Source organism: Peribacillus simplex (assembly GCF_001578185.1).
GTDB classification, from domain to species: Bacteria; Bacillota; Bacilli; order Bacillales; family DSM-1321; genus Peribacillus; species Peribacillus simplex_A.
In genome coordinates, this window is record NZ_CP011008.1 from 1,471,515 (window position 1) to 1,529,185 (window position 57,671).

Sequence of the window (57,671 nt, forward strand, 5' to 3'; positions counted from 1 at the left end):
TTCAGACCATTGAGTAGTTTTGCGATCCATCACTTTATTTAAATGCTTAGTGATCAAGGATTGAGCATCACTGATCAGGTCTCCCGATTCCCTCATATAAACAAATCCGCGTGAGATGATGTCAGGGCCGGACGCAATTTTGAATTCCTTCATATTTATGCTGACAACGACAACCACAAGACCTTCTTCGGAAAGAATCCGACGATCGCGTAAGACGATATTACCGATATCCCCGATGCCGCTTCCATCGATATAAACAGAGCCTGAAGGGATTTTACCAGCAATTTGTGCTGTGTTTTCACTTAAGGAAAGAACTTCACCATTATCCATGATAAAGCAATTTTCTTCCGGGACACCGCAATCGACTGCATGACGGGCATGAAGTTTTTGCATGCGATATTCACCATGGATTGGCATGAAGAATTTTGGCTTTATCAAACGAAGCATTAGTTTTTGTTCCTGCTGTCCGCCATGACCTGAAGTATGAATATCATTCAGTGGCCCTGAAATGACGTCTGCACCTGCACGATATAATTGATTAATCGTTCTGGAAACACTGATTGTATTACCAGGAATAGGTGAAGAAGAAAATACGACTGTATCACCAGGAATGATTTGAATTTGACGGTGAGTCCCATTTGCTATCCTTGACAGTGCTGCCATTGGTTCACCTTGGCTGCCTGTACAAAGGATGGTTACTTTGTTCGCAGGCATACGATTTAATTGCTGTACATCTATAAATGTATCTTTAGGCGCTACGATATAACCAAGGTCTTGGCCAATTGATATGGCGGAATCCATACTGCGGCCAAAAACAGCTATTTTACGGCCATTAGCCACGGCTGCTTCTACAACTTGCTGAAGGCGATGGATGTTCGATGCAAACGTTGCAAAAATGATCCGGCCGTCAACCTTACGGAAAATGTCTTGAATGGTATCGCCGACACGGCTTTCAGACATAGTGAAGTTCTGCACTTCACTATTTGTGCTGTCCGAGAGTAAGCACAATACGCCTTCTTTGCCAATTTCAGCCATCTTGGTTAAGTTTGCTGGCTCACCAACAGGTGTGAAGTCGAATTTAAAATCACCAGTATGGACAATTTGCCCAGGTGGCGTTTTTACAACGATTCCATAAGAATCAGGGATACTGTGAGTTGTGCGGAAGAATGAGACGGAAGTCTTCCGGAACTTGATCACTTCATCTTCACTGATTTCAATCATGGTTGTCTGACGTAAAAGGCCGTGTTCTTCCAATTTATTCCGAAGTAATCCAAGTGCAAGCTTCCCGCCGTACACAGGGACATTCACTTTTCTAAGTAAATAAGGAATCCCGCCAATATGGTCTTCATGGCCATGCGTGATGAAAACACCTTTAATTTTATCTACATTTTTCTCTAAATAGCTGTAATCCGGAATCACATAGTCAATACCGAGAAGTTCATCTTCAGGAAATTTAATTCCAGCATCAATGACGATGATCTCATCTTGAAACTGAACAGCATATGTGTTCTTACCGATTTCGCCTAAACCGCCCAGGGCGAATACAGCTGTTTGATCATTTTTTACAAATTTCATAAATTATAGCTCCAATACTTTGTAATCTTCATTTTGTTTTTCATATTCTAAATATGCTCCGGTTACCGGTAGTACAATTTCTACGTTATAAGGTTCTTTTTTTAATTTTAAACGGACGTCACGAACAGATTCACCTTCAACAAACACTGTTTTAGTATTCTCCCTGATGGGAACCTCTGCTATGGTTACTTGATAGTATACCTTAAAAACCATTTTAATCTCTCCTCACTTGTTTGCATTGCTTTTTTCATTATATATAAAAACAACAATTTTTTCATGTTTTTCAACATCATGTAAAAATAAACCCAGCTCCGCCATAAAAACGGAAGGGGTTTTGATGAATTAAATATACCAATGTCTAAAAAAGTATATAAAAAAATAGATGGCAGATATCGGGTATCAATCCAATTACAGCTTCCTCTATCATATATCCTATCCGTTTTTACTATGTGTAAAACTTAAATCGCTAAGAAAAGTTTCTGCAAGCTTCTTTTCATGTGAAAATAGTTTACTCACTTTATCTTATTTAAATGGGATCCTTTTTCGCAAACGATTTCTTTCTTAATTATATAGTACCATTGGGTACAGCGTTTCATGAAAAGACAACGGCTAATAATTTGATGAAATATGTAATCACCTTGCATATCAACGCCAAGATAGAAAGAATGCTTAACAAGAACTTTACAACAAGGAAGAAGCCCTCCGCAAGTTTTTGAAGGGCTGTCCGAAAAAAATTCGCATATGGATGACGGCCATGGCAGGATATGAATGGCAAATCATGCGATAGATTTTTTTCTTAAAAGATCATTCCACTGTTTAACAAGCTTTTTACGAAGCTTTTTTAACATGGCGATCACGCTCCCTTAGTTATTATTGTATAGGATTATTCAATAATGTAAATATGTCTTTACAAGTACTTGGCCCATTTTTGAAAAAAAAGGCACATTCATACCGACAACTGTGATTTCAGAGGCAAGAAGGAAGGGGGAAGTGTAAGATGGAAAACCTGAGTTTTAGTTCTATTAAGAATAGTATATGCTCATTCTTGAATACAAACCGTAACTTTGAGTGGAATTCGGTAGAGTTACTTGACTTATCTTGATGACAATTATTAAATGGGTACATATTAAAAAAGGAAAAATGAATGAATTGGAAGTGAATCGTTAGTGAAAATCGTATTTTTTGATATTGACGGAACATTGCTTGATCATGAAAAAAAGTTACCTGCTTCAACGAAAAAAGCCATTAAGCAATTACAGGATAGCGGGGTTTTCGTAGCGATTGCCACTGGAAGGGCACCATTTATGTTCGAGTCTTTAAGGGAAGAACTGGGCATCGATACATTCGTTAGTTTCAATGGACAATACGTTGTTTTTGAAGGGAAAGTCGTTTATAAAAACCCTTTGAGCATACCTGAGATAAAAAGGCTTCACGAACATGCTGAAAATAATAAAATACCAATCGTTTTCATGAATGAGGAGACAATGAAATCGAGTGTCCCACATCATAGCAGAATTGAAGAAGCATTAAGCACCTTGAAGTTCCCACACCCTGAACATGTGGCAGACTTTTATGAGGACCATGAAATATACCAGGCCTTATTATTCTGCTCGGAAGATGAAGAAGGGAATTTTGTTGGGAAATATAATGACTTTCACTTTATTAGATGGCATGAATACTCGACGGATGTACTTCCATTCGGGGGTTCAAAAGCTGAAGGTATTAAAATATTAATGGATAAAGTCGGGTTTGCTCTTGAAGATGTTTACGCCTTTGGAGATGGCTTAAATGATATAGAAATGTTAAAAGTAGCGGGATATGGCGTGGCAATGGGGAATGCCGGTCAACTTGTGAAGCAAGAGGCCGACTTTGTAACGAAGGATGTCGATGATGATGGCATACTTTTTGGTTTGAAGGAACTTGAACTGATTTAAATAAAAACTCCCGTCAACCAAAAGACGGGAGTTTTTGTCGCTTATACGTTACCTTTCCACCGCAATGGAATTTTCCGGAACCGCATAGGGTTCTTCCTGATTGATATGATCATAAAACATGATTCCATTAAGATGGTCGATTTCATGTTGAAAGCAAATGGCTGCGGTGCCTTTAAGGCGGAGCTGAACCGAATTTTCTTCCAGGTCCGTACCCACAACCGTTATTCGAGCATAACGTGGTACATAGCCAGAAACGGGTCGATTAACGGAAAGACAGCCTTCTCCGGATGTCAAGTATGCTTTCTCCACTGAATGACTAATGAGTTTTGGGTTGAAAAGTGCATAGCTATACAGTTGATCATCTTTTTCTTTCAAATGGACCGCAATCATCCTTTTTGAAACATTAACCTGTGGTGCAGCCAAGCCGATTCCTGCCCTTAACCCGTATAAAGCAGCAATATCGGGCTTTTGGCTGTTTTGGACGTATTCCATCAAGCTAGCTAAAAGTTGCTTATCTTCATCTGACGCCGGAAGTGGAACCTCCAGCGCGACTTTCCTTAATATCGGATCGTCTTCCTTAACAAAATCATCCATAGTAAGCATAATCTTTCACCCCATAGAAATTCTTATAATATGTATAGGTTATTTTAACAAAAAAAATGCTGAAAGTTAATGGGAGGGATGGAATCGGTCGACAAATTCCTATCCCAGCCATTATTTGTTGAGGTCTTTTTAAAAAAAATAGAAATTTTTTTGTGAATAGGGTAAATAGATAACATTTTCGGGTAAAGGTAAAAGTAATTATCTGTTTAGCAAAAGCAAGCGCCGACAATGATGAGCAGAATGAACAGGACGATGATTAGGGCGAAGCCGCTTCCAAAGCCGCAGCCTCCACCACATTGACCACCGTAACCAAAGCTGGGTTCAACGGAAACCGGATAACAACAATCCTGGTTGTAACCTCCATACATAATTTCATACCTCCGTTTTTGTATTATTAAAATGTTGACCACTCTGATTTGAAACGGTCCCTACAGCCTATGCAGTATGGTTTAAAGGGTGTAGGCTTACGCCCAGTAATGAAAAATTCATGTTCGGAATATGATTGGTACAAGTGTCTGTGCTTAAACAGAAATTTAGAGAAATATGAATCTACAAAGAACTATCAGAAGGAGCTGTCTATGTTGAAGCGTTTTGGTCCATATGTTATTTTACTTCTTTTTTTAGCGATCTTGACCGGTTGTTTTAATGGTTCACCGGAAGAAAGAATCCACAAGATCCTAGAGAAAACTGCAGAAAAGGAAAGTGATTTCACCGAGAATCAGGAGCCACTTAATGATTTGGAGAAAAAAGAAAAAGAACAGTATGAGAAAATCATTAAACTTGGCTTGGAAGAGTATGAACAAATCGTCGAGCTTTCAGATGAAGCAACTAAAAATATTGACCAAAGGGAGGAAATAATTGAAAAGGAACAAAGCAGCATGCAATCCTCGAAAGAACAATTTAATAAGATAGATGAACAAATCGGGAAAATAGAGGATGAAAAGGTAAAAAAAGAAGCGACTGAAATGAAAAAGGTCATGAGTGAACGTTATAGCACCTACGACAACTTATATGATGCCTATCAGCAAAGTCTGGCAAATGATCGTGAATTATATGAACTGTTTAAAAAAGAGGATTTGAAAATGGATGAATTACAAGGACAAATCGAGAAAATCAATACTTCCTATACAAAAGTTTTGAAAGCGAATGAGCAATTTAATGCATTAACGGTAAAGTCCAATCAAAAAAAAGAAAGTTTTTATGACAGTTCGGGCATAGAAATGGCTGACTCAACAAAATAATATAAGTAATGATGGGCTGTGATCCTCACTCACAGCCCATTTTTTGTGGATCCAGTTTTCTATAAACTGAAAAATTCTAGAATGATTTTTAAATGCAGATAGCCGAAGGTGAATTTCAGTACCTGTACTAAAAAAAAATGAAAATAGAAAATCTAACAGCAGACTGATATGAAAGCGTTTGAATATTTTTTTAGAATATTATCTTAAAGGCTCAAATGCCTTTAGTTAAAGCGGTTTTGGAATCGATTGGATAGGCTGAGGGATTGAAATATTATCTTTATTCATCCATAAATTGAAAAATGGTGGGGGATTAATAGTACAGCTGTAAAACGAAAACTGATACAGAGAAGAAGTGTGAGTATTGTAGATTCTCGTAAATCAAAAAAATAAGGAACTCCAAGTGATTGACTTGATGTTAATTCATCTTGTAAACTAAATCTGTAAAAGTTCTTGTATCATTTTCCTTGATTTTTTTTATGGTACAGAATAAGATTGAGACATATTAAGCATATCCACGTTTGAGGGATTGGTCTTAAGGGAAAAATAAAACAATGAATTGTTGAAGAAACTATAAAGCAAACTATCTTTGCTTTAGAGAATAATAATAGCAAACCTTTTTAATGAAAGGATGAGGTGCCAAATGGCTCAAAAAACTAAACAAGCTAAAATTAATGTTCAAGATCAGCTTAAGAAAGTGGAAGAACAATTTGAAACTTTCCAAATTTTAAATGAAGAGGGAGAAGTCGTTAACGAAGCGGCAATGCCTGATTTAAGTGATGAACAACTGCAGGAATTAATGCAACGTATGGTTTATACCCGCATTTTGGATCAACGTTCTATATCACTGAACCGCCAAGGCAGATTAGGGTTCTATGCACCGACTGCCGGTCAAGAAGCTTCTCAGATCGCTTCCCAGTATGCATTGGAAAAAGAGGATTTCATTCTTCCAGGTTACCGTGACGTGCCGCAAATCGTTTGGCATGGCCTGCCGCTTTGGCAAGCATTCTTATTCTCTCGGGGACATTTTAAAGGAAATCAAATTCCTGAAGATGTCAATGTGATTTCCCCTCAAATCATTATCGGTGCTCAATATATCCAAGCTGCCGGAGTGGCACTTGGTATGAAGAAACGCGGAAAAAAAGCTGTAGCAATCACTTATACCGGTGACGGTGGAACCTCACAAGGTGACTTCTATGAGGGAATTAACTTTGCAGGTGCATTTAAAGCGCCAGCTATCTTCATCGTGCAAAATAACCATTTCGCAATCTCAACTCCGGTTGATTTACAATCAGCATCGAAAACATTGGCCCAAAAGGGTGTGGCTGCAGGTATTCCTGGCATCCAAGTTGATGGTATGGATGCATTGGCTGTTTATACAGCAGTTAAAGAAGCGCGTGAACGTGCAATTAATGGTGAAGGCCCTACATTGATTGAAACATTAACTTACCGTTATGGACCACATACGATGGCTGGGGATGACCCGACACGTTACCGTACTTCAGATATGGATAATGAGTGGGAATTAAAAGATCCATTGGTTCGTTTCCGCAAGTTCTTGGAAAACAAAAAACTCTGGAATGAAGAATTAGAGAACGAAACAATAGAAAAAGCAAAAGACGATATTAAAGAAGCAATCAAAAAGGCTGATGCAGAACCTAAGCAAAAGGTTACAGACCTTATTGAAAACATGTATGAAGAAATGCCTTATAACTTAAAAGAACAATATGAAATTTATAAAGAGAAGGAGTCGAAGTAAGCCATGGCTCAATTGACGATGATTCAAGCAATTACAGAAGCATTACGTACAGAACTAAAAAATGACGAGAATGTACTCGTTTTTGGAGAAGATGTTGGTCTTAATGGAGGAGTTTTCCGTGCAACGGAAAATCTTCAAAAAGAATTCGGCGAAGATCGTGTATTTGATACACCTCTAGCTGAATCCGGAATCGGTGGATTAGCTGTCGGTCTTTCCTTGCAAGGTTTCCGTCCTGTTCCTGAAATACAATTCTTCGGTTTCATATATGAAGTAATGGACTCCGTAAGCGGTCAGCTTGCTCGTATGCGCTACCGTTCAGGCGGACGTTACAGTGCGCCGGTTACAATTCGCTCACCTTTTGGAGGCGGAGTGCATACTCCGGAAATGCACGCTGATAGCTTAGAAGGTTTAATGGCTCAGCAACCTGGGTTAAAGGTAGTTATCCCTTCCACTCCTTACGATGCTAAAGGCTTATTGATTTCGGCGATTCGTGATAATGACCCTGTCATTTTCCTTGAGCACATGAAATTGTACCGCTCTTTCCGTCAGGAAGTTCCTGAGGAAGAATATACAATTCCATTAGGAAAAGCGGATGTGAAAAGAGAAGGAACGGATTTATCCATTATTACGTATGGTGCGATGGTACAAGAATCAATCAAGGCAGCTGAAGAATTGGCTAAGGAAGGTCATTCCGTAGAAGTGGTCGACTTACGGACTGTATCTCCATTGGATATTGATACAATCATTGCTTCTGTAGAAAAAACAGGACGCGCAATCGTTGTTCAAGAAGCACAAAAGCAAGCTGGTATAGCAGCGAATGTTGTCGCGGAAATTAACGAACGTGCCATTTTGAGCTTGGATGCTCCAGTACTGCGTGTGGCGGCTGCTGATACGGTATTCGCGTTTTCACAAGCTGAAACAGTATGGCTCCCTAATTATAAAGACATTATTGAAACGGCGACTAAAGTCTTGAAGTTTTAACAATCTTAAGCAATGGAATGAATGTCCTGCTTGAGAAAGTAATTTCGCATTAACGGTAATGCAAGATAAAGGACTTTATTCAAAGCACTAAGTATGATTTAATATAGGAGGTTGAACTCAGTGGCATTCCAATTTAGACTCCCTGATATCGGAGAAGGTATACACGAAGGTGAAATAGTGAAATGGTTTGTAAAACCAGGAGATAAGATTCAAGAAGATGACGTGCTTTGCGAGGTTCAAAACGATAAGGCCGTTGTTGAAATCCCATCACCAGTGGAAGGTACCGTTGAAGAAATCCTTGTTCAAGAAGGAACGGTTGCCGTTGTAGGTGATGTACTTGTAACATTCGATGCTCCAGGATATGAAGATCTTCAGTTTAAAGGGGATCATGGAGAAGAAGCGAAGGCAGAAGGTGCTAAGAATACGGAGGCCCAGGTTCAAGCTACAGCTGAAGCTGGACAGGAAGTCAAGAAAGAGGCTGCTCCGGTTCAAGAAAATAGTGCAGAAACGGGCGCGGGATCACAACCACAAGTTGAGGCGGATCCTTCACGTCGTATTATCGCCATGCCTTCTGTTAGAAAATATGCACGCGAACAAGGGGTAAATATTCGTGAGATTTCTGGTTCTGGGGATAACGGCCGCATCATGAAAGATGACATCGATGCTTTCAAAAACGGCAAAACGGCTCCACAGCAACCAGCAGCTCAAAGTGAAGCTTCACAACAAACTGATACGGAAAAAACCGAAAAACAAAAAGTTTCAATTCCAGAAGGGCAATATCCTGAAACTCGCGAGAAAATGAGCGGTATGAGAAAAGCGATCGCCAAAGCAATGGTTAAATCCAAACAAACAGCTCCACATGTAACATTAATGGATGAAATCGATGTGACGCTATTGGTTGCTCACCGTAAAAAATTCAAGGGAATTGCTGCAGAAAAAGGAATCAAGCTTACTTTCCTACCTTATGTTGTTAAAGCGTTAACAAGTGCATTGCGTGAATTCCCTATGCTAAACACATCATTTGATGATGAGGCTAGTGAGATTATCCATAAACACTATTACAATATCGGAATTGCAGCAGACACAGACAAAGGACTGCTCGTTCCAGTTGTAAAAGATGCAGATCGTAAATCAACTTTTGCTATTTCACAAGAAATTAATGAATTAGCGACGAAAGCCCGTGACGGCAAATTGGCTCCTAACGAAATGAAAGGTGCTTCTTGCTCCATTACGAATATCGGTTCCGCAGGCGGTCAATGGTTCACACCTGTAATCAATCATCCAGAAGTTGCCATTCTAGGGATTGGACGCATTGCCGAAAAAGCAATTGTACGCGACGGGGAAATTATCGCCGCTCCAGTTCTGGCATTATCACTGAGCTTTGATCACCGCATGATTGATGGGGCTACTGCTCAGCATGCATTGAATCATATCAAAAAGTTATTGAACGACCCAGAATTATTGTTAATGGAGGCGTAAACAATGGTAGTAGGAGATTTTCCAATCGAAACAGATACTTTAGTGATCGGTTCAGGCCCAGGGGGATATGTTGCCGCAATTCGCGCAGCGCAGCTTGGACAGAAAGTAACGGTCGTTGAAAAAGGAACAATCGGCGGAGTTTGTTTGAATGTAGGCTGTATCCCATCGAAAGCTTTAATTTCGGCAGGACACCGCTTCCATGAAGCTCAGCATTCAGAAGACATGGGTATCTTTGCAGAAAAAGTTACTGTTGATTTTTCTAAAGTACAAGCTTGGAAAGGTACTGTTGTAAAAAAATTAACTGGCGGTGTAAGCAGCCTGTTAAAAGGTAATAATGTTGATGTTGTAACTGGCGAAGCTTACTTCGTTGATGAAAACAGCATCCGCGTTATGAATGAAGACTCAGCCCAAACATATACATTTAAAAACGCAATCATCGCAACTGGTTCATCGCCAATCGAGATTCCGTCATTTAAATATACGAAACGTGTACTTAATTCCACTGGTGCTCTTGCTCTGGAAGAAGTTCCAAGTTCGATCGTGGTAATCGGCGGAGGTTATATTGGTACTGAGCTTGGCGGAGCGTTCGCAAGTTTTGGCACTAAAGTGACCATCCTTGAAGGTACAGAAGAAATTCTTTCTGCAGGCTTTGAAAAACAAATGGCAGCACTTGTTAAACGTAACCTTAAAAACAAGGGCGCTGAAATTGTTACTAAAGCAAATGCTAAAGGCGTGGAAGAAACTGAAACAGGTGTAACCGTTACTTATGAAGTAAAAGGCGAAGAGAAAAAAGTTGAAGCCGATTACGTTTTAGTAACAGTGGGACGTCGTCCTAATACTGCAGAAATCGGTTTGGAACAAGTCGGAATCAAAATGACTGACCGCGGTTTGGTCGAAACGGATAAACAATGCCGTACAAGCGTGAAAAACATTTATGCAATCGGAGATATCGTTTCTGGACCTCAATTGGCTCATAAAGCTTCTTATGAAGGTAAAATTGCTGCTGAAGCCATTGCAGGACATTCATCTGAAATCGACTATCTTGCTATTCCGGCTGTTGTATTCTCTGAACCGGAACTTGCTTCTGTCGGTTATAATGAAAAAGAAGCGAAGGAAGCTGGAATCGAAGCTCTTGCTTCTAAATTCCCATTCGCTGCAAATGGACGTGCCCTTTCATTAAATAATACGGACGGATTTGTGAAGCTTATCACTCGCAAAGAAGACGGATTGGTTATAGGAGCACAAATTGCAGGACCAAACGCTTCTGATATGATTGCAGAACTTGGTTTAGCTATCGAAGCGGGAATGACTGCCGAAGATATCGCCATGACAATCCATGCACATCCAACATTAGGGGAAATCACAATGGAAGCTGCTGAAGTTGCCCTTGGAACTCCTATTCACATCATTAAGTAATTATTTTATAAAAGCGTACTGCAAATGCAGTACGCTTTTTCTTATTTGCCAGATAAAATGAAGGATTACCCCAATTCATAAATTTTTCTTTACACTAGTTAAATGAAAAGGACAAAAAGGGCATAAGCTATAAAAAGGACGTCTTACTTTTTTCCTTGAAAAGGTTTGAATAAGGTAAAAGAGGATAAAAAATAAGAAGAGCGATTTGCTGAACGAATATTTTTTCCAATAAAGTTTATTGCTGATATATTCATATTAAAATGGGGTGGATCACTTGAAAAATTATCTGGTAATCCTCTTTCAACTAATCGTTTGGAGTGGGTATACATTAGTTGAATGGCTTTCCGTTAATGATCGATTTGTTTTCAAAGTATTCATGTTTCTGGTCTTCTCTTATTTAGCCATTTACATTGGTAAAATGATTTTAAAATCCAATAAGCGCACCTTGCTTGTTACCGTGATAAGTTTATTATGTTACGGAATTTTGCAAATCCTATTGGAAACGCTTGTACCGGTTTATTGAAATTTTCGTAAGGTCAACAACGACACAAGAATCCACGGGGGAATTATGATTAACAAAGTATTAGTATTATTTACATTTGTATCATTTTTATTTATGGGCTGCAATGAAACCAATCTCGATCAAACTGAACATGAGAATCAAAAAAAGTGTTGAAACGGCAACTACCGTCCAAGATGAAAGCCGGCACGGGAAAGATCTGAAAGTAGAAACATCAAAAACAGATGGGGAAATGAATGTTAAGGCAGAATATCGGTTGGACAAAGATGATTGGTCATTTAAACCCATTGGGAATGCAAATCCGAAAGTTGTATTGTTAACCTTTGATGATGCACCTGATAAATATTCGCTAAAGATTGCCAAAACCCTTAAACGACACGAGGTACCTGCGATTTTTTTCGTGAATGGTCACTTTCTTGAAAATGATGAAAATAAAGTGATGCTAAAAGAAATTCATGAAATGGGTTTTCCTATCGGTAATCATACATATTCTCATGTGAATTTAAAAGAGTTGAGTGAAAAGGAACAAGAGAGGGAAATCGTAAAATTGAACAATTTGGTTGAGGGTATTATCGGGGAACGCCCTAAGTATTTCAGGGCGCCTTTTGGATCGAATACAGATCATTCAATAAAAGCCGCTGAGAAAGAAAAAATGTTGGTCATGAATTGGACATATGGATATGACTGGGAAAAAGGATATCAAGATAAAAAAGCTTTAACTGAAATCATGCGGAACAGCCCTTATTTAGGAAATGGCGCGAACTTACTGATGCATGACCGGAAATGGACGAGTGAAGCGATAGAGGATATCGTGAAAGGGTTACAAAAGAAAGGTTATAAGATCCTTGATCCAAAATTAATTGAAACGCCTGCATGAGCTGATTTTCGGCTTCAGCAGGTTTTTTATTTCCTTGGATAGTAATACATCACTCGATTATTGAAGAGATGGAGCTGCGCCCGTAATTTCTTTGCAAGGAACTTGCACAATTCATTTGCTTTTCCTTTATCACCGGAAGTTGCTGTTTCTGGGAGTGTGAATTGAATATAGGATTGAATCCGCTCTAATCCATCTTCATCCCTAACGACTTCTTGGTCAACGCCTATCAATATCATATGGTAACGATCCTCATTGGATTGAAGGTATATTGCCTTATCTTTCATTCTTTCAGGTTCTTTCATTTCATATGGAAATGCTTTCTTTTCATAGTCCCAATCCAGTTGCTTTCCGGTTTTCGCAGTGATCATTTGATAATAATTCAGCAATTCTTTAACGTCTTCGATGGTTACTGTCGCTTTCACGGACTCGGGAACAAGTTTGATATAGGCATTTTCAGTCATTTGGAACCCCCTTAGATCTATAGATGTAAGTATATTTTAACATTTTATGTTCGTATTATATACTAATCTATATGTATATTTATAGGTAAAATTCCATTTTCAATTTGCTTGGCTGGGATTGGAATGGTGTAATATGTAAAAAACAGCCCCGAGAACCCTGTGTTTTTTGAATTCAAATGTATTAAATGGGAAAACATATATATGTTATACTTTTTGGCTTGAAATAATAAATGTGTTATATTATAATTCATATGAAGCGGTTACATTACGTTAATAATGCATACAATATAGAGGAAGGGGTTGTAAAAATGGGAACTATCGTATGTCAAACTTGCAATAGCACGATTGAACATTTTGAAGATGAAAAAGTAAGTGTACTTTATACACACAATCACAACTGCCAATGCTGTGATACAGCTGCCTCTGAAAAATAAATGGAAAAAGGAACTTAAAGATAAATAGAATTTAAGGGTGTTTCAGGATTGCAACCTGGAGCACCCTTTTTATAGGAGTTAATAAGGGGGTTTTCGACAAGTGCACTTTGCTCAATTACAATTGAAACAATAGAATGGGCAAAAAAACCAGAGCAGGTATCTGCTCCGGTTTGATGAAATTCAATCAGTTTTTAATGATGCGTAAATATTTTATCTCTGGATCCTCTGGACCTTGAACTGGTAGACCTGCCTCGATGTTCTTCCGGATGTAATTGATATTATCTTCGGTTATCAGTTCTCCGGGTATAAAAATCGGGATTCCCGGCGGGTAAACCATGATGAATTCAGCGCTGATTTTGCCGACGGATTCCTTGATTGGAACCACTTCGGTTTCTGCATAAAAAGCTTCCCTGGGAGATAAAGCCAGTGGCGGTGTATCAGGAAGCAGTACTTCAATTTTTTCATGTTCAGCAGCCATTTCCTTAAACTCATTCGATAGGTCTCTAAGGGCAGCAATCAGCAGGTCCGCTTCTGTTTTTGAGTCCCCCGGTGTTATAAGGCAAAGGATATTGTACAAGTCAGAAAGCTCCACTTCGATATTATGCTTTTCACGAAGCCATTTCTCAACGTCGTACCCGGTAATATTCAATTCCTTAATGGAAATGATCAGTTTAGTCGGATCATAACTAAAGGCTGCCTTACTGCTTAGGATTTCGCTGCCGACACAGTATAGATAAGGAATCTCATTCACGGCCTCACGGATATATCCTGCAAGATTCATGGCTTCATCGATCATTTCCCTGCCTACCGTCGCAAGTTGTCTTCTAGCTGTATCCAGAGAAGCTAGAAGGATATAGGAGGTTGAGGTAGTAGTGAGCATGCTCAGTATTGATTGAACACGATTTGCAGAAACCAGTCCATTCTTAACATTTAATATGGAACTTCCCGTTAGTGAACCGCCCAGTTTATGAACACTCGTAGCAGCCATATCTGCTCCGGCTTGCATGGCTGACATCGGCAAGTCCTCATGGAAGTGAATATGGACACCGTGTGCTTCATCTACGAGTACTGGGATTTGGTAGGAATGAGCAACTTCCACTATTTTTTGCAAATCAGCCGAAATGCCGAAATAGGTGGGGTTGATTACAAGCAATCCTTTTGCATCACTATGTTCACTTAAAGTTTTTTCAACGGCATCGATGGTTATTCCGTGTGAAATGCCCAAGTCCTTATCTATTTCAGGATTGATGAAAACGGGAACCGCTCCGGAAAATACAATGGCAGACATTACGGATTTATGCACATTCCTCGGAACGATGATTTTGTCCCCAGGGCCGCAGACTGTCATGACCATCGTCATGATTGCTCCGCTTGTTCCTTGAACGGAAAAGAATGTGTGATCTGCACCAAAAGCTTCGGCGGCAAGATCCTGAGCTTGTTTAATGATGCCCTTTGGCTGATGGAGATCATCGAGAGGTGCTATATTGATTAAATCTATGGATAATGCATTTTCTCCAATAAAATCACGGAAATCAGCGTCCATTCCTTTTCCTTTTTTATGACCTGGAATATGAAATTGAACGGGATTTTTTTTTGCGTGCTGCAATAAGGCAGTGTATAAGGGTGTTTCATTCTGTGACAATTCTTTGTAGCCCCTTTTCAATATAATAGGTACGAAATATTGGGGAGATGTACTCCCAAATATTAACGATCGCATGTTTCTCCGATTCCATTCAAATGGTCTTTTGGATAGACATAAAACAAATGAATTATAGCACGTCTTATAATAAATGCCTAGCGTGACTTTAATGTACTGACATAAACAACTTCTGAATTTCTTTGATGTTATTGGGGCCCAATAAAAATAACAGCCGGTTATAATTATCTATATCCCTAGTATTAACTGGATTGACCCAAGAATTCTTCTTTTATAAATATTGAATGGGTATGAGTTTAAAAATTGAACGGGTAAATTATATTTGCCATAATAAAGCTGTGATATAGATTGCTTATAAATAAAACAAACCATTAAAAAGGGAGATGAGAGTTTGGAGTGGAATACGCGTGTGACCGATTTGTTAGGGATTCAATACCCAATCGTACAAGGGGGACTGGCTCATTTAGCATATGCAGACCTGGCTGCTTCAGTTTCGAATGCAGGGGGGCTAGGGCAGGTAACGGCCATGTCCTTGGACAACCCAGAGCAACTGGTAGATGAAATAAGAAAAACGAAATCAATGACGGATAAACCGTTTGGTGTGAACTTTGCAATCGGTCAGCATGGAAGGCCTTATGAACACATGCTTGAAGCAGCCTTGAAAGAGGATATCGCAGTTGTTTCCGTAACAGGCGGTAACCCTTCACCATTTCTTGATTACGTCAAAGGTACTCAGGTGAAAAAACTGGTGCTTGTTGCTGCAAGAAGACAGGCAGTTAAGGCTGAACAGCTTGGTGCAGATGCAGTGATGGTAGTTGGTCAGGAGGGCGGTGGACATTTAGGCCGTGATGATATTGGAACTTCCGTGTTAATTCCTCAAGTTGTGGATTCCGTTAAAATTCCAGTCATCGCCTCGGGTGGTTTTGGCGATGGGCGCGGTTTGATGTCAGCGTTGGCACTTGGTGCCGATGGAATCGAGATGGGAACACGATTCATAGCAGTCAAGGAGTGTGTTCACGCACATGAATTATATAAAAATGCCTTGGTTTCCGGCACAGAAAATGATACCGTTGTCATTAAGCGGTCCATTGGTGCCCCAGCCAGGGTAATTGCAAATAGCTGGACTGAAAAGATCCTTGAAATAGAAAAAGAAAATGGCGGATATGAGCAACTGAAGGATTACATAAGTGGAAAAGCGAACCAGCGTTATATCCATGATGGTGTTGAAGGTGAAGGGTATGCCTGGGCTGGACAAGTGATGGGGCTGATTCATGATGTACCATCGACTGCTGACCTAATCAGCCGGATTATCTACCAAGCGGAAGCAATTCGTTCAAAATGGGCAGACTGATGATGCATGGTCTGCCGGACAGCATGAAAAACTATCTAGAAGGAGCGTGTTTAGGGTATGGATTATCAATATCCAATGGATCTTGATTGGTCTACTGAAGAAATCGTAGATGTGATCAAATTCTTTGAAGCTGTAGAAAAGGCTTATGAAAATAAAATACAAAAGGAAGAATTTATGAAAGCCTACCGAAGGTTCAAGGAAATAGTCCCAGGTAAGGCGGATGAGAAAAAGTATACGGATGAGTTTGAGTCAGTCAGCAACTATTCATCATATCTTGTAATTAAGAAGGCAAAAGGAATAGAAGACGGAGAATGGATAAAAATGAAAAATTAAAAATATAATTTTTAGAGAACTCCATTGACTTACTGAAAAGATTGTTTTAACATAATAATCAAGAAAAAGATAAAGGCAGTGACGAAGAAGAGTACCTTAATGCTGTTCTGCAGAGAGCCAGTGGTTGCTGAAAACTGGTGAACGAATTTAAGCGAATGGACTTCCGAGCCCCAAACCGAAACGGATGGACGGAGTAGGCTTTGGCGATTATCTCATCGTTATTGGAGATAGGCATGTTAATGCCGTAAAGTGAGCTAATTTAGCTAATTAAGGTGGTACCACGGGTTCCTCGTCCTTTGGATGAGGGCCCTTTTTGCGTTTTTTATGAAAATGATAATTAAATCTATGAATAAGAGTAGTAATCTTTTTAGATGCGTTACAGAGAGCCGGAATAGGTGGAAACCGGTACGATATAAGAAGATGAATGGACTTATGAGTGGTTTCTTGAAATAAGTAGGGAAACTCGGCTGCCACCGTTAAAGGGTATTGCAAGAAATTTTGATTTCTTGCTTAAGAGGGAAAAATGATGAGTTTTTCCAACTTGAGGTGGCACCGCGGTATACCGTCCTCTGCAGACACATATTTGTGTTTGCAGGGGATTTTTTTATGGATTTTCAATATACATTGGAGAACAAAAGGGTTTTCATCGGCAGTTTACATGATCGTTTAAGATTCAGGAGGGAATTGGGATGAACAATTTGGATGAAAAAAAAATACTTCGCTTTAAAATGGAAACAATTGAAGGGGATATTCATACACCCATCGCAATATTTCAAAAATTAGATGATGAACAGAAATTTTTATTGGAAAGTTCGAATTCGCATCATGACAACGGCCGCTACTCTTATCTAGGCTCAAACCCATACCTGGAGGTGACTTCACTTGCTGATCAAGTAATTGTGAAAGACCCTGAAACAGGTGACGAATTCGTAAAGAGCATCAATATCATCGAGTTTCTAAAAAGTGAATTGTTAGTGGAGATAGGTGAGGCCCCCGTACATCTTCCTCCATTTAATGGAGGCGCGATCGGATATATGGGTTATGATATCATTCGCCTATATGAAAATATTGGCCCGGTGCCTCCTGATTCTCTGCAGATGCCTGATGCACATTTTCTTTTTTTTAAAGAGCTGTATATATTCGACCATGTCCTGCAGAAGATTCATCTGTTGACCGCGGAAGAAGATGGTGAAAAAAGTTTATTGGGGATGAAGGAAAAAATCAATCAGGCAAGCAAACCGTCAAAAGAAATATCGTCGGAATATTTGGAATTCAATTCGAATTTCAGTCAGGATGAATTCGAGAAAATGGTCCTTGAAATTAAAGCGGCGATTGTGGCTGGTGAGGTGTTCCAAGTTGTTTTATCACAACGATTTAAGGCGGACTTCGATGGGGAGCCTTTCGATGCCTACCGTCGTCTGCGATTAGCTAACCCATCTCCTTATATGTTTTATATTGAATTTGGTGAATATACCATTATCGGGTCGTCTCCAGAAAGTTTGATCAATGTTTCATCAGGAATGGTTCATGTTAATCCCATTGCCGGTACACGGCCGAGAGGGAAAACGGATGAAGAAGATAAAGGCTTCGAAAAAAGCCTGCTGATGGATGAAAAGGAACTTGCCGAGCATAAGATGCTTGTTGATTTGGGTAGGAATGATCTTGGCAGGGTTTGCGAAATCGGTTCAATCCACCTTACCGAGGAAATGGAAATTCAAAGATATCAGCATGTCATGCATATTGCTTCAAAGGTTAGCGGAAAGCTTAGGGAAGGGTTCACGAGTTTAGATGCGCTGACGGTCTGCCTCCCTGCTGGGACAGTTTCGGGTGCTCCTAAAATCAGGGCAATGGAGCTGATTAATGAACTGGAAAATTGTAAACGCGGGATGTATTCGGGATCGATAGGATTCATAGGTTTTGGAGGGGATCTTGATATGGCTTTAGCCATTCGGACGATGATCATAAAAGATGGCAAGGCATATGTACAGGCAGGAGCAGGTATTGTATATGATTCAGATCCAAAAACGGAATATGAAGAAACACAAAATAAAGCACGCGCTCTTATGGAGGTTCACACAAAATGATTTTATTAATTGATAACTATGACTCTTTTACTTACAACTTATACCAATATTTAGGAGAAGTAGAAAATGAAATCTTAGTAAAAAGGAATGACGAAATCACTCTTGCTGAAATTGAGGAATTGAATCCAATGGCAATCGTCATTTCTCCGGGACCTGGCCGGCCGGAAGATGCCGGTATCAGTATGGAGATCATCCGTAATTTTTATGAAAAGGTCCCGCTTTTAGGCATATGTTTGGGGCATCAAGCCATTGGTGCGGTTTTTGGTGCGAATGTGGTTGGGGCAAAACATATCATGCACGGGAAAACATCGGTTATCAAGCATGAGGGAACAGGGGTATTTGCCAAACAGGACTTAGAATTCCCGGTAATGCGATATCATTCCCTCGTAGTTGAAAGGGCGAGTTTGCCAAAGGAACTGACTGTGACGGCAGTAGCATTGGATGATGGGGAAATCATGGCTCTAAAACATCAAGATTACCCGCTATACGGTTTACAATTCCACCCTGAATCAATAGGGACGAAAATCGGCAAGGAATTATTACATCAATTTTATAAGATTGCCGGAACCTTCCAATCAGGGAAGGAAAAATCCGTTTTATAAAAAACGACTGGGGGAGTTAGCGGTGAAGGAGTATTTAGCGAAGTTAGCAGAGCGTCAAACATTGACGGAAGAAGAGATGAGCAGAGCAGCCCAAGCGTTATTTTCTAAAGATATCACCGAAAGCGAAATTTCAGCTTTCATCATAGCCCTAAAATCCAAAGGGGAAACGGCAGGTGAAATAGCAAGCCTTGTCCGAGTCATGAGAAAAGAAGCAAGAAGTGTGCAAACAAGCTCCCTTAATGTAATGGATAATTGCGGGACGGGAGGAGATGGATCACAAAGCTTCAATATAAGTACCGCATCGGCTTTTGTACTGGCGGGGGCAGGTGTCAAGGTTGCCAAACATGGAAACCGCAGCATTTCAAGTAAAACGGGCAGTGCGGATGTATTGGAAGAGCTAGGTGTTAATTTGTACTTGGAGCCTTACATGTTAAAAGAACTGTTGGAGGAAAATGGGATCACATTCCTATTTGCACCATCCGTCCACCCTAATATTGCACGAATCATGAAAGTCAGAAAAGAATTGAAAATCCCGACAATATTTAATCTTATCGGACCTTTGACAAACCCAGTCCAACTTGACACTCAATTATTGGGAATTAATCGACGCGATATGCTCGAGCTATTTGCGGAAGTCCTGCATAAATTAGGCAGGACACGTGCGGTCGTGATCAATGGTGCCGGTTTTATGGATGAAGCAAGCCTCCAGGGTGAAAATTCACTTGTGCTGTTGGAACAAGGGGACATTATCCCATTTACGCTGCATCCTGAAGAAGTGGATCTGCCGGTTTACGGAAATGATGCCATCCGTGGCGGTGACGCCAAACAAAATGCCGATATTATGCTCCGCCTTCTTAAAGGGGAAAAAGGGGCCTATCGTGATACCGTTTTATTGAATGCTGGATTGGGATTATACGCACATGGTACGGCAGCAACGATCAAAAAAGGAATCTCCATGGCCAAAGAAAGCATTGATAGCGGATCGGCTCTTGAAAAGTTAGAAAATATAATTGCTTATGGCAAAAGAAATAAGGTGGTCATGTAAATGGAAAATATTTTAACGAAAATCATCGAACAGAAAAAGGTCGAAGTAGCAAAATTAAAAAAAGAAATGGATTTAGATGATTCGGTAATGATCAACATAGTCAGACCATCTCTGGTAGAAAATTTGAAAATGGCAAAATCAATGGCGGTTATCGCTGAAATAAAACGGGCGTCCCCTTCAAAAGGGGACATTAAAATCAATGTAAATCCAATCGAGCAGGCTCTTTCATATGAAAGGGGAGGAGCGGCAGCGATATCCGTATTGACGGATGAGGTTTTCTTTAAAGGATCCATTGCCGATTTGAGAAACGTAAGCGAAGCCATACGGATTCCCAGGTTGTGCAAAGATTTCATCATCGATGAAATCCAAATCGATCGTGCCTATCAAAGTGGTGCAACCATCATTCTATTAATTGTCGCAGCACTTTCTAAAGGACGCCTTCATGAATTATATCAATATGCAAAAAATAAAGGGCTTGAAGTATTAACAGAAGTCCATGATGAAGCCGAACTGGAACGAGCGCTCGAACTAAACGCAGAGCTCATAGGGATCAACAATCGGAATCTAAAGACCTTCAAAGTGGATTTGGCTGTAACGGAACGACTGGCGAATTTACTTGATCCAAAAAGCCACATCATTATCAGTGAAAGTGGAATCAAGACAAAAGAAGACGTAATGCGTGTGAAGGAAGCTGGGGCAAAAGGGATTTTAGTCGGGGAGACGCTTATGACTTCATCAAATCTTCCACATACGATGGCAGAACTGCAAATGAGTATATAAGGAGATTAATATGTTAGTGAAAATCTGTGGGATTAAGACATTGGCAGCTGCTCAGACTGCTGTTAAATCCGGGGCAGACTATATTGGATTCATTTTTGCCGAGAGTAGCAGGAAAGTCGAGCCGGATTTAGTAGGTGAATTCGGAGCTAATCTACCTGGACATGTGAAAAAAGTCGGAGTGTTTGCCAATCAAACAGAACAAGAAGTGATAAAAAGTGCTGAAATTGCAGGGTTGGATTATATTCAGCTTCATGGCAATGAGTCTGCCAGCTTCGCCCGCAGAATGCCCCTACCGGTGATAAAGGCCTTTGCAATCGAATCAGAGCAAGACCTTGAAAACCTTCATGAGTACCCAGCAGATTTTATTTTAGTGGATCTACCTAAAGGTTCATCTGGTAAGGGGCTGACTTTGGACTGGGAAATGATCCGAAAAGCGGATCTGCCACGGGGAAAGGTGATTCTAGCGGGTGGGCTGACTCCTGGAAATGTCGGAAAAGCGATCAGTGCCGTTTCACCATTCGCAGTTGACGTAGCTAGTGGTGTTGAAACAAACGGATTAAAAGATGCTGTAAAAATAAAAGCATTTATAAATGAGGCGAAATATACAGCCGGAAAAGAGGAATGAATAGATGAGTACTTATACACAGCCTGATAAAACTGGACATTTTGGAGCGTATGGAGGCCGTTTCGTTCCGGAAACTTTAATGTCGGCGATTATGGAGCTTGAAGATGCATATGAACAATCTAAAAAGGATCCGGAATTCCAAAAACAGCTAAGCTATTACCTGAAACAATATATCGGTCGTGAAACCCCACTTTATTTTGCGGAGAACTTAACGAAACTAGCGGGTGGTGCAGATATTTATCTGAAGCGTGAGGACTTGAATCATACCGGAGCCCACAAAATTAATAATACGATCGGTCAGGCTTTGCTAACTCAGAAAATGGGCAAGAAAAAGGTGATTGCCGAAACGGGTGCAGGTCAGCATGGCGTTGCAACTGCGACTGTGTGCGCTTTGCTGAAGTTGGAATGCATCATTTTTATGGGAGAAGAAGATATCAGGAGACAGAAATTGAATGTGTTCAGGATGGAGCTTTTGGGAGCCAAGGTCATATCTGTATCACAAGGAAGCGGGACACTGAAGGATGCAGTGAATGAGGCGTTACGTTATTGGGTTGCCAACGTGGATGACACCCATTATATAATGGGATCAGTACTTGGACCGCATCCATTCCCCGTTATTGTACGAGATTTTCAAAGTGTGATAGGGAATGAAACAAAGCGTCAGTATTCGGAGACTGTTCATTCCCTTCCGGATGCAGTAGTCGCTTGCATAGGTGGAGGCAGTAATGCCATGGGGATGTTCTATCCCTTCATTGAGGATGAAACGGTAAAATTATATGGAGTGGAAGCGGCAGGTCATGGACTGGAAACACCATTACATGCTTCAAGTTTGACGAAGGGGAAACCTGGGGTGCTCCACGGGGCATTCATGTATGTATTGCAGAACGAGGACGGTCAGATCCAGGAGGCACATTCAATTTCAGCAGGGTTGGATTATCCGGGGGTAGGGCCTGAACATAGTTATTTAAAGGATACCAATCGGGTGGTGTATACTTCCGTAACCGATGATGAAGCATTGGAAGCTCTAGTGATGCTTTCAAGGGAAGAAGGGATCATCCCTGCTTTGGAAAGTTCACATGCCATTTCCTATGGTTTAAAACTTGCTAAACAAATGGAGAAAGGAACAGGACTGGTGATTTGCCTGTCTGGCCGTGGTGATAAGGATGTAGAAACAGTCCAATCATTAATAGGGGGTAGTGAACATGAATAAATTGACAAAAGCGCTTGAAGAATGTCAAATAAAGCAGGAAAAAGCATTCATTCCTTATATTATGGCAGGTGATGGCGGTCTTGAACGCTTAAGGAGCCAGCTTCTTTTCCTTGAAAGTAACGGGGCGACAGCTGTTGAACTAGGAATACCATTCTCTGACCCTGTCGCAGATGGACCGGTTATCCAACAGGCTGGCATCCGTTCTTTGAATAATGGAACAACGTTAAAAGATGTCCTGAAAAAAGTTATGGAAATCAAAGATGATGTGAACATTCCAATTATTTTAATGGGTTATTCGAATTCAATCCTGGCATATGGACTTAAAGAGTTTACGGATGATTGTCTTCAAGCAGGAATTTCCGGGTGCATCATCCCCGATTTACCGATTGAAGAAGAAGCTATCTTTTCATCAATCAAAACTGCAGGGATCGTTCTTATTCGACTTGTGACACTCACGTCTTCGAAAGAACGTATCACCGAGATTACCGCAGGGGCTGAGGGTTTTATCTACGCAGTTACAGTCAAAGGCATTACAGGAGCCCGTGAAGCCTTCGGGGAAGAGGTTGGAGGCTATTTAAAGAAGGTAAAAGAGCTAAGTCCCGTTCCCGTTCTTGCTGGGTTCGGCATATCGACGCCAGATCATGTCCGTGATGCAATGCAATACTGCGATGGTGTCATTGTAGGCAGCAAGATCATCGAATGCTTTGAAACAGGTAAAGAAGATCAAATTAGTGACTTGATACAAGCTAGCAAAGGGTTAGTGCGTAAATAAGGAAAGGAGGGCCTTCAGGGCTCTCCTTTTTTTATTAATCAGTTTAATTCCGATAATTCAATCTGAATACTGCTCAAAGGTGTTTAATTTAATTTATATAAGGGTAAAAGATGTTCAAACGCATCTTGAATGGTTTGAATGAAATCATTATCATTTAACTTAATCGCGTCATCACGGGAAATTCTTATGCCGCATAGGATTTCGGCTTTCTTTACAGTTTGCAGGCGAGTGAACATTGAATTTAAATCATCGACTCCAAGACCATCGTGAGGAATGACATCAGGTTTTGTATGGTCCATTGACCAAACATAATTGGTGGGAATGCTATTCATTAACCGATCCGCCTGCTGCTCAAGATGCTTTCCGATTTCAATTTTATTAGGTGCTTCATAAATGACGGCGTACCAAATGAACATATGTGTTTCCCACAACCCAATTTGGAAATGCGGCATCATTTTATAACCTCTGTTGTTGGCAGCGAATGCAACCCATGTATCATTAGGAGGATTCACTTTCCGTCTGGCATGCTTTGCGACGTGAGGGTACATTTCATCGCCCGTCAAAACTGACAGTTGTTGTGAAAATTGCTCTCCAAGAGCTTGTAGTTTAGGCTGGATATGTTCTTTTAAAGCATCCATTCGGGGTTCCAATCCATCAATTTTAAAAACATTAAAATCATCAGCTGTAAAACTAGCTATATTCATAATCATCTCTCCTACCGTAATATCTGCACATATTGTAGCATAAGTAAAAGTGAAATTTAAAAAATATGATTTGGATGGGCACTGCAAAATTCCTTATAGGTTAAAGCACAAATTAGTTGCTATTTGTGGTAGGAAGTCATATGATAAAATAAAATAAATTCAGAAGATTAAGTTAATTGATGAAGGGAGAATGTTAATTATGAAACAAGTCATGAACCAAGCATTAAAAGCTAAAGAAGTTGAAAGACATAGAGCTGCAGTGTTAAGAATGGAAATGGACTATGAATTAGCAACCCTTTTTGAAGCAATTGGTGAAGAGAATGACCAAAAGAGGTCACAATGTAAGCAAAGGCTTGAACGCATCCGGTTGGAACTGTTGAAACTGAAAGCCTTGTAAATGATTGGCTGCATAGATCTTGAAGGAGAATGAGTGAAAGAAATGAATCAATTTCAATACAAGGAATTTTATTATAGATGAACGGACACTTATTTTATTTAAAAAATAATGTGTCCGTTTTTCATTAAATGTCCAATATATATAAGGCCGCGTATTTTTTATCAAGCATCATTGGGGCGGCTCCATTTAATAAGGAAGGGAACCGATAGAGTTATTTGAAAGTATTTGTACTGGCTTATTCATGATTGGGAAATCGTAATGGATGGGTGAGGAAGGTAACCATCATTCCTCATTTTTGTTTTAATAATGGAAAATTTAAGATGTTAAAAACTTGAAGACAAGCTCTATTTGCTTTAATCTTTAGTAGAGGATCATTTTAATGTAGTTTCTGATCATAAAAGGACGGGGATATTATAATGGTATCGATTAGTGAAATGGATACATATGCTAAGTTATGGATGAAAGAAGCGGGTACGAGGCTAAGGGCGTCCTTTAAAACCAAGTTGAATATTGAAATGAAAACGAATCCCAATGATTTAGTTACAAATATGGATAAAGCGATAGAAAAATTTTTTTGTGAAAAGATTAGCGAAGTCTTTCCTGAACACCGGATTTTTGGGGAAGAGGGAATGGGTAATGATATTAAAGACCTAAAAGGAACTGTATGGATTATTGATCCGATTGATGGAACTTTGAATTTCATCCATCAACAGCGGAATTTTGCAATTTCTCTTGGGGTTTATGAGGATGGCATCGGAAAAATTGGTATGGTTTATGATGTGGTTACCGATGAATTATATCATGCGATTAAGGGGAAGGGAGCATTCATGAATGATCAAAGGCTTCCATCCCTTGAAGAGGCATCAGTAAGCAAAGCCATCGTTTCCATTAATGCAAGCTGGGTAACGGAAAACCGTAGGATTGATCCGAGCCTTCTTGCACCACTTGTTCGGGATGCAAGAGGGACCCGTTCCTATGGCTCGGCAGCATTGGAGCTTGCATTCGTGGCAGCTGGAAGGATCGATGCATACATAACCATGAGACTCATGCCCTGGGACTTTGCCGGGGGAGTTATACTGGTTGAGGAAGTGGGCGGGGAAGTTAGTAATATTAAGGGTGACAAATTGGATTTTTTAGAAGGTGACTCACTTTTCGTTTCTAAACCAAGGCTGCATAAAGAAGTATTCGATAAATACTTATCAGGTACTTCCGGCAATTAGTGCCATGGGCAAAGTTAATGGTAAGCCGAAAAGGTTATGGTTTTTCCAGGTTCCGGCAAGTATGGGGTGAAAAACTAAATTTCAAATAATTAACAAAAAAAACTCGCTGTCCGACAGCGAGTTTTAATATTATAACTTTCCTGCTTCGCGTAATTTCTTCTTTTGAGTGAAACCGAACCCCATAACTCCGCAAAGTATAACGATTGCAGCTAATATTCCAAGCAAGCTTTTTTCAGCAATGAAGATGCCAATGGAGCCAATGCTGGATGCTGCCAATACCGCTAATATTAAGAAATTCCATTTAATATTCATTAATATCACCCCTAATATATCTATTGTACATAATTTCTGTATTTGTTTCTAGTATGTTTGTGATATAATATGTAAGTTAATACTAGTGATACGTTAAACACAAACTTTTTTAGGAGTGAATTTTTTGAAATTAAGAGAAAATATTCGTAATATAGCCATCATTGCCCACGTTGACCATGGTAAAACGACATTAGTGGATCAGTTGCTTAAGCAATCTGGTACTTTCCGTGAAAATGAACATGTGGAAGAACGTGCGATGGATTCTAATGCTATTGAAAAAGAACGCGGAATTACGATTCTTGCGAAAAATACAGCAGTTCAATACCAAGATACAAGAATTAATATTTTGGATACACCTGGTCATGCCGACTTTGGTGGTGAAGTAGAACGGATCATGAAAATGGTTGATGGTGTTTTACTTGTTGTTGATGCATATGAAGGATGTATGCCGCAAACTCGTTTCGTGTTGAAAAAAGCATTGGAACAAAAGATCACGCCAATCGTTGTCGTGAATAAAATTGATAAAGACTCTGCCCGTCCAAACGAAGTTGTAGATGAAGTAATTGACTTATTCATCGAACTTGGAGCTGAAGAAGAACAATTAGAATTCCCTGTTGTCTTTACTTCAGGTATTGCTGGTACAGCAAGCTTGGATTCAGATCCTGCCAAACAAGAAAAAGACATGACCCCATTATTCGAAACAATCGTCGAAACGATCCCTGCACCAATTGATAACACTGATGAACCACTTCAATTCCAAGTGGCTTTACTTGATTACAATGATTATGTAGGACGTATTGGTGTTGGCCGTGTATTCCGTGGGAAAATGCATGTAGGTCAACAAGTTTCATTAATGAAACTTGATGGATCGGTTAAGCAATTCCGTGTAACGAAAATCTTTGGTTATATTGGCTTGAAAAAAGTTGAAATCCAAGAAGCTGTTGCCGGTGATTTAATTGCTGTTTCTGGTATGGAAGATATTAACGTTGGGGAAACAGTTTGTCCTATTGAACATCCTGATGCCCTTCCAATTCTACGTATCGATGAGCCAACATTACAAATGACTTTCCTTGTAAACAACAGCCCATTCGCAGGCCGTGAGGGTAAATTTGTAACAGCTCGTAAAATTGAAGAGCGTTTGAAAAGCCAATTGCAAACTGATGTTAGCTTAAGAGTTGAAAATACAGATTCTCCAGATGTCTGGATTGTTTCAGGTCGTGGAGAGCTTCACCTTTCTATCTTAATTGAAAACATGAGACGTGAAGGTTATGAACTGCAAGTTTCTAAACCTGAAGTTATCGTTCGTTTGATTGATGGAGTGCGTTGTGAGCCAGTTGAACGTGTTCAAATCGATGTTCCTGAAGAGCACACTGGTTCTATCATGGAATCCATGGGAGCACGTAAAGGTGAATTGTTGGATATGATTAATAGCGGAAGCGGTCAAGTTCGTTTACTATTCACGATCCCAGCTCGCGGACTTATTGGTTATTCTACTGAGTTCCTAACAATCACACGTGGTTATGGTATCATGAACCACTCATTTGACAGCTACCAACCAATGGCCCAAGGTCAAGTCGGCGGAAGACGTCAAGGTGTACTTGTTTCAATGGAATCTGGAAAAACTACACAATATGGTACGATGCAAGTAGAAGACCGCGGCGTCATTTTCATTGAGCCAGGTACTGATATTTATGAAGGTATGATTGTCGGGGAACATAACCGTGATAGCGATTTGACTGTTAATATCGTAAAAGCGAAACAAATGACAAATATGCGTTCAGCTAATAAAGACCAAACTTCTTCAATGAAGAAACCAAGAATTTTGTCTCTTGAAGAAGCTCTAGAGTATTTGAACGACGATGAGTACTGTGAAGTAACTCCGGAGTCAATCCGTCTTCGTAAAAAAATTCTTGATAAAAACGAACGTGAAAGAGCAGCTAAAAGAAAAAAAGTTGCTGTTGAAGAAAAATAAATAGCAAGAGGAGGAGAAAAGATTGGATATCCAAGAGCGATTATCATTTTTTGCAGCATTGTACAGAGTGGATGAAAATCCTGAAGCAGGAATGTGGTATCTATATTTGACGATCTTTGGATTATGCATCCTTGTCTATCAGTTAGGTTTTGCCAAAAAGTTACCTTTGCTAAAAAATGTGATCATTTATGCGGTAATGGCACTTGGATGTACCCTTCTTTCTTTCTTTGCGGTGTTTCTTCCTATGGGGGAAGCATTAGTCATCGCTTCACTTGTTCTTGGGATTTATAGAATCCGTCTTCATAATTCGAGAAAAGAAGAACAGGCTTAAGACAATGAAATCATTACAGGATGCTTTATACAATTGGTTGACGATCAAAGTTGTCTGTGATGCAAGGCCTGATGATACAGCTGCCCGCGATACAGAAATGTTTTTCATGCAGATGTTGAAAACCGATCATCAGGTAATCATCGATTCAGTTTCAAAAACGGAACCTTTTTATTTCGTCGAGTATCTATTGGGAGACGAAATGAAAAAGCAGCGTTTTCCGATCGAATTGATTGATATCATGCTAGACCAAATTCAGCTTGAGCCAGAAAAGTATAAAAATATCGAATGATGATAAAAAGAACCGTGCGATTTCCCGCACGGTTCTTTTTATATTGCTTTAGGGAGGAGTAGTCCATAAAAAAGATGTAAGAGTGACCACAAAAAGAAGGCTGTCAAATCAGAAGGAAGGACAACTTCTGTTATGGACAGCGCCGATAATGGAAAGTAAAGCATGATGGCAGGAATAATCGTGAGAAAAGCAAGTGTGTATTTGTTCCATTCCCTAAAAAACTTCAAGGGATGAAGGATATAAACGTAACTAAACGTAATTGCCAATGAGAATAGAAGATGGAAAAAGTACAATGATGCCTCACTCCAGGGAACAGCTCCGATTACAGGAAGGAAATCCACATTCAATAACAGTTTATAGACTTGTTTACCAGAAAACATTTCAACCAACTTCATTGCCAATCCAAGCATGATTCCATTTATGAGACCAATCAGGGAAACTTTATAAAATGTTTTACCATTCATCTTCATTTTTGATTGTCCGGTAAAGACGGAAGTTTCCAGTTGCAATCCGTTCGTTCGTACGCTTTTCTATGCGTTGATTGCATGCATTGCACATATAGGTATGTATAGGACGGTTACGAAGTTTCTTTGCTTCTGGGCTATCGTCAGGTATAGATTCGATTTGATCGCATATTACACATTTAACCTTCATATAATTTGAACCCCACTTCAATTTGAATATGCTTTTAAGTATACCAATAATTTTATGGTAAAACGAGGATAAAGTGAAACTACATTTGATAGTAGACAAAAACCCGAAGATTCACTTCGGGTTGGGAAAATTCATTCTTTATAGTGATTGGATTGATCATCTTGCTCTTTATCAAGTTTTTTCCTTTCCGAATTATCAAGTTTATTTTTTTCCTTATCAATGGCCTTTGAAGGCGTTGGGGTTAAAATATCACCAGGAACCTCAGGAATGACTCGACTTGTGATATCAGCCAATTCATTTAGTATCCCTGTTACCGGTTTACCGTCTTTAATATCCTTTGCTACCTCCCTGATCCGTTCATTTAAATCCGGGTCCGCAACGATGATGGCATTTGCACCGTTAGGATCGTGTTTTAAAGTTTCTCCAACTGAATACTTAATCGTTCCTACCTGTGAACGCTCAATATCTTGGTCAATATCTATTCCGACAATGGCATATTTGCCAAGTACGACTGCCGTGGCATCGTTCACCTCCGGAATGGATTTAGCCAAACCTGTGAGTCTCTGTGCTGTTTCCTGACCTGTAGTTCTGTCTGTTTCCTGGATGGTCGAGTTATTGACTTTTGTTATATTATTTTTAGCATTATTTTCAGACGCTCCATTTTTATTATTCATTGAGCAACCTGTCATCAGCAGAACAGCAGCGAGTGACAATATGATTTTTTGCAATGTACAACCTCCTTAATGTTTATCATTAGTTACAGCCTGTCCACACCGGCTAAGTCTGATGCATATAAGTATAAAATGAAGCGAAGCAGGGTGTAATCCATGTTGAGTAAAGCATTCTTTGCTGGAAGTTTTCTCTATAGTCTGTAAATGTTCTTCTATCTTTATGCAAAGGAACATATATTTTATCAACAGTCTCGTCCGCTACATAACTGCTTAGTGTAGTAAATGGTAAGGCATATCCTAAAGAGCAGGCAGGAGGCGTCATATTGGGGAAAAAAATCTATGTTTTAGATACGAATGTCCTGTTGCAGGATCCATATTCGATTTATTCATTCGGAGATAATGAAGTTGTCATTCCAGCAGTCGTACTAGAAGAATTGGATTCGAAGAAAAGGTATATGGATGAAATCGGAAGGAATGCCAGGCAAGTATCGAAATTGATCGACAGCTTCCGTGAAAAAGGGAAGCTTCATCAAAGCATTCCGCTTCATAATGGGGGCAGCCTAAGAATTGAACTCAATCACCGTTCATTTCATAAGCTTCAGGAAATTTTCGTGGAGAAAACGAACGATAACAGAATATTGGCTGTCGCAAAAAATTTATCTTTGGAAGAAGAGACAAAGGAAAATGGGAAAACGGTCATTTTGGTTAGCAAAGATACTCTCGTCAGGGTAAAAGCCGATGCAATCGGACTCGAGGCAGAGGACTTTTTAAATGATCGTGTCGTAGAAATGGATCATATATACGGTGGCCATAAAGAAGTATTTGTATCAATTGATAATCTGAATAAGTTTTATGAGAAAAGTTTTTTGGCACTTGAAGAACTTACAAAGGATTCCTATTATCCAAATCAATTCCTTTTGATGAAGGACACGCTGGGCAGTTCAGCTTCTGCGATTGGGATTGTGGATGAGAACTGCAGGTTGGTTAAGAAATTGATGTATGAAGGGGAACATATTTGGGGAATTAAACCGAGAAACGTCCAGCAGACGATGGCCCTCGATTTGCTGCTTCGTTCGGATATTCAACTTGTGACGCTTATTGGTAAGGCAGGGACAGGTAAGACTTTATTGGCATTGGCAACAGGATTAATGCAAACTGAAGATTTGTCACAATATAAGAAACTTCTGGTCGCCAGGCCAATTGTGCCGGTTGGTAAGGATATTGGTTATCTGCCAGGGGAAAAAGAAGAAAAGTTAAGACCGTGGATGCAGCCTATTTTTGATAATCTTCAGTTTTTGTTCAATACGAAAAAACCAGGGGAATTGGATGCCATTTTAGCTGGCATGAGTTCGATTGAAGTGGAAGCCCTGACATATATCAGGGGAAGGAGCATCCCAGATCAGTTCATCATCATCGATGAAGCCCAGAATTTAACAAAACATGAGGTTAAGACCATATTGACGAGAGTCGGGGAGCGGAGCAAAATTGTATTAATGGGAGATCCTGAGCAAATAGATCATCCTTATTTAGATGAATATAATAATGGGTTGACCTATGTGGTTGAAAAATTCAAGACCGAGCGTATTGCAGGCCATGTTAAATTGATAAAAGGGGAAAGATCGGGATTGGCCCAACTCGCTGCAACACTTTTATAATACAATCGGCAAGGGAGTCCCCCTTGCCGATTGCCTTAAAGTTTTGTGATCATTATGGGCTAAGTCTTATTTAACAGTGAAAGACCGTACATTTTTTATCGGATCATTGATGTTGGAAGCATCTCCGAAATAAATTTCCAAAGGACCACCCTCGGATACTTTAAGCGGCTTTCCATCCTTTGAAAAGCCAAGGAAAAATTTAAGTGCAACTTCCAACGGGAATGTAAGTTCCTTATCATCGGTCGTAACGATGACTTCAGTTACCCCATTTTCAAGTTCCGCATTTTTTAAAAAAGGTTCAAACGGGATGCCGAAGGTCCCTTCCAGCAATCTTTGCTTCTCGAATTTTCGTTCCGTTTTTAATGTGGGTGGCATTGTTGCGCCTTCCTGTATTTCTTTTTGCCAGTGTTTGGAGGCGGCAATCGTATATTCTTCTAATTCATTGACTTGGACTCTTTCAGCGTGGAAATATGTATCAATTTCAACTTTACGATCATCAAAAATCCACACTCCAGGATCTAGCGTAATTGGATATTTCACTTTTCCATTAATAAATACGATGGGTTCCAAATATCTCATTCCTTTCTGTTGCTCTTTAATAATTATAATCAATTATAATTGAAATGTCACATCTGCACGATGGTGAACAATTTCTATATCTGGCTATTTTCAGCTGAGGGGTGTGTGTGCTATCTCGATGGTAAATTGTTTGTCAATGTCCTTGCTTTTTCATAAAACTAAAGGTAGAATTTAAAGATAAGATTTAATCGCTCTGAGCGGGGGGATTTAACATGGCATCTGATATGCTTGTCAATCATCGAGAAAAAGCTTATGCTTTATTAAAAGCAGATGCTGACAAGATTCTAAAACTGATAAAAGTTCAAATGGAAAATCTCACTATGCCTCAATGTCCTTTATATGAAGAGGTACTTGATACACAAATGTTCGGCCTATCACGAGAAATTGATTTTGCCGTACGCTTAGGCTTGGTAGAGGAAACCGAGGGCAAATCTCTTTTGGAAACCCTTGAACAGGAATTGTCAGTTTTGCATGAAGCATCATTAAAAAAATAATAAATAAAACATACTAACTCAAACAAATCTCGATGATTGTTTGAGTTTTTTATTTATGTACATCTATTAGTCGAAAGTGTTATACTATATTAAATAATGTCATACTAATTAAATGTGCATATGCTTAATGGGGCTTTTTTTATTTTTTGTTTTTTGAATTTTCAATGTACGGTTTAATCCCATCGACGCTTTCAATCTAGCATTTAAACCTGGTGGTGGCATTGTTGAATTAACAATCGTTCCGTTAGGCGGAAGAACAGCGAATTCCTTGTGTTTACCTACGAATGTTCGTAATTTTTCATTTTTTTATTGTATTCAGTTTATTTTAGTATTATGGTTATATTAATTGTATTTTAAATCCAACTGATTACCTTTTGATAATATATTATAATAACTAAATTTTCTTTTGCTAATTTGGTAAGGTTCCTATTTTGTATTTATGGATGAAAAAACGAAAATATTAATATATATCGAAATAATTACATTAGCAAGAAAAAGAGCCTTATCAGATCGGTCTCCCTTTTGGGGAAATAAACTTATGAATAAAAAGTGGTGAATCTATCACGCTTTTTTTTCTATATATTCAATAAAAATACATATTGATTAGGGTGGTAGCAATGGGGAAACGTATAGAAAAAGTACTTGCGGCAAATCGTGGAGAAATAGCGATACGAATTTTTCGGGCATGTACGGAATTAGACATTCATACAGTTGCAATCTATTCGAAGGAAGATTATGGTTCTTATCACCGATATAAAGCGGATGAGGCATATTTGGTTGGGGAAGGCAAAAAGCCGATTGATGCATACCTGGATATTGAAGGCATAATCGCGATTGCCAAAATGAGCGGAGTTGATGCGATTCATCCCGGTTATGGTTTCCTTTCAGAAAATATTGACTTTGCGAAACGTTGTGAGGAAGAAGGAATCATCTTCATCGGACCAGAATCAAGACACCTAGATATGTTTGGTGACAAAGTGAAAGCTAGAACACAAGCTGAACTAGCTGATATTCCGGTCATCCCTGGTAGCGAGGGACCGGTGACCAATGTTGAAGAAGTAAAGGAATTTGGAAAACAATACGGTTTTCCAATTATTATAAAAGCATCCTTGGGCGGCGGCGGACGTGGAATGCGGATTGTCGAAAAAATCGAAGAAGTTGAAGAGGCATATGATCGCGCAAAATCAGAAGCTAAAGCAGCCTTTGGTAACGATGAAGTCTATGTAGAGAGATTCATACAGAATCCAAAGCATATCGAAGTTCAGATTTTGGCTGATACTCATGGGAATATCGTCCATCTGTATGAACGTGACTGTTCCGTTCAAAGAAGGCATCAAAAAGTTGTGGAAGTGGCACCTTCCGTATCCCTTTCCGAGGATTTAAGGGAAAGGATTTGTGAGGCAGCGGTCAAGTTGGCGAAGAATATTGATTATGTAAATGCTGGTACGGTCGAGTTCCTTGTGGCAAATGGCGAATTTTACTTTATTGAAGTCAATCCACGGGTGCAGGTTGAACATACCATTACTGAAATGATTACGGGCATTGATATCGTTCAATCTCAAATCATGGTAGCCGAAGGGCATGAGCTCCATGGCAAAAAGATCGGGATCCCCGAACAAGCAGGGATTAAAACGCATGGATACGCAATTCAATCACGGGTGACCACTGAGGACCCGTTGAATAATTTCATGCCTGATACCGGGAAAATGATGGTATATCGTTCCGGTGGTGGATTTGGTGTCCGTCTGGACGCTGGGAATGGATTCCAAGGTGCAGTCATCACACCATATTATGATTCCCTTCTCGTTAAACTTTCTACTCATGCACTTTCATTTGAGCAGGCAGCTTCTAAAATGGTTCGTAACCTTAAGGAATTCAGGATTCGTGGAATTAAAACAAATATCCCCTTCCTTGAAAATGTTGTTAAACATGAAAAATTCATAAATGGGGAATACGATACATCATTCATCGATTCAACACCGGAATTATTTAGCTTCCCAATCAGAAAAGACCGTGGGACCAAAATGCTTTCATATATCGGAAATGTAACTGTGAATGGTTTCCCAGGCGTCGAGAAAAAGAAAAAACCTGTTTTCGATCCAGCTCCAATTCCGAATGTTGGTGGCCTGCCGCTTATCTCGGGTACAAAAAATATACTTGAACAGCAGGGTGCAGAGGGACTGGTCAATTGGATTAAAGAACAGAAAGAGGTATTGATCACAGATACGACTTTCCGTGATGCACATCAATCTTTACTGGCGACAAGAATTAGATCGAAGGATATCCTTGATATCGCTGAGCCTACAGCAAAACTCCTTCCTGATTTATTTTCAATGGAAATGTGGGGCGGGGCAACTTTCGATGTAGCTTATCGATTCTTGAAAGAAGATCCATGGGACAGGCTGTTAAGTTTCAGGAAAAAAGCACCGAATGTCCTTTTACAAATGCTTTTAAGGGCTTCAAATGCAGTTGGTTATAAAAATTACCCTGATAATGTCATTCGTGAATTCGTCGAGAAATCAGCGGATGCTGGCATTGATGTTTTCCGGATTTTCGATAGTTTAAACTGGGTTAAAGGGATGGAAGTGGCTATTGATGCAGTCCGTCAATCCGGCAAAATTGCGGAAGCGGCCATTTGTTATACCGGGGATTTGAATGATCCATCACGCAGTAAATATAATATCGGATACTATAAAAATATGGCGGTGGAATTGGAAAATGCCGGTGCCCATATTTTAGCGATAAAGGATATGGCTGGCCTCTTGAAACCGGATGCTGCTTACCGACTTGTATCGGAACTGAAAGAAACTACATCCCTTCCGATCCATTTGCATACTCATGATACAAGCGGAAATGGAATTTTCATGTATTCAAAAGCGATTGAAGCTGGTGTGGATATCGTTGATACGGCGATTGGGTCTTTAGCTGGCCTTACTTCGCAGCCAAGTGTACAAACGCTTCATTATGCTCTGGAGGGGTCAAGCAGACAGCCTAAATTGGAAGTCGATTCACTAGAGCGGTTAGGCGAATACTGGGGAGAGGTAAGAAAATTCTACCATGACTTCGAAAGTGGCATGAATGCACCTCATACCGAAGTGTACAAACACGAGATGCCTGGCGGTCAATATAGTAATCTGCAGCAGCAAGCTAAAGCTGTGGGGCTGGGAGATCGCTGGAATGAAGTGAAAGAAATGTACCAGCGCGTCAATGCAATGTTCGGAGATATCGTAAAAGTAACGCCTTCATCCAAAGTTGTAGGAGACATGGCCTTATTCATGGTGCAAAATAACCTTTCTGAAGAAGATGTTCTGACAAAAGGCAAATCCATCGATTTCCCTGATTCAGTCATAGAGTTATTCGAAGGCTATCTGGGTCAGCCTGTTGGTGGATTCCCTGAAGAGCTTCAGGAGGTTATCCTGAAAGGGAAAAAACCTATAACAGTAAGACCGGGTGAATTATTGGAGGAAGTGGACTTTACTTCCCTTAAAGAAGAATTATTCAAGGAATTGGGACGGGCTGTCACTGATTTCGATGCGCTTGCATACGCCCTATATCCAAAAGTGTTCTTGGACTACAATAAAACAATTGAGCTGTTTGGAGATGTTTCCAACCTTGATACCGCGACTTTCTTATATGGTATGAGGCTAGGTGAAGAAATCGAAGTCGAAATTGAAAAGGGTAAAACGCTCATCGTTAAATTAGTTTCAATCGGTCAACCATTGGCTGATGGAACACGGGTCGTGTATTTTGAGTTGAATGGTCAATCACGTGAAGTGATCATCAAGGATGAAAACATTAAATCCTCCGTTATATCAAAAATGAAAGCTGACCCTAAAAATAAAGAACAAATCGGTGCGACAATGCCAGGTACGGTTATTCGTGTAGTAGTAGAGAAAGGCGATCAGGTCAAACAGGGTGATCACCTGATCATTACGGAAGCGATGAAAATGGAAACTACCGTACAAGCGCCATTCTCTGGGACCATTAAAGACATCTATGTAAAAGATGGAGAAGCGATCAGTACTGGTGATTTATTGATTGAAATAACTAAGTAATATCGTGACTGTGAGCTTGTAAATGATTTCAGGTATAAATGGTATGCTTGAGGTTTCAAGCTGCTCTGTACCCTCTTTTAGGCAATGTACGGTCACTCGAGTCTCTCTTTAAGGTAAAACAAAAACCACCATTATGGTGGTTTTTGTTTTACCTTATTATCTTATTGATTGAACAATCAGACATTAACGGGCGGGTATCGTTGGCGTTATATCGTGTTCACCCTGCCTTTTGACGGTGTGGGTGGGGCTCCCATTTTGCTTGGCCAGGGCATTTTTTTTGCTTCTTGAAGTCAGTAGCATCAAATAGCTCATTACACCAAAAAAGCAGGCAATGAATAAAGCGTGTGCCAATGCGATATATAAGTTCTGCCTTGAGAAAATTATAAAGGCCCCAGCGGTAACCTGTAAAAAAACGAGAATGAATGCAGCAATCCAACCGCCATACAACACTTTTTGATCCCTGTAATATTTTTTTGCAATATAAGCCACATAGGAAACCCAAATGAAAATAGCGCCAGCAATTGCACGGTGCCCCATCTGAATCCACTCATAAAGGTTGGAGGGGAGCGCGAGGCTGTCATTTACACATAAAGGCCAATCCTTACAGATTAGACTGGATTCCGTATGCCTTACGAGAGCACCCGTATATACGACTACCAGACAAAAAATCAATACGCCAATAATATGGAATTTCATTCGTTTATCAACTATAAGTTTTTCGGCTTCGAACTTCTTGTCGACTTCAAAAATTAATAGTGTCAGTAAAAAGACGGCAGCAAAGGAAATGAGTGATATGCCAAAATGAAGGGCAAGGACGAAATCGGATTGAGACCAAAGGACGGCAGCAGCTCCAATCAACCCTTGTAATAACAGAAAACCAAAAGAAAGGACGGATAAGAAACGTGCTTCACGGATATGGCCGATTTTTCGCCAGGACAAATACGATAAAATTAAAACCAAGAAACCCCCGGCACCTGATACGAGTCGATGTGAAAGCTCAATGACCAATTCTAACGTGATTTTGTCTGGGATCAATTGGCCATTGCATAATGGCCAGGACCTGCCGCATCCCATGCCGGAATCCGTCTTCGTGACTAAAGCTCCACCCAGTAAGATGAAAAGCATTACAATCGTAGTTAAAACAGCAAACCATTTAAGAGACGATTTCACTAGTAGTCCCACCTTTTTCTCTGTAGCCAAATTAGGTTGTTCAATAAAATTAATAATAGCATAAGATTTTTCATAATATTTGTCGAACTTCCTCGATATTACACAATTTAGAATGATTTTACAAGTTCAGTTAATATTATTGCTATTAATTAAAATGCCGGAAATAGTTGAAAGTTACAAAAGACTTTGATAGAAATAAAGGGAGTGTAAACCTTCAAGTAGGACCAAAATAGGGACAGAGCCTAGGGGATGATGATAACAGCATACTATTCATGTTCTTGATGAACATCTAACAAGTGAATTGAAAGTATTGAGACACAAATTGGTCAAAAAATAACCGAAAAATTTTCACAAAACCTTCCAAAAATGTGTTTTAATATATTGAAGAAATGATTTTACTAAATTTTACTGTTTTTAAGCATGATATTAAGAATGATAGCTCTCGATGGATTCCATTTACAACGGCCATTGGTAAATAATTTACTTTTTGTGTACGCTTCCTTGGTTACAAATATCAAAAAGTATGAAATAATGTTCTATAGCATATGTAAGTAAGTATTTTTTGCATTTGCGTCTGTGCTGAATGATTTAAAGGAGGAAAACAAATGTCAGAAACAAGGGGTTTGTCAGATGCTGTCATGAAGGACAGTAAAGCCGCCCTTCAATCGGATATACCGGAAACAACAGCTTGGAAGGATTTTCTCGCACTTATAAAAGTGGGGATTGTCAATTCAAATATAATTACAGCTTTTACCGGCGTATGGTTAGCCCTTCATTTTTCGGGGCTTAGCTTCTTAAGTAATCTTGATGTAGTGTTTTATACACTTGCAGGTTCGGCGCTCATAATGGCAGGTTCCTGCAGTTTCAATAATTATTATGACCGTGATATCGATCATTTAATGGAAAGAACGAAAAACCGGCCAACGGTAACTGGTAAAGTACAGCCTTCAAAGGTATTGGCGTTAAGCTTTGGCTTAATTGCTGCAGGACTGGTATTGCTTGCTTTGACTAATATGACAACTGCCATACTTGGTGCATTCGGCGTCTTCGCCTATGTTGTCTTATATACCATGGTTTTTAAACGGAGATTTGTCTCGAATACGATAATAGGCAGTATATCAGGAGCGGTACCTCCACTTATCGGGTGGGCTGCCGTCGACCCGAGCCTTGATACGATCGCTTGGGTCCTGTTCGCGATCATGTTCTTGTGGCAGCCTCCTCATTTTTATGCACTTGCAATGAGACGTGTCGAAGAATATCGTGCAGCGGGGGTACCAATGCTTCCGGTTGTAAAAGGGTTCAAGGCCGCAAAAAGATCAATCATGTTATGGATCATCTGTTTAATGTTCGTTCCTTTCTTTTTAACTCCATTAGGAACTCCACTGGTTATTCTTGCTGCATTATTGAGCACAGGTTGGCTTATTTTGGGGATTAAGGGGTATAGGAAGAAAGATGATGTTAAATGGGCTACATCCATGTTTGTTTATTCTTTAAATTATATGACCATTTTATTTGTAGCTATGGTTATAGTCACACTCATCTAGTTTTTGATAAATAAAAGTTGCTGCGCGGCCTGTTTTTTTACAGGCTGCAGCTTACTTATATATAATGCATTGACCGCCATTCATACATATTAACGGAGAACTTCAACAGGATCATTCATAAGGGTGGTTACATGAATCATCATAATAATTCCTTAAATTAGGGATTCTTTCTTTTTAGAAATTGACATAGAGAGAATATTCGCAATTGCGCCCATTTTTATTTTTGTGAGAAAATTTTGACGAAAGAGGGGTTTCTGAAGCTATGAAAAAAAGGCTGCACAAATGGCGCCTAATTGCTTTGCTGGGAATTGTAGGACTTGTCCTTTCGGGCTGTGGCGAACCATTTCTATCCGCACTGAAGCCAGCAGGCAATGTTGCGCAATCTCAGTATGACTTACTGATATTGAGTACACTAATCATGGTTCTGGTAATTATTGTTGTGATTATTTTGTTCGTTGTAGTTTTACTGCGCTTCCGTCGGAAGAAAGGCGACGAAACAATACCGAAACAAATTGAAGGAAGTCATAAACTTGAAATTATCTGGACTGTTATTCCTATCCTTCTTTTAATTGTTCTGGCTGTTCCAACCGTCGTCACTACATTCGACCTAGCTGACACAAAGGCAATGGATAAGAAAGATAAGGATGGAAAAACGAAGGATGCCCTTGTCGTGAATGTTAGGGCAAATCTTTATTGGTGGGAGTTTGAATATCCTGACCTTGGCGTTGTCACAAGTCAGGATCTGGTTGTGCCTACCGATCAAAAAGTGTACTTCAATCTTACTGCTTCTGATGTTAAGCATTCATTCTGGATACCGGCTGCCGGAGGAAAGATGGATACAAATACAGATGGGGTCAATCAGTTTTTCTTAGAATTCGATAGTGAAAAGGCAGAAGATTCGAACAACTTATTTTACGGGAAATGTGCTGAACTTTGCGGTCCTTCCCATGCCTTGATGGATTTTAAGGTCGTACCGAAGTCTAAAAGCGACTTTGTAGCTTGGACTAAAGATATGAAAGCCGCGAAAGAACCTGTCGTGGAAGGTGATCTAGCAAAACAGGGTGAAGATGTCTTTAATCAAAGTTGTATAGGTTGTCATGCGGTGACACCAAATGACAGCAGGCCTGAGGCTGCTCGTCAGGCACCGAATCTGGCTACATTCGGTGAACGTCAAAAAATAGCTGGCGTATTGGATCACACGGAAGAAAATGTGAAAAAATGGATCAAGGATCCTGAGAAGTATAAACCGGGTAACACAATGACCGGTACTTACGGCCAACTTTCAGATTCAGATATTAATGCACTGGCTGCCTATCTTTTAGAGCTTAAGGTGGAAGAAAAATAGAACATTGATTAAGGAGGTTAAATCGTGAGTACGTACGCTAATAAAAAAGGATTTGGCGCTACGATTTGGGATTATCTGACGACGGTAGACCATAAGAAAATCGCCATTTTATATCTTATCTCTGGCGGGTTATTCTTTGTAATCGGCGGTTTGGAAGCGATGTTTATCCGTATCCAGCTTGCAATCCCAAATAATGACTTCGTAAGTGCCGGATTTTATAATGAAATTTTGACCATGCACGGTACGACAATGATATTTCTGGCGGCCATGCCATTAGTATTTGCTGTTATGAATGCGGTTGTACCATTACAGATAGGGGCACGTGATGTTGCGTTCCCATATTTGAACTCATTAGGTTTTTGGTTATTTTTCTTTGGGGGAATCTTTTTAAATCTTTCATGGTTTTTAGGGGGCGCTCCTGATGCAGGCTGGACATCGTATGCATCACTTTCCCTGCATTCCGAAGGCCATGGCATTGATTTTTATGTCCTCGGACTACAAATATCGGGTTTTGGAACACTAATTGCAGGGATCAATTTCCTTGTAACCATTATTAATATGCGTGCGCCTGGTATGACATATATGCGTATGCCGCTGTTTACATGGTCAACTTTCGTTGTTTCTGCATTGATATTATTCGCTTTTCCTCCGCTTACCGTGGGATTGGTGTTAATGATGTTCGATCGGATGTTTGGCGCGAATTTCTTTGATGTAGCAGCAGGAGGAAATACGATTATTTGGGAGCATTTATTCTGGATATTCGGTCACCCGGAAGTATATATTCTGATTCTTCCGGCGTTCGGTATTTTTTCGGAAATTTTTGCTACATTCTCCAGAAAAAGATTATTTGGTTATTCATCGATGGTTTTTGCAACCGTATTAATCGGTTTCTTAGGTTTCATGGTTTGGGCCCATCATATGTTTACAACTGGTCTAGGCCCTATTGCCAATGCAATCTTTGCCGTGGCGACTATGGCTATCGCTGTACCAACTGGTATTAAGATATTCAACTGGATCTTTACGATGTGGGGAGGAAGCGTTAAGTTCACGGTCCCGATGCTTTATGCAGTTGCCTTTATTCCTACTTTTACAATGGGTGGCGTGACAGGTATCATGCTTGCATCAGCACCTGCTGATTATCAATACCATGATAGTTATTTCGTTGTTGCCCATTTCCACTATGTAATCGTCGGTGGGGTTGTATTAGGTTTACTGGCTGGAATCAATTTCTATTGGCCGAAGATGTTTGGAACTATGTTAAGCGAAAAATTGGGAAAAATCACATTTTGGACGTTTTTGATTGGTTTCCATTTAACATTCTTCATCCAACATTTCTTAGGTCTGATGGGGATGCCTCGACGCGTATTTACATTCTTGGACAATCAAGGTCTCAATACAGGTAATATGATTAGTACTGTTGGAGCCTTTTTGATGGCATTTGGTGTCTTGGTTATGGTCATAAATATAATCATTACATCTGTGAAAAATGAAAAAGTCGGAAATGATCCATGGGGAGATGGCCGTACGCTTGAATGGGCCATTCCATCACCACCGCCTTTTTATAATTTTAAACAATTGCCGCTAGTCCGCGGATTAGATCCTTATTGGGTTGAAAAAATGGAAGGTAAAAAGGAAATGACTCCTGCAGAACCACTTGGGGATATCCATATGCCAAATTCATCCATTCTTCCTTTGACGACTGCTTCCGGTTTATTTATAGCCGCATTCGGTGCCTTATACCATATGGATGATAGGTCGTGGACACTGCCTATTATCATTGTTGGACTTTTGGTAACATTTGGTTCGATGTTTATCCGTTCCGTTAAAGACGATCATGGATACCATATTCATAAAGAAGACCTTATGGACGATAAAGACAAGGGAGGTAAGGCATAATGCAAGCAGATGAAAGATTCACGGATGCTACTTGGCCTGCTTCTCCCGAGAAAGCGACTTTAGAAGGTAAAAATAAGTATTTGGGATTCTGGTTGTTTCTTGGTGGAGAGACGGTATTATTCGCATCACTATTTGCAACTTACCTTGCATTGAAGGATAAAGTTCCAAATGGTGACGCAGCCCTAGCAAAAGACTTATTCGAGCTACCGCTTACTTTTGTTGCAACCATGCTATTATTGATCAGTTCATTGACTAGTGTGTATGCAATGTATCATATGAAAAATAACCACTTTAAACAAATGCAGGCATGGCTTGTTATTACGGTTGCCCTTGGTTTTGGTTTCTTAGTCCTCGAAATTTATGAATTTAATCACTATGTTCATGAATTCCATCATACATTTACGAGTAGTGCCTTCGGCTCTGCGTTTTATACTTTAGTTGGTTTTCACGGAGGACACGTTGCTTTCGGTTTGCTTTGGATCATAACTCTAATGGTACGTAATGCAGGAAGGGGTTTGAATTTATATAACGCTCCTAAATTTTTTGTTGCGAGTCTTTATTGGCATTTCATTGACGTAGTCTGGGTGTTTATCTTTACAGTCGTATACTTAATGGGAATGGTGGGATAACTGATGGCGAATGAACAATCAAATTCAGCGAACCCGAATGTCGATTTAAAATATCGCCGTAAGAAAAATGCTGAAGAGATGAAACATCAAGTGATAACATTTATACTAATGATTTTCTTTACATTACTTGCTTTTGCTGCAGTAGGAATCGAAGGGTTTTCACATTGGTTCATTAAACCAGTCATTTTGCTACTGGCAGTCATACAAGTGGTTTTCCAATTGTATTATTTTATGCACATGAAGCACAAAGGGCATGGTACCATTGCATTGTTTTTATTTTCTGGTCTTGCAGTCGGCTTAATAACTGTCCTTGTGTTCACAACGATCGTTTGGTTATAAACCATAAGAAAATCGGCTATTGCATGATAGCCGGTTTTCTTTATGTGTTGATTTACTAGAAAAAGAATCCAAGTTTATCTATATTTGTTATCATGTTTCATTTTAGTTATAATGGAAGTAAGAAAATTGTTTTGAACGAGGTGATTTTTTGTCCATTGATATTTTCGGATTTCGCGCTTTGTGGAGTCCTTATTATTTTGCCGCCCTCGTACTTATAACCCTTGGCTATTTTTTGTTTGTGACAAAAAAAGGGAAGGCGTTTTCAGGCAGTTCACCGCTTTCCGTTAAACAGACAACTTATTTTTTAACAGCCATGTTCCTGCTTTATGTGGTAAAGGGTTCGCCACTGGATTTATTGAGTCACATTATGTTCAGTGCCCACATGTTTCAAATGGCATTGCTCTATCTTGTGATTCCGCCTTTATTTATCATTGCGATTCCGGATTGGCTATTGAGAACTTTCATAAATTCAAGGGGAGTGAAGGCGTTATTTCAATTTTTCACGAGACCGCTTGTCGCCCTTTTACTATTTAATGTTCTTTTCTCGTTGTACCATATCCCGTTAGTGTTCGACTTTATCAAAACGGGGATGTGGATACATGCCGGATATACGGTGCTATTATTTACGACTGCAGTTTTGATGTGGTTCCCACTTGTCAATCAATTGCCAGAACATGAAAGTCTAACAGGTGTAAAAAAAGTAGCTTATATTTTCGGCAGTGGCATTTTAATGACCCCAGCCTGCGCTTTAATCATTTTTGCTAATGATCCGATGTATGATACGTTTACCAATGCGGAATCTTGGGCAAGTGCCATGGAACTTTGCGTTCCCGCTTCAGCACTGTCGGGTTTGACACTCAGCGGTCCAGAAATGTTCAATGGACTGCCATTGCTTGAGGATCAACAGCTTGGTGGGGTTCTTATGAAGGTGATCCAAGAAATCGTATTAGGCTATGTATTAGGTGTCATTTTCTTTGCTTGGTTCAAAAAGGAGAATGGCGGACAAAATGAAATCGATCCGATACCTTCGGAATTCCAGCATGTGGAATAGTTGTACCATAAAGACTTGTCTTGGGGGGGAGGCAAGTTTTTTATATGTTGTCATTGCCTGCTAGGTTTTACCGGTGACGATTGTAAATGGTTATCAGATTATCAATTTCTAAGCAAATAGCCAGTGTTTTGTCTTGGATATCACCATAAAAGTGAGCATTCTGTTAAAAATACTTGATTTTATTGAAATTTATGATTACCTTTTATAAAATGGTAGTTGATTAATAAATAAAGAGAGGACTACAATTCATATGTCTTTACCAATCCTTCCAACGATAAGTACAGCCTTCATTGTATTAAGTGCCATCACTGTTGCAATAGGCTGGTATCAAATTAAACAACGCAAAATCGAGACTCATAAAAAAACCATGATGGTAGCTGCGGTTTTTGCGGTAATCTTTTTCACTATATACCTTACTCGTACGGTCTTTATTGGCAGTACGTCATTTGGTGGACCGGATGACATTAAAATTTATTATACGATTTTTTTAATCTTCCATATAACACTTGCTACAACTGGAGCTGTTTTGGGGATCATCATGCTTACCACTGGGTTTAAAGGTAAATTCGCCATTCATAAAAAAATCGGACCTACGACAAGCATCATTTGGTTTTTCACTGGGATTACTGGAGTAGCCGTTTACATCCTGCTTTATGTCATTTATCATGGCGGCGAAACAACATCTTTAATAAAGGCGATCCTAGGATTTTAAAATGATGAAGAAGCCTGATGCAAAAAAAAGCATCAGGCTTTTGTAATGGAAAAAAAGAGAGCATCACTCATGATCCGCTCCCTTGTACCGCACTTTTTACTAACGGCTTTTACAGGCCGGTGAATTGTGTAAGTTCTTCTTTGATCTGAGCGAGGATTTTTTCACTTTGTTTAACTAATGATGCAGGGAAGTCCTCCCCTTCGCCATATTCAACTCCGTGTGGATAATAATGTTTTCCTAATAGAGGAACCATTAGTTTGATGACGGCTCTGTGAGCGCCTACATCGCCCTCTGTAGCATAGCCAAGTATTCGCAGGTAAAACGTTCCTTCTTTTAATTCGAACTTACGATCGTAACTGACTCTTTCGTAATCCCATTGTTCGGCACGTATTAAACCATATTGCGGCATTAGGTCATCTAATCGGTTTAAGTCGGCTGTGATGTTTTCGATTCCAAAGCTTTCAAATTTCACGAATAGTACCTCCTATGTTTCTATTGGGAATTAAAATGACATACCGGGAAAATATTATGTACATGAATATATTAAAAATCTCCAAGTATGTTTATAATATACCATTTTATCCTATATTTTATAATAGTACGAAATGGTGGAAGTTGCAATGAACTCAACCACGGTATTTTAATGATTCACAAAAGTTCCACTTTAAAATAAATTTAATGAAGGGGCAGTCTATCGTAAATTAGAAAATTATGATTGAACAGTGATATAATCAGGACAGAATGGTTTTTGCATTGGATACATAAATTAGATAGAGAGAGGGAGTGTTCCTCTGCACAGATTAGGAAAGGTTTTGGTGTTAATCGTTATTTTTTTCGTAATAGGTATTTATCTTAATATCGGCGATGAAAATGAAGGTAACCCTCTTATTGATGGTAACAAAGGCGTTAACCCCAATGGACATATAAATGAAAAAAGTACTTCTTCCGAAAAAGAAGGGGTGACTAAAGTGACAGAAGGTCTGGGGGTAACAATTGGAAAAAAGGCAAAAGAAATAGAAAAGGAATACGGTAAGCCGGATCGAATTGATATGTCCGCCTATGGATATGAATGGTGGGTTTATAAAAAGGACTATAACAATTATTTTCAACTGGCCGTAGAGAATGGAAAAGTGGTATCTGCTTATGGAATCGGTGATAAGGTTAATGTCGCTCCTTTTAAAATTGGACAATCGATTGATGCCATCTATTCCAGCTTATATGTGGAACCTACTGTTGATATTAAAGTTGGCGACAGTTCCTATCGTTTTGAATTGTCGGAGGAAGATATGAACATGAGGCCATTGATTGATCTAGGGAACATTTATGTTCAGCTTTATTTGGATAAATTCACAGGGACTGTTTCAAGCGTCCGATTTTTGAATGATTCCGCCCTATTAAAACAAAAGCCGTATGAATTGACCTATCATGGTAAACTTGTGACCGTCAAGGAACTTTCTAAAGAAGACTTGGCGAAAGTGGAAGGTGGCAATGAGCAGCAAATTTTCGATATTACAAATATAATGCGCAGCAGGTTTAAACTTAATCCTTTAGAATGGGATGGTCCAACTGCTGAGGTTGCCTACCTTCATAGCCGGGAAATGACGGACGCTCCTGAAGGAACCCATGTTTCTGAAACAAAAGGGGATTTGGAAAAACGTCTCGATGCAGGTCATGTTAAATACAAGGCAGCAGGTGAAAATATTGCGGCTAATTATGTGGACGCGGCTGCAGTCATGGAGGGCTGGCTAAATAGTAAAGGGCATCGGGATGCGATGCTGAACGAGGAATTTACAGGTCTGGGTGTTGGGGTTTATAAAAGGTATTACACCCAGAATTTTATAAAAAAATAAAAAAACGGATCCGTTTGGGGTCCGTTTTCTTGTTCTAAAAAATTTCCTGTCTATACAGCATAAAGTTCCCCGTCATCATGGTTGACCTTCCCCTCGATGATGATCGTTTTACTACCTCTATTATTAATTTACTCGTACACTTTAATCGATCACCATTGGAGGGTTTCACATATCGAACTTGGAAATCCGTAGTAATGGTACCCTTGTGGACATGTTGAGTTTGCAAGGCACCCATCCCCGAATCTATCAAGGTAGCAATCATGCCCCATATGTAATTTTCAATACATTATGTACAAGAGGGGTTTTTTAGGCATGATCATTGTAAGTGTCTTCCCCTGTTTGCAATTTTTATTGCAGTAGGTTAGAAATACAAGAATATTTACTTTGGGTCTCTTTGGCTTTTAGATCTGAGTCAATTCCAGATAAAACCGATAACTCCGTTTCATCTACAGACTGAACCGGGTTCTGGAAATCCTTGTTTAATTCACTTGTATCCGGTATGAACATACATCCTTTTTTACTATATGAAATCCAATTGCATTTGAAGCGGAATTTGATGCACATTTTATTTGCTTATAGCATATGGTGCAATAGGCGATGTCTAAGTGTGAGGTGAGAGTAATGGCAAAAAGAAAGCGCCCCTCCGTCGATCGATTTCGGGAGTTTGTCAAGGAGCATCCTTTTTTAGTGAATGAAGTGAGAAACAAGCAAGCAACATGGCAGGAACTTTTTGAAGAATGGTATTTACTCGGAGAAGATCATCCACGCTGGCAGGCTGATGTAAGCGTGGATAAGTCCAAAGTGAATTCAGAAGCCCCATCACCGCCGGTAGAAAAGGGAGACCAAAGTACTGAGTTGATCGGTTCGTTAATGAGTGCAGTTAAAAATATGGATATGGGCCAGATTCAACAATATATTACAAATGCCAATCAGGCCATTGGTGCAATCCAAGGAGTGCTATCTGCTTTCCAAGGGAATAAATCAGAAGATACCAGTCCCCCTAAAAAAGAAAGAGAGCAGAGAGCTAACCCTTTTTTATTCACTAAAGATTAAGGAGGGTTTTTCATGCGTCAGAATATATATGAATTCATTCAAACGAATGATGATATGCGAAATTACTTGAGGATTCAACCTGCCTGGTACAAAAGGTTAATGCGTAATCCTCATGAAGTGGATGTATTTGAAACTGAAGCGAAATATTTTTTTGAGAAGTCTATTCCACATCGGGTTTCTAAATTTTCGGAAAGCGTCCAGGTTGCCTCCATGATGCTTCATATGTTTCAAGCGATGAATGCTCCAGGTGAATGAAGAAAAAAAGAGTAAATTACTCCTTTTGGCGAACAATAAAGGCAAAAGGGGGACGATGTTATGAGAAAGTTGATTGTGGTTCTAACAGTGTTGATGGCAGCATCGGGATGTGGAAAGAAAATACCGGAACCTGAAAATTCAGGAGTAGCCCTACAAGGTGAACCTTCCCTTAAAGCTGCCACCACTGTATCGAGCGTCCGAATCTCAGATGAGGACTTTCGGGTAAAAACTTTTGTGAAAGGCAACTCCGTCTATGTGGAGTGCTACTTGAAAAACTATGTGTTTTCTGAAACGAATTCTGAACAATTGGCAACTGTGTCTGTATTTATTGATAATCAAAAGAAAGTCGATATGAGAACGGCTGCATTTATCTTAAAGGATGTCCCGGATGGCATGCATAAAATTAAGCTGGAGATTTTGAATGCTTCAGGTGAAAAAACAGGGCTTCAAAAAGAGTTTGAAGTACATATTACTTCCTCGATTTAATCAAACCATTAGCATGTGAAAGAGAGAAATGGTAAAATGGTGATGGAGGTGAGCTTGTTAATGCTTGCTACTATGGAAATCATCGACATTTTACAACAGGCTGAAGGATTAGCTGAAATGATCCTTCATTCTGAAATAGGGGAAGAATATCTCCTTAGTTTATATAAATTACAGAGCGACAAAGAGGCACAGCGGAAAATTTCCAAGTTTACTTCACTAAAGGATCTATTTGAAGATGTTCAAAGGTTCGGTAAATATCATCCGGATTATAAGCGTATCAATTTAGAGACAAGGGAAGCTAAACGAGACATGGATATGCATCCTGCCGTTGCCGAGTTTAAGCGGGCGGAGACCGAATTGCAATCCGTTCTTGATGAAATAAGCGGAAGAATAGGACGAGCGGTTTCAGAACAGGTCAAAACCCCTGCGGGCAATCCATTTTTTGTATCATCAGGTGGATGTTCGACGGGAAGTTGCGGAACTGGCGGAAGTTGTGGATGCTCTGCTTAATGAAATAGCCAGACCATAACCATTGTTTGCCGGCTTTTATGGTTATGGAAAGAACCTGCAGCCATCGAAATTCGATATTATTTCGGAGTTCGGTGGCTGTTTCATATACGGCACCTTCTACAGAAAGTGTTAGGAATGAAACGATGCATGTATAAAAAATTCCTTCTTTGAACCTTTCACCAGTTTTTCGCCTTTTTTTATATTATGGATAGGTTACAAAGGCGATTGAAAACTAAAAGGGGTTAACTGCGGTATAGGATACAGTCCGGGCAAAGATTGCCGCAGCAAAACATCTTTTGCTGCGGCACATAAAAACGATGACGGAATACATATAAAGGTTCTTCCTGCCGTACGAAAATGGTCTCACAATGGAGCTGCTTGCCACGCATTGAATGGCCTGCGGCTTTTTTTATTATGATAGAAAGCTTACTTTTATCACTTTGTGCCGGATGAAAATCGATATATAAAAATGGTATACCTGTGAATTTTTTTATCGAAACTTTGGTGATTTCATCATTATCTAATAGATGATCCATAAATTGTTGCCAAATTTGGTCTAAATCCATCGTTTTTTCGGCTCCCTTCACAGTGTGTATATTCATAATAGTAAGAGAATTTCGTTTATAATCTTTTTTCTTGGTTGAAAGTAAAGATTCTGCTATGCTACACTTAGTTAAAACCTTTATAAAAGGGAGTTATTGATATGCTTGGAGCGAGACAGGGAATCATCGTCTATTTACATACATTAAAACAAGCCAAAATGCTTAGGAAATTTGGGAACATCCATTATGTTTCAAAAAAGTTGAAATACGTAGTCCTTTATACGAATATGGATGAAGTGGAACCACTGGTGGAAAAGCTGAATAATTATTCGTTCGTAAAAAAAGTGGACCTTTCTTACAAGCCTTTTTTGAAGGTGGAATTCGAAAACTCCAAACCGGATAAAGCGAAAGAATATGATTATAAAATGGGAATTTAAAAAAAGCTGACTCTTGCGGAGTCAGCCTTTTTCAATTAGTGCATCAATATCTCTCAACCTAATGGAGGCAGATATCTGTTCATTCGCAAAATTCCGATTAAGTGTTGGTAATACAACTCGATTTCTGCAAAGAGCACCGAAGGTTTCATGTCGATTTCAATTATGGATTTATCCAGTTCCTCCGCCAAGTTCTCAAAAAGCTCATAGCGTTTGTTTTTGGTGGCGTGGGGGTTCGGTATACCTTCACGGCAAATGTAAAGCGGCTGGAATTTACCTGGATCTGTAGGCTGCATGACGATAACCAATGACGTTACCTTTTTATCATTTATTGTAGTATGCAAAGCCAAAAGCCTTGCGACCCGATGTTTCTGATTGCGTCCTACTTCCAGCAACTCATATATATCGGAATATCCTTGTCCAAGTTCAATAAAACGTTGAATCAATTAAACCTCTCCTAACTAACTTTTATTCATTACTTTATCATTATCCCTCATAAAAGAGAAGGACAACTTCAGTGACGAATCATGAAAAAGAAACTTAGGTATCATAGGTTTTATCAATAAAAAAAGCCCTGCAAAAATTTGCAGGGTCCTTCTATGTCTAAATAAGGACCAGAAGGCAAAGGGAGAGGAGAAACCGGAGGAAGAACTTATGGGGAAACGTAAGCCTTCTCCGCGGTTGGCAACAACACCTAAAAAGGAATGTTGTTATTTTTATTATTGCCAAAAACCACTTTATTATTCAAAATGTAAGTGATTTATCTAAAGAATGGATATCATCTATCCAAGGTACGAAATGATAAGTTGATTTTCATCTTGGAATTGAAGGAAATGGCTTTTATTATTGGCTAGCTTTTTCTAATATGTTAGGATAGGAAAGTAACAGAAATTTGTCAAAAAATGTGGTGAGAATGATGAGGGTCGTTTCCGGAATTTGCAAAGGAAGACCACTTAAGGCTGTACCGGGTACAGGAACCCGGCCGACTACTGATAAAGTTAAGGAATCCATTTTCAATATGATTGGGCCTTATTTCGAAGGAGGGCAAGTCCTGGACTTGTTTGCCGGGAGCGGTGGACTGGGAATTGAAGCGTTAAGCAGGGGCATGGATAAAGCCATATTTGTTGACCGGGATTTTAAAGCAAATCAAACGGTTAAGGCCAATTTGGAACTATGTAAGTTTTCAGACCGTGCTGAAGTTTATAAAAATGATTCAGAGCGTGCATTGAAAGCTTTGGTGAAAAGGGAAATGACTTTTGAATTAATTTTTCTTGATCCACCTTATAAGAAACAAAAGCTTGTGGAGATTCTTGAAGAAATACATAAATACCGATTGCTGAGCGATATGGGATATATTGTTTGTGAACATGGCCATGATGTTACATTGCCAGAAAGAGTTGGCGATTTTACCGTTAAGAGAAAAGAGGTTTATGGCGTCATTGCCGTTACGATTTATCAATGGGGAAACGTACACGAACAGGGGGAACTATGAATGTCCAAAATAGCGATTTGTCCGGGGAGTTTTGATCCAATAACATTTGGTCATCTTGATATCATTCAAAGGGGGGCGAATGTTTTTGATGAAGTATATGTGGTCATCGTGAACAATTCAGCGAAAAATTCACTGTTCACAGTGGAGGAGAGGCTGGAATTGATTACTGAAGCAACGGCCCATATGCCAAATGTTAAAGTGGATTTCTATCAAGGATTGACGGTCGACTATGCTGAAAGCGTTTCCGCGAATGCCATTATCAGGGGACTGAGGGCGACTTCCGACTTTGAATATGAAATGCAGGGTACTTCAATGAACCGTTTCCTTAACAGTAAAATAGAGTCATTCTTTATCATGACGAAAAATCAATATTCTTTCTTGAGTTCAAGTATTGTGAAAGAGGTTGCGAAATATGGCGGGGATATCTCTGAACTAGTGCCACCTGTTGTCCAGAAAGCTCTTTCCAAAAAGTACGAGGAACAGAAAGAATAGAAAAAAGAGCATTGCTAACCGCGCAATGCTCTTTTTTCGGTTTAAGAAAGGCCTTTGAACAGCCTTTTGGTAAATATGATGATGTATAGGATCAAAAACGCGAGGGTAAGAATAGGACCGAAATCAAGCATGTTCTGATAAAGGGAATGCGCATGGTCACCAGATCCGCTGACTGGGAAGGCGTGTATCCGGTTGCCGCTGTACCTATTGTCATTATAGAATGGTTCCCAAAGCAAGACAGTGATTATGGATGCCAGAAGGCCATGTGCTATCCTAGCCAGAAAAAAGGGAGTGAAACGAATGTCTGTTGCTGCTATGATGCTGGCAACTTGCGCTTGAATGCTGAATCCGTTGAAAGCCAAGATGAAACTTGTCATCACAGTTTGCTGAAAGAGATTTGCATTTTCGACCGAACTGGTTAATTTTGAACCAAGAGTCATTTCAAACATGCCTGATATGAACGGTAGGCTTAAGGAATCCGGGAAATTAAAAATATGTAAAATCCCTGCGACCAACGATGCGAGCAATCCGGTAATATTCATGTGAAATAAAAGTTTGTTGACTACCGAAAAGAGTATGATGAATCCTCCAATCATTAATAAGGTTTGAATGGATGAGATCACGGCATCTCCAAGTAAACTGCCAAATGGTCTTGTTTCTTTTATTCGGGTTCTGTGCATCTGGCTAAACGCTTGTCTAATGGAGGGGAGCTTGTTCATTACTTTTGTAGGGGATTTTTCTTCTTTCCAACGGTAAAAACGCATGATGATGCCTACACAAAAATTTCCTAGGTAGTGGGAAAGCGCAAGGATGATCCCTAAATGAGGATTGTGGAAAAACCCTACGGCGACGGCAACGAACAGGAACAATGGATTTGATGAATTAGTAAAACAAACAAGTCTTTCAGCTTCAATGCGGGTCAATTGCTCCTCCTGACGCAGCCTTACAGTGAACTTCGCTCCAGCTGGAAACCCTGATGCAAGTCCCATCGCCCAAACAAACCCGCCCACTCCTGGTACACGGAACAATGGACGCATAAATGGTTCGAGAATGACGCCGATGAACCTGACAACCCCAAAACTGATTAATAACTCCGAGAAAATCAAGAAAGGTAGAAGAGAAGGGAAAACAATTTTCCACCACATATTCAGCCCGCTTTTGGAAGCTTCGAAAGATTCTTGGGGGAAGATGATCAAGCCAACTGCCATCATCGTGACGGAGGTAGCTAACAGTACTGTTTTAGATTTTGATTTTAGCAAAATTCAGCCTCCTCTTGAAGGTTACTAAATAAGGGCAGTCCGTTTCGTATATAATAAAATATGAATTTCCTTTTCTCGAAAAGTAATGTACAGGATGAAATGAGGATGATCCGTACAATGGAAATTTCAATGTAGCCATTCAATTACATGGTTATAGGCTTTTACTGCAATGCTTGTTTCACTGTCAATATAAATAATATGCTTCTATAAATCCGTTTAAGACCATAACTTTGAATGAGTGTTATTTCAGCGGGGGGGATATCTTTGTCGAGACCAAAGGTCGGGCTTGCACTTGGGTCAGGAGGAGCTAGGGGTTTTGCACATATTGGAGTGATAAAGGTATTACAGCAAGAAGGCATTCCGATAGATATGATTGCTGGAAGCAGCATGGGCGCTATGGTTGCGGCCTTTTATGGAGCAGGTTCGGATATCGAGAGGCTGTATAAGTTGTCCCGTGCATTTAAGCGAAAGTATTATTTAGACTTTACCATACCTAAAATGGGCCTCATTTCAGGTAAACGGACAAAGGATTTAATCAGGGTATTTACATATGGTAAGAAATTTGAAGAACTCGATATTCCTGTGGCAGTGGTCGCCACTGATATAAAAACGGGGGAAAAGGTCATTTTTCAGGAAGGTCCCATCGCTCCAGCTGTAAGGGCAAGCATCTCCATTCCAGGTATTTTCATTCCAGAGAAAATTGGAAATCGGCTGCTTGTTGATGGCGGGGTTGTTGACAGGGTCCCTGTTTCCGTCGTGAAGGATATGGGAGCCGATATCATAATTGGAGTGGATGTAGCCCACGTGAAACAGGATATGGAGATAAACTCCATATATGATGTCATTATGCAAAGCCTCGATATCCTGCAAATGGAGCTGGTTAAAAGCAGGGAGTTTGCTTCAGACGTCATGATCCGCCCCAGGGTTGAGAAATACAGCTCGAAATCATTTACAAACGTTCAGGAAATAATTAGTATTGGAGAAGAAGCTGCAAGAGGAAAGATAGATCAAATTAAGCAAAGCATTGTTACTTGGAAGGAGTCCTTTGAAAATGAGCCGTAAAATGTATGTACGCACTTTCCTGGTGGTGGCTATACTTCTCATAGCATCAGCCCTTTATTCTCTACCTTTTTATGTAACAAAACCAGGAATGGCTAAAGAATTGGAGCCAATCATAGAGGTTTCCGGAGGAGATGAAGCGAAAGGCAGCTTTATGTTAACCACTGTAAGGATGGGCCGGGCGAATATTTATTCCTATATGCTGGCGAAGTGGAGCAAATATCAGGAGCTTTATCCGGAAACCTCCATTCGAAGCGAAGATGAAACAGATGAAGAATATAATATCAGGCAGCTTCACTTAATGGATGAATCTAAAAATAATGCCATTCAGATAGCATATGAAAAAGCAGGGAAAGAAGTTGATTACAAGTACCTGGGTGTTTATGTTTTGGACGTGCTTAAAGGAATGCCGGCAGCTAAAGAACTGAAAGCGGGCGACCAAATCATTCAGGTCGATAATGTTAATTTCAAGTCTGCACAGGAATTCATGGATTACATTAATGGAAAAAAAGCTGGAGATGAAGTAAAAATAGTGTATAAGCGGGAGGAGACGAAGAAAACAGCCGTTCTTTCATTGCAGCCTTTTAAAGATGACCCAAATAGGGTTGGAATAGGCATTTCGCTAGATGATAATCGAAAGGTGACCACAAAACCGTCGATTGCCATAGATTCAGAACAAATAGGCGGACCTTCTGCCGGTTTAATGTTTTCTTTGGAGATTTATAATCAATTAACAGAAGGCGACCTTACAAAAGGATATGATATTGCCGGTACAGGAACGATGTCGGATGATGGTACAGTCGGTCCAATTGGCGGGATTCAACAGAAAATAGTGGCTGCCGATAAATCTGGGGCAGAAATATTCTTTGCCCCAAATGAAAACGGAGCGGCTGATTCGAATTATGAAGATGCACTCATTGCAGCAAAGGACATTGGAACGGACATGAAGATCGTTCCGGTTGACAACTTTGAGGATGCTTTAGCCTATTTAACTAATCTAAAAGAAAAAGAAAAATAAAAAAAGCGCAGGCAGTGAACCTCACCCCAATTGTTAGACAAAAGTCTAGCAATTGGAGGTGTATTTTTTATGGTGAGATTATTTGAAGATAAAGTAGAAGTGGTTTCGTTGTACTTGGAAGGATAGGATCCCGTAAAATCGCTGAGTACCATGCATCTCATTCCGTGAGCCCAGCTTCAATAATTTCACGGCATTAAACCTGAACGAGAATGGGTGACAGAGTTTCATCTCTTTGTTGAAAAATGATATCTTTACCTATTCTCGATCTATACAATGGTGAAATTATTTCTTATACGATTGAAATACGCCCTGTCTTTCGAGCTTGTGTCCAAGATGTTAGATCAAGCTTGCTTAGAGACCCCTGTCCTTCATTCGGATCAAGGGTGGCAAATAAAATGAGGCAATATGTACAAGCTCTCGAGGACCATGGGATTACACAAAGTATGTCCCGTAAAGGAAACTGTCTCGATGACGCGGTCATCAAAAATTTGAATCAAAATTACATTACCTGCAAGGATGCTACAGGATGTCCCATTTCAAACAAGAGCTGGAAAACTATATCGAATACTATAATCACAAACGGATCAAGGCAAAATTAATAGGACTAAGTCCGGTGCAATACCGAACTCAATCCTTAGGAGCAGCGTAACTAAATGAATTGTCTAACTTTTTGTGTTCACTTCACAGTCATCTTCTGTTTCCGCTTTTTTGATTAGCTGATTTTACATGTAAGGACCGGGCAGGCCAAGCTTAAATGCATCTTCATTTGATAATGATGGGGGCTTCATATTCCCGTTTCATCAAGTCAGCTTGATACGGTTCGGACAAGCCCAATGCATACACCTGTGCCGCTCGTAAGTCCATATCGATGTCCTGCTTCTGATAGGACGAAAGTTTAGAGATGAGCGGGAGAGGTAAGCCTTTTTTAACGGTACGAAGATATTCTTGTCCCCGGCCATTCATGCCAAGAAGTCTGATATAGGCTGGTTGGTCATTGTGAATCACTTGTTCCTTTAATGTATGAGTCAATACATGGACACACATCCGCTGAAGGCGTGTCCATGTATAGCGTTTTGTCTTCAGAGCGGCCATGAATCCAGTAAAGCTCGAAGATTGTTTGGCCATCTCCTTTATTCGGTGTTCTATGCCTTCTTCAATTTCGTAAATCTCTGCCAATTCGATTAAAGAGGAAGACAGGATTCGGTATTTCAACATGGTCCAATACATTTCCCAGTCATGTAATGCATGATAGGTCGATAAATATTGCTCAAGAGCACTCATTGTCGGTTGAGGAATATAACTGGAAACGGGATTCAATTCCTGCTGTTCATGGATGGCTTTACGTATCCCAGTTGCGCTGGCAATAGGGTCTTTTGACAACTTTGTTTCATGGTATCCGGCAGCAACCCTTTGAATCGTATAAGGGCGAATGGAAAAGCCGTTAGAAAGGGCTGCACTTACATATT

General features: G+C 39.8%; 59 protein-coding genes, 4 pseudogenes and 2 other annotated features (2 of these 65 cut by a window edge). Of the genes and pseudogenes, 45 read left to right on the forward strand and 18 right to left on the reverse strand.

Annotated elements, in window-relative coordinates; genetic code table 11:
- Both rnjA and UP17_RS06915 read right to left on the reverse strand, forming a co-directional pair.
- Positions 1-1,575, reverse strand: the 5' portion of a protein-coding gene (rnjA, locus tag UP17_RS06910) for a ribonuclease J1 (protein WP_061462260.1). Its footprint begins 96 nt before the window's first position; the window shows 1,575 of its 1,671 coding nt (coding positions 1-1,575); its start codon is at positions 1,573-1,575; the stop codon falls past the left edge of the window.
- Positions 1,576-1,578: 3 nt separating this feature from the next.
- Entirely contained in the window at positions 1,579-1,788 is a 210-nt protein-coding gene (locus tag UP17_RS06915) for a DNA-dependent RNA polymerase subunit epsilon (RefSeq protein ID WP_061462261.1), read from the reverse strand.
- 953 nt (positions 1,789-2,741) lie between these two features.
- Here UP17_RS06915 and UP17_RS06920 point away from each other — a divergent pair.
- Positions 2,742-3,509: a Cof-type HAD-IIB family hydrolase gene (locus tag UP17_RS06920; RefSeq protein ID WP_250211771.1), complete on the forward strand. Its 768-nt coding sequence runs from the start codon at positions 2,742-2,744 to the stop codon at positions 3,507-3,509.
- 48 nt (positions 3,510-3,557) lie between these two features.
- Here the strand turns inward: UP17_RS06920 and def are convergent, their stop codons facing one another.
- Positions 3,558-4,112: a peptide deformylase gene (def, locus tag UP17_RS06925; protein ID WP_061462263.1), complete on the reverse strand. Its 555-nt coding sequence runs from the start codon at positions 4,110-4,112 to the stop codon at positions 3,558-3,560.
- Between the two features lie 206 nt (positions 4,113-4,318).
- Positions 4,319-4,423, reverse strand: a pseudogene (locus tag UP17_RS28650) (YjcZ family sporulation protein); the annotation flags it as partial.
- 267 nt (positions 4,424-4,690) lie between these two features.
- Here UP17_RS28650 and UP17_RS06930 point away from each other — a divergent pair.
- The 8 genes and pseudogenes from UP17_RS06930 to UP17_RS06960 all read left to right on the forward strand — a co-directional run bounded on the left by UP17_RS06930 (position 4,691) and on the right by UP17_RS06960 (position 12,382).
- The gene (locus UP17_RS06930; RefSeq protein WP_061462264.1) at positions 4,691-5,353 is read left to right on the forward strand and encodes a YkyA family protein; all 663 of its coding nucleotides are present in this window, start codon (positions 4,691-4,693) and stop codon (positions 5,351-5,353) included.
- 640 nt (positions 5,354-5,993) lie between these two features.
- Complete coding sequence (gene pdhA / locus UP17_RS06935; RefSeq protein WP_061462265.1) at positions 5,994-7,109, forward strand: pyruvate dehydrogenase (acetyl-transferring) E1 component subunit alpha; 1,116 nt, start codon at positions 5,994-5,996, stop codon at positions 7,107-7,109.
- Positions 7,110-7,112: 3 nt separating this feature from the next.
- The gene (locus UP17_RS06940; RefSeq protein ID WP_061462266.1) at positions 7,113-8,090 is read left to right on the forward strand and encodes an alpha-ketoacid dehydrogenase subunit beta; all 978 of its coding nucleotides are present in this window, start codon (positions 7,113-7,115) and stop codon (positions 8,088-8,090) included.
- Between the two features lie 177 nt (positions 8,091-8,267).
- A pseudogene (locus UP17_RS29690) lies at positions 8,268-8,405 on the forward strand (biotin/lipoyl-containing protein); the annotation flags it as partial.
- Between the two features lie 213 nt (positions 8,406-8,618).
- A pseudogene (locus tag UP17_RS06945) lies at positions 8,619-9,569 on the forward strand (dihydrolipoamide acetyltransferase family protein); the annotation flags it as partial.
- Between the two features lie 3 nt (positions 9,570-9,572).
- Complete coding sequence (lpdA, locus tag UP17_RS06950; protein ID WP_061462268.1) at positions 9,573-10,985, forward strand: dihydrolipoyl dehydrogenase; 1,413 nt, start codon at positions 9,573-9,575, stop codon at positions 10,983-10,985.
- 265 nt (positions 10,986-11,250) lie between these two features.
- The gene (locus UP17_RS06955; protein WP_309145510.1) at positions 11,251-11,508 is read left to right on the forward strand and encodes a hypothetical protein; all 258 of its coding nucleotides are present in this window, start codon (positions 11,251-11,253) and stop codon (positions 11,506-11,508) included.
- A 103-nt stretch (positions 11,509-11,611) separates the two neighbouring features.
- Positions 11,612-12,382, forward strand: coding sequence for a polysaccharide deacetylase family protein (locus tag UP17_RS06960; protein ID WP_081108987.1), 771 nt, complete (start codon positions 11,612-11,614; stop codon positions 12,380-12,382).
- 26 nt (positions 12,383-12,408) lie between these two features.
- Here UP17_RS06960 and UP17_RS06965 read toward each other — a convergent pair whose 3' ends face one another.
- Positions 12,409-12,843 carry a DUF1885 family protein gene (locus tag UP17_RS06965; RefSeq protein WP_061462270.1) on the reverse strand — a complete coding sequence of 145 codons (435 nt, stop codon included), beginning with the start codon at positions 12,841-12,843 and terminating at the stop codon, positions 12,409-12,411.
- Positions 12,844-13,151: 308 nt separating this feature from the next.
- Between UP17_RS06965 and UP17_RS26175 the strand changes: the two genes are divergently transcribed.
- Positions 13,152-13,277 (forward strand): GapA-binding peptide SR1P, encoded by a 126-nt coding sequence (locus tag UP17_RS26175; RefSeq protein ID WP_081108747.1) that lies wholly within the window; start codon positions 13,152-13,154, stop codon positions 13,275-13,277.
- A gap of 184 nt (positions 13,278-13,461) precedes the next feature.
- Here the strand turns inward: UP17_RS26175 and UP17_RS06970 are convergent, their stop codons facing one another.
- Entirely contained in the window at positions 13,462-14,919 is a 1,458-nt protein-coding gene (locus tag UP17_RS06970) for an aminotransferase class I/II-fold pyridoxal phosphate-dependent enzyme (protein WP_061462271.1), read from the reverse strand.
- Positions 14,920-15,325: 406 nt separating this feature from the next.
- Between UP17_RS06970 and UP17_RS06975 the strand changes: the two genes are divergently transcribed.
- The 9 genes from UP17_RS06975 (at position 15,326) to trpA (ending at position 23,736) form a co-directional block, all read left to right on the forward strand.
- Positions 15,326-16,285 carry an NAD(P)H-dependent flavin oxidoreductase gene (locus UP17_RS06975; RefSeq protein ID WP_061462272.1) on the forward strand — a complete coding sequence of 320 codons (960 nt, stop codon included), beginning with the start codon at positions 15,326-15,328 and terminating at the stop codon, positions 16,283-16,285.
- A gap of 57 nt (positions 16,286-16,342) precedes the next feature.
- Positions 16,343-16,618 carry a UPF0223 family protein gene (locus tag UP17_RS06980; RefSeq protein WP_061462273.1) on the forward strand — a complete coding sequence of 92 codons (276 nt, stop codon included), beginning with the start codon at positions 16,343-16,345 and terminating at the stop codon, positions 16,616-16,618.
- 69 nt (positions 16,619-16,687) lie between these two features.
- Positions 16,688-16,918: a binding site (T-box leader), on the forward strand.
- A 36-nt stretch (positions 16,919-16,954) separates the two neighbouring features.
- Positions 16,955-17,191 (forward strand) — a binding site (T-box leader).
- A gap of 116 nt (positions 17,192-17,307) precedes the next feature.
- Entirely contained in the window at positions 17,308-18,702 is a 1,395-nt protein-coding gene (gene trpE, locus UP17_RS06985) for an anthranilate synthase component I (RefSeq protein ID WP_061462274.1), read from the forward strand.
- Positions 18,699-19,304, forward strand: coding sequence for an anthranilate synthase component II (locus UP17_RS06990; protein ID WP_061462275.1), 606 nt, complete (start codon positions 18,699-18,701; stop codon positions 19,302-19,304). Before trpE ends, UP17_RS06990 begins: the two co-directional genes overlap by 4 nt.
- A gap of 22 nt (positions 19,305-19,326) precedes the next feature.
- On the forward strand, positions 19,327-20,349 hold the full coding sequence (gene trpD / locus UP17_RS06995) for an anthranilate phosphoribosyltransferase (protein ID WP_061462276.1): 1,023 nt from the start codon (positions 19,327-19,329) through the stop codon (positions 20,347-20,349).
- Positions 20,350-21,129, forward strand: a complete 780-nt coding sequence (trpC, locus tag UP17_RS07000) for an indole-3-glycerol phosphate synthase TrpC (protein ID WP_061462277.1) — start codon at positions 20,350-20,352, stop codon at positions 21,127-21,129.
- A 10-nt stretch (positions 21,130-21,139) separates the two neighbouring features.
- A complete protein-coding gene (locus UP17_RS07005) occupies positions 21,140-21,754 on the forward strand; it encodes a phosphoribosylanthranilate isomerase (RefSeq protein ID WP_061462278.1) in 615 nt (204 codons plus the stop codon).
- A 4-nt stretch (positions 21,755-21,758) separates the two neighbouring features.
- Positions 21,759-22,964 carry a tryptophan synthase subunit beta gene (gene trpB / locus UP17_RS07010; protein ID WP_061462279.1) on the forward strand — a complete coding sequence of 402 codons (1,206 nt, stop codon included), beginning with the start codon at positions 21,759-21,761 and terminating at the stop codon, positions 22,962-22,964.
- Positions 22,957-23,736, forward strand: a complete 780-nt coding sequence (gene trpA / locus UP17_RS07015) for a tryptophan synthase subunit alpha (protein ID WP_061462280.1) — start codon at positions 22,957-22,959, stop codon at positions 23,734-23,736. The genes trpB and trpA overlap by 8 nt, the downstream gene beginning before the upstream one ends.
- Positions 23,737-23,819: 83 nt before the next feature.
- Here trpA and UP17_RS07020 read toward each other — a convergent pair whose 3' ends face one another.
- Positions 23,820-24,440 carry a YktB family protein gene (locus UP17_RS07020; RefSeq protein WP_061462281.1) on the reverse strand — a complete coding sequence of 207 codons (621 nt, stop codon included), beginning with the start codon at positions 24,438-24,440 and terminating at the stop codon, positions 23,820-23,822.
- Between the two features lie 199 nt (positions 24,441-24,639).
- Between UP17_RS07020 and UP17_RS07025 the strand changes: the two genes are divergently transcribed.
- Both UP17_RS07025 and UP17_RS07030 read left to right on the forward strand, forming a co-directional pair.
- The gene (locus UP17_RS07025) at positions 24,640-24,837 is read left to right on the forward strand and encodes a hypothetical protein (RefSeq protein ID WP_034314018.1); all 198 of its coding nucleotides are present in this window, start codon (positions 24,640-24,642) and stop codon (positions 24,835-24,837) included.
- Between the two features lie 416 nt (positions 24,838-25,253).
- Positions 25,254-26,057, forward strand: a complete 804-nt coding sequence (locus UP17_RS07030) for an inositol monophosphatase family protein (RefSeq protein WP_061462282.1) — start codon at positions 25,254-25,256, stop codon at positions 26,055-26,057.
- Positions 26,058-26,186: 129 nt separating this feature from the next.
- Here UP17_RS07030 and UP17_RS07035 read toward each other — a convergent pair whose 3' ends face one another.
- Positions 26,187-26,369, reverse strand: coding sequence for a YlaF family protein (locus tag UP17_RS07035; RefSeq protein ID WP_061462283.1), 183 nt, complete (start codon positions 26,367-26,369; stop codon positions 26,187-26,189).
- A 124-nt stretch (positions 26,370-26,493) separates the two neighbouring features.
- Between UP17_RS07035 and typA the strand changes: the two genes are divergently transcribed.
- From typA to UP17_RS07050, 3 genes are read left to right on the forward strand one after another with little or no spacing between them, the layout of a single operon-like run.
- Positions 26,494-28,341, forward strand: a complete 1,848-nt coding sequence (typA, locus tag UP17_RS07040; protein ID WP_061462284.1) for a translational GTPase TypA — start codon at positions 26,494-26,496, stop codon at positions 28,339-28,341.
- Between the two features lie 22 nt (positions 28,342-28,363).
- A complete protein-coding gene (locus tag UP17_RS07045) occupies positions 28,364-28,672 on the forward strand; it encodes a YlaH-like family protein (protein WP_053345193.1) in 309 nt (102 codons plus the stop codon).
- A 4-nt stretch (positions 28,673-28,676) separates the two neighbouring features.
- Complete coding sequence (locus UP17_RS07050; protein ID WP_061462285.1) at positions 28,677-28,961, forward strand: hypothetical protein; 285 nt, start codon at positions 28,677-28,679, stop codon at positions 28,959-28,961.
- A 38-nt stretch (positions 28,962-28,999) separates the two neighbouring features.
- Here the strand turns inward: UP17_RS07050 and UP17_RS07055 are convergent, their stop codons facing one another.
- The 3 genes from UP17_RS07055 to UP17_RS07065 all read right to left on the reverse strand — a co-directional run bounded on the left by UP17_RS07055 (position 29,000) and on the right by UP17_RS07065 (position 30,343).
- Positions 29,000-29,431 carry a hypothetical protein gene (locus UP17_RS07055; RefSeq protein WP_061462286.1) on the reverse strand — a complete coding sequence of 144 codons (432 nt, stop codon included), beginning with the start codon at positions 29,429-29,431 and terminating at the stop codon, positions 29,000-29,002.
- On the reverse strand, positions 29,415-29,615 hold the full coding sequence (locus UP17_RS07060) for a YlaI family protein (RefSeq protein WP_061462287.1): 201 nt from the start codon (positions 29,613-29,615) through the stop codon (positions 29,415-29,417). The genes UP17_RS07055 and UP17_RS07060 overlap by 17 nt, the downstream gene beginning before the upstream one ends.
- 131 nt (positions 29,616-29,746) lie before the next feature.
- Complete coding sequence (locus tag UP17_RS07065; protein ID WP_081108748.1) at positions 29,747-30,343, reverse strand: YhcN/YlaJ family sporulation lipoprotein; 597 nt, start codon at positions 30,341-30,343, stop codon at positions 29,747-29,749.
- Between the two features lie 266 nt (positions 30,344-30,609).
- Between UP17_RS07065 and UP17_RS07070 the strand changes: the two genes are divergently transcribed.
- A complete protein-coding gene (locus UP17_RS07070; protein WP_061462288.1) occupies positions 30,610-31,941 on the forward strand; it encodes a PhoH family protein in 1,332 nt (443 codons plus the stop codon).
- Between the two features lie 66 nt (positions 31,942-32,007).
- Here the strand turns inward: UP17_RS07070 and UP17_RS07075 are convergent, their stop codons facing one another.
- On the reverse strand, positions 32,008-32,511 hold the full coding sequence (locus UP17_RS07075; protein WP_081108749.1) for a hypothetical protein: 504 nt from the start codon (positions 32,509-32,511) through the stop codon (positions 32,008-32,010).
- Positions 32,512-32,732: 221 nt separating this feature from the next.
- Here UP17_RS07075 and UP17_RS07080 point away from each other — a divergent pair, with 221 nt between their 5' ends.
- Positions 32,733-33,014 (forward strand): Fpa/YlaN family protein, encoded by a 282-nt coding sequence (locus tag UP17_RS07080; protein ID WP_034313996.1) that lies wholly within the window; start codon positions 32,733-32,735, stop codon positions 33,012-33,014.
- Between the two features lie 617 nt (positions 33,015-33,631).
- Positions 33,632-37,069, forward strand: a complete 3,438-nt coding sequence (gene pyc / locus UP17_RS07085; RefSeq protein WP_061462290.1) for a pyruvate carboxylase — start codon at positions 33,632-33,634, stop codon at positions 37,067-37,069.
- 183 nt (positions 37,070-37,252) lie between these two features.
- Here pyc and UP17_RS07090 read toward each other — a convergent pair whose 3' ends face one another.
- Positions 37,253-38,239, reverse strand: coding sequence for a COX15/CtaA family protein (locus UP17_RS07090; protein ID WP_061462291.1), 987 nt, complete (start codon positions 38,237-38,239; stop codon positions 37,253-37,255).
- 605 nt (positions 38,240-38,844) lie between these two features.
- Between UP17_RS07090 and cyoE the strand changes: the two genes are divergently transcribed.
- The 7 genes from cyoE to UP17_RS07125 all read left to right on the forward strand — a co-directional run bounded on the left by cyoE (position 38,845) and on the right by UP17_RS07125 (position 45,755).
- Positions 38,845-39,783, forward strand: coding sequence for a heme o synthase (gene cyoE / locus UP17_RS07095; RefSeq protein WP_061462292.1), 939 nt, complete (start codon positions 38,845-38,847; stop codon positions 39,781-39,783).
- A gap of 262 nt (positions 39,784-40,045) precedes the next feature.
- On the forward strand, positions 40,046-41,128 hold the full coding sequence (gene coxB, locus UP17_RS07100; RefSeq protein WP_061462293.1) for a cytochrome c oxidase subunit II: 1,083 nt from the start codon (positions 40,046-40,048) through the stop codon (positions 41,126-41,128).
- A gap of 24 nt (positions 41,129-41,152) precedes the next feature.
- Positions 41,153-43,024, forward strand: a complete 1,872-nt coding sequence (ctaD, locus tag UP17_RS07105; protein ID WP_061462294.1) for a cytochrome c oxidase subunit I — start codon at positions 41,153-41,155, stop codon at positions 43,022-43,024.
- Positions 43,024-43,653: a cytochrome (ubi)quinol oxidase subunit III gene (locus tag UP17_RS07110; RefSeq protein WP_061462295.1), complete on the forward strand. Its 630-nt coding sequence runs from the start codon at positions 43,024-43,026 to the stop codon at positions 43,651-43,653. The genes ctaD and UP17_RS07110 overlap by 1 nt, the downstream gene beginning before the upstream one ends.
- Before the next feature lie 3 nt (positions 43,654-43,656).
- Positions 43,657-43,992 carry a cytochrome c oxidase subunit IVB gene (gene ctaF, locus UP17_RS07115; RefSeq protein WP_061462296.1) on the forward strand — a complete coding sequence of 112 codons (336 nt, stop codon included), beginning with the start codon at positions 43,657-43,659 and terminating at the stop codon, positions 43,990-43,992.
- 148 nt (positions 43,993-44,140) lie between these two features.
- Complete coding sequence (gene ctaG / locus UP17_RS07120) at positions 44,141-45,043, forward strand: cytochrome c oxidase assembly factor CtaG (protein ID WP_061462297.1); 903 nt, start codon at positions 44,141-44,143, stop codon at positions 45,041-45,043.
- 250 nt (positions 45,044-45,293) lie between these two features.
- Positions 45,294-45,755 (forward strand): DUF420 domain-containing protein, encoded by a 462-nt coding sequence (locus UP17_RS07125; RefSeq protein ID WP_061462298.1) that lies wholly within the window; start codon positions 45,294-45,296, stop codon positions 45,753-45,755.
- Positions 45,756-45,864: 109 nt separating this feature from the next.
- On the opposite strand, the gene UP17_RS07130 is transcribed toward UP17_RS07125, so the two are convergent.
- The gene (locus UP17_RS07130; protein ID WP_061462299.1) at positions 45,865-46,227 is read right to left on the reverse strand and encodes a YugN family protein; all 363 of its coding nucleotides are present in this window, start codon (positions 46,225-46,227) and stop codon (positions 45,865-45,867) included.
- Between the two features lie 343 nt (positions 46,228-46,570).
- Here UP17_RS07130 and UP17_RS07135 point away from each other — a divergent pair, with 343 nt between their 5' ends.
- From UP17_RS07135 to UP17_RS07155, 5 genes are all read left to right on the forward strand, one after another.
- Positions 46,571-47,605 carry a CAP domain-containing protein gene (locus tag UP17_RS07135; RefSeq protein ID WP_250211772.1) on the forward strand — a complete coding sequence of 345 codons (1,035 nt, stop codon included), beginning with the start codon at positions 46,571-46,573 and terminating at the stop codon, positions 47,603-47,605.
- 621 nt (positions 47,606-48,226) lie between these two features.
- Positions 48,227-48,658 (forward strand): YlbD family protein, encoded by a 432-nt coding sequence (locus tag UP17_RS07140; protein ID WP_061462300.1) that lies wholly within the window; start codon positions 48,227-48,229, stop codon positions 48,656-48,658.
- A 12-nt stretch (positions 48,659-48,670) separates the two neighbouring features.
- Positions 48,671-48,913 (forward strand): YlbE-like family protein, encoded by a 243-nt coding sequence (locus UP17_RS07145; RefSeq protein WP_061462301.1) that lies wholly within the window; start codon positions 48,671-48,673, stop codon positions 48,911-48,913.
- 60 nt (positions 48,914-48,973) lie between these two features.
- The gene (locus UP17_RS07150) at positions 48,974-49,399 is read left to right on the forward strand and encodes a hypothetical protein (protein ID WP_061462302.1); all 426 of its coding nucleotides are present in this window, start codon (positions 48,974-48,976) and stop codon (positions 49,397-49,399) included.
- Between the two features lie 60 nt (positions 49,400-49,459).
- Positions 49,460-49,909 (forward strand): YlbF/YmcA family competence regulator, encoded by a 450-nt coding sequence (locus UP17_RS07155; protein WP_061462303.1) that lies wholly within the window; start codon positions 49,460-49,462, stop codon positions 49,907-49,909.
- Positions 49,910-50,151: 242 nt separating this feature from the next.
- Here UP17_RS07155 and UP17_RS07160 read toward each other — a convergent pair whose 3' ends face one another.
- On the reverse strand, positions 50,152-50,475 hold the full coding sequence (locus UP17_RS07160) for a hypothetical protein (protein WP_061462304.1): 324 nt from the start codon (positions 50,473-50,475) through the stop codon (positions 50,152-50,154).
- A 137-nt stretch (positions 50,476-50,612) separates the two neighbouring features.
- Here UP17_RS07160 and UP17_RS07165 point away from each other — a divergent pair, with 137 nt between their 5' ends.
- A complete protein-coding gene (locus UP17_RS07165) occupies positions 50,613-50,888 on the forward strand; it encodes a YlbG family protein (protein WP_048684554.1) in 276 nt (91 codons plus the stop codon).
- 53 nt (positions 50,889-50,941) lie between these two features.
- Here the strand turns inward: UP17_RS07165 and UP17_RS07170 are convergent, their stop codons facing one another.
- Positions 50,942-51,331 carry a DUF7147 family protein gene (locus tag UP17_RS07170; protein ID WP_061462305.1) on the reverse strand — a complete coding sequence of 130 codons (390 nt, stop codon included), beginning with the start codon at positions 51,329-51,331 and terminating at the stop codon, positions 50,942-50,944.
- Positions 51,332-51,801: 470 nt separating this feature from the next.
- Between UP17_RS07170 and rsmD the strand changes: the two genes are divergently transcribed.
- A complete protein-coding gene (rsmD, locus tag UP17_RS07175; RefSeq protein ID WP_061462306.1) occupies positions 51,802-52,377 on the forward strand; it encodes a 16S rRNA (guanine(966)-N(2))-methyltransferase RsmD in 576 nt (191 codons plus the stop codon).
- Positions 52,378-52,869, forward strand: coding sequence for a pantetheine-phosphate adenylyltransferase (gene coaD / locus UP17_RS07180; protein ID WP_061462307.1), 492 nt, complete (start codon positions 52,378-52,380; stop codon positions 52,867-52,869).
- A 41-nt stretch (positions 52,870-52,910) separates the two neighbouring features.
- On the opposite strand, the gene ylbJ is transcribed toward coaD, so the two are convergent.
- Positions 52,911-54,128: a sporulation integral membrane protein YlbJ gene (ylbJ, locus tag UP17_RS07185; protein WP_061462308.1), complete on the reverse strand. Its 1,218-nt coding sequence runs from the start codon at positions 54,126-54,128 to the stop codon at positions 52,911-52,913.
- Between the two features lie 264 nt (positions 54,129-54,392).
- Here ylbJ and UP17_RS07190 point away from each other — a divergent pair, with 264 nt between their 5' ends.
- The 3 genes and pseudogenes from UP17_RS07190 to UP17_RS28655 all read left to right on the forward strand — a co-directional run.
- The gene (locus tag UP17_RS07190; protein ID WP_061462309.1) at positions 54,393-55,190 is read left to right on the forward strand and encodes a patatin-like phospholipase family protein; all 798 of its coding nucleotides are present in this window, start codon (positions 54,393-54,395) and stop codon (positions 55,188-55,190) included.
- Positions 55,180-56,205 carry a SepM family pheromone-processing serine protease gene (locus tag UP17_RS07195; protein ID WP_061462310.1) on the forward strand — a complete coding sequence of 342 codons (1,026 nt, stop codon included), beginning with the start codon at positions 55,180-55,182 and terminating at the stop codon, positions 56,203-56,205. Before UP17_RS07190 ends, UP17_RS07195 begins: the two co-directional genes overlap by 11 nt.
- Before the next feature lie 183 nt (positions 56,206-56,388).
- Positions 56,389-56,854, forward strand: a pseudogene (locus UP17_RS28655) (IS3 family transposase); the annotation flags it as partial.
- A gap of 113 nt (positions 56,855-56,967) precedes the next feature.
- Here UP17_RS28655 and UP17_RS07205 read toward each other — a convergent pair.
- Positions 56,968-57,671: the 3' portion of a nucleotidyltransferase gene (locus tag UP17_RS07205; protein ID WP_061462312.1), read on the reverse strand. Its footprint extends 502 nt past the window's final position; only the last 704 of its 1,206 coding nucleotides appear in the window; the start codon falls outside the window, past its right edge; its stop codon occupies positions 56,968-56,970.

Coding starts and splice junctions, on each gene's coding strand:
- UP17_RS06915 (WP_061462261.1), bottom strand. CDS start 1,788: ATGGTTTTTAAGGTATACTATCAAGTAACCATAGCAGAGGTTCCCATC.
- def (WP_061462263.1), bottom strand. CDS start 4,112: ATGCTTACTATGGATGATTTTGTTAAGGAAGACGATCCGATATTAAGG.
- UP17_RS06930 (WP_061462264.1), top strand. CDS start 4,691: ATGTTGAAGCGTTTTGGTCCATATGTTATTTTACTTCTTTTTTTAGCG.
- pdhA (WP_061462265.1), top strand. CDS start 5,994: ATGGCTCAAAAAACTAAACAAGCTAAAATTAATGTTCAAGATCAGCTT.
- UP17_RS06940 (WP_061462266.1), top strand. CDS start 7,113: ATGGCTCAATTGACGATGATTCAAGCAATTACAGAAGCATTACGTACA.
- lpdA (WP_061462268.1), top strand. CDS start 9,573: ATGGTAGTAGGAGATTTTCCAATCGAAACAGATACTTTAGTGATCGGT.
- UP17_RS06960 (WP_081108987.1), top strand. CDS start 11,612: ATGAAACCAATCTCGATCAAACTGAACATGAGAATCAAAAAAAGTGTT.
- UP17_RS06965 (WP_061462270.1), bottom strand. CDS start 12,843: ATGACTGAAAATGCCTATATCAAACTTGTTCCCGAGTCCGTGAAAGCG.
- UP17_RS26175 (WP_081108747.1), top strand. CDS start 13,152: ATGGGAACTATCGTATGTCAAACTTGCAATAGCACGATTGAACATTTT.
- UP17_RS06980 (WP_061462273.1), top strand. CDS start 16,343: ATGGATTATCAATATCCAATGGATCTTGATTGGTCTACTGAAGAAATC.
- trpE (WP_061462274.1), top strand. CDS start 17,308: ATGAACAATTTGGATGAAAAAAAAATACTTCGCTTTAAAATGGAAACA.
- UP17_RS06990 (WP_061462275.1), top strand. CDS start 18,699: ATGATTTTATTAATTGATAACTATGACTCTTTTACTTACAACTTATAC.
- trpC (WP_061462277.1), top strand. CDS start 20,350: ATGGAAAATATTTTAACGAAAATCATCGAACAGAAAAAGGTCGAAGTA.
- UP17_RS07005 (WP_061462278.1), top strand. CDS start 21,140: ATGTTAGTGAAAATCTGTGGGATTAAGACATTGGCAGCTGCTCAGACT.
- trpB (WP_061462279.1), top strand. CDS start 21,759: ATGAGTACTTATACACAGCCTGATAAAACTGGACATTTTGGAGCGTAT.
- trpA (WP_061462280.1), top strand. CDS start 22,957: ATGAATAAATTGACAAAAGCGCTTGAAGAATGTCAAATAAAGCAGGAA.
- UP17_RS07020 (WP_061462281.1), bottom strand. CDS start 24,440: ATGAATATAGCTAGTTTTACAGCTGATGATTTTAATGTTTTTAAAATT.
- UP17_RS07025 (WP_034314018.1), top strand. CDS start 24,640: ATGAAACAAGTCATGAACCAAGCATTAAAAGCTAAAGAAGTTGAAAGA.
- UP17_RS07030 (WP_061462282.1), top strand. CDS start 25,254: ATGGTATCGATTAGTGAAATGGATACATATGCTAAGTTATGGATGAAA.
- UP17_RS07035 (WP_061462283.1), bottom strand. CDS start 26,369: ATGAATATTAAATGGAATTTCTTAATATTAGCGGTATTGGCAGCATCC.
- UP17_RS07050 (WP_061462285.1), top strand. CDS start 28,677: ATGAAATCATTACAGGATGCTTTATACAATTGGTTGACGATCAAAGTT.
- UP17_RS07055 (WP_061462286.1), bottom strand. CDS start 29,431: ATGAAGATGAATGGTAAAACATTTTATAAAGTTTCCCTGATTGGTCTC.
- UP17_RS07060 (WP_061462287.1), bottom strand. CDS start 29,615: ATGAAGGTTAAATGTGTAATATGCGATCAAATCGAATCTATACCTGAC.
- UP17_RS07080 (WP_034313996.1), top strand. CDS start 32,733: ATGGCATCTGATATGCTTGTCAATCATCGAGAAAAAGCTTATGCTTTA.
- pyc (WP_061462290.1), top strand. CDS start 33,632: ATGGGGAAACGTATAGAAAAAGTACTTGCGGCAAATCGTGGAGAAATA.
- cyoE (WP_061462292.1), top strand. CDS start 38,845: ATGTCAGAAACAAGGGGTTTGTCAGATGCTGTCATGAAGGACAGTAAA.
- coxB (WP_061462293.1), top strand. CDS start 40,046: ATGAAAAAAAGGCTGCACAAATGGCGCCTAATTGCTTTGCTGGGAATT.
- UP17_RS07110 (WP_061462295.1), top strand. CDS start 43,024: ATGCAAGCAGATGAAAGATTCACGGATGCTACTTGGCCTGCTTCTCCC.
- ctaF (WP_061462296.1), top strand. CDS start 43,657: ATGGCGAATGAACAATCAAATTCAGCGAACCCGAATGTCGATTTAAAA.
- UP17_RS07125 (WP_061462298.1), top strand. CDS start 45,294: ATGTCTTTACCAATCCTTCCAACGATAAGTACAGCCTTCATTGTATTA.
- UP17_RS07140 (WP_061462300.1), top strand. CDS start 48,227: ATGGCAAAAAGAAAGCGCCCCTCCGTCGATCGATTTCGGGAGTTTGTC.
- UP17_RS07145 (WP_061462301.1), top strand. CDS start 48,671: ATGCGTCAGAATATATATGAATTCATTCAAACGAATGATGATATGCGA.
- UP17_RS07150 (WP_061462302.1), top strand. CDS start 48,974: ATGAGAAAGTTGATTGTGGTTCTAACAGTGTTGATGGCAGCATCGGGA.
- UP17_RS07155 (WP_061462303.1), top strand. CDS start 49,460: ATGCTTGCTACTATGGAAATCATCGACATTTTACAACAGGCTGAAGGA.
- UP17_RS07160 (WP_061462304.1), bottom strand. CDS start 50,475: ATGGATTTAGACCAAATTTGGCAACAATTTATGGATCATCTATTAGAT.
- UP17_RS07165 (WP_048684554.1), top strand. CDS start 50,613: ATGCTTGGAGCGAGACAGGGAATCATCGTCTATTTACATACATTAAAA.
- rsmD (WP_061462306.1), top strand. CDS start 51,802: ATGAGGGTCGTTTCCGGAATTTGCAAAGGAAGACCACTTAAGGCTGTA.
- coaD (WP_061462307.1), top strand. CDS start 52,378: ATGTCCAAAATAGCGATTTGTCCGGGGAGTTTTGATCCAATAACATTT.
- UP17_RS07195 (WP_061462310.1), top strand. CDS start 55,180: ATGAGCCGTAAAATGTATGTACGCACTTTCCTGGTGGTGGCTATACTT.